The organism is Phytohabitans sp. LZ39 (assembly GCF_059359075.1).
The window spans coordinates 519,045-576,715 of the sequence record NZ_JCADBM010000003.1; the positions used below are offsets into that span (position 1 = coordinate 519,045).

43 protein-coding genes (1 of these 43 only partly in view) are annotated in these 57,671 nt (G+C 72.0%); 26 read left to right on the top strand and 17 right to left on the bottom strand.

The window, feature by feature from the left end:
- The first annotated feature begins 125 nt into the window (after positions 1-125).
- Positions 126-746, top strand: coding sequence for a redoxin domain-containing protein (locus AC5L36_RS08755; protein ID WP_441217094.1), 621 nt, complete (start codon positions 126-128; stop codon positions 744-746).
- On the opposite strand, the gene AC5L36_RS08760 is transcribed toward AC5L36_RS08755, so the two are convergent.
- The gene (locus tag AC5L36_RS08760; RefSeq protein ID WP_441217095.1) at positions 706-3,480 is read right to left on the bottom strand and encodes an ATP-binding protein; all 2,775 of its coding nucleotides are present in this window, start codon (positions 3,478-3,480) and stop codon (positions 706-708) included. The genes AC5L36_RS08755 and AC5L36_RS08760 overlap by 41 nt on opposite strands.
- 314 nt (positions 3,481-3,794) lie before the next feature.
- Between AC5L36_RS08760 and AC5L36_RS08765 the strand changes: the two genes are divergently transcribed.
- Positions 3,795-4,778, top strand: a complete 984-nt coding sequence (locus AC5L36_RS08765; protein WP_441217096.1) for an alpha/beta fold hydrolase — start codon at positions 3,795-3,797, stop codon at positions 4,776-4,778.
- Positions 4,779-4,995: 217 nt separating this feature from the next.
- On the opposite strand, the gene AC5L36_RS08770 is transcribed toward AC5L36_RS08765, so the two are convergent.
- The gene (locus AC5L36_RS08770) at positions 4,996-5,685 is read right to left on the bottom strand and encodes a hypothetical protein (RefSeq protein ID WP_441217097.1); all 690 of its coding nucleotides are present in this window, start codon (positions 5,683-5,685) and stop codon (positions 4,996-4,998) included.
- A 264-nt stretch (positions 5,686-5,949) separates the two neighbouring features.
- Here AC5L36_RS08770 and AC5L36_RS08775 point away from each other — a divergent pair, with 264 nt between their 5' ends.
- Positions 5,950-6,249, top strand: coding sequence for a hypothetical protein (locus AC5L36_RS08775; protein ID WP_441217098.1), 300 nt, complete (start codon positions 5,950-5,952; stop codon positions 6,247-6,249).
- Positions 6,250-6,629: 380 nt separating this feature from the next.
- The gene (locus tag AC5L36_RS08780; RefSeq protein ID WP_441217099.1) at positions 6,630-7,721 is read left to right on the top strand and encodes an SDR family NAD(P)-dependent oxidoreductase; all 1,092 of its coding nucleotides are present in this window, start codon (positions 6,630-6,632) and stop codon (positions 7,719-7,721) included.
- A gap of 785 nt (positions 7,722-8,506) precedes the next feature.
- Here AC5L36_RS08780 and AC5L36_RS08785 read toward each other — a convergent pair.
- Both AC5L36_RS08785 and AC5L36_RS08790 read right to left on the bottom strand, forming a co-directional pair.
- Entirely contained in the window at positions 8,507-9,325 is an 819-nt protein-coding gene (locus tag AC5L36_RS08785) for a hypothetical protein (RefSeq protein ID WP_441217100.1), read from the bottom strand.
- Complete coding sequence (locus AC5L36_RS08790) at positions 9,322-10,125, bottom strand: hypothetical protein (protein ID WP_441217101.1); 804 nt, start codon at positions 10,123-10,125, stop codon at positions 9,322-9,324. Before AC5L36_RS08790 ends, AC5L36_RS08785 begins: the two co-directional genes overlap by 4 nt.
- Positions 10,126-10,350: 225 nt before the next feature.
- Here AC5L36_RS08790 and AC5L36_RS08795 point away from each other — a divergent pair, with 225 nt between their 5' ends.
- Positions 10,351-11,391 (top strand): methyltransferase, encoded by a 1,041-nt coding sequence (locus tag AC5L36_RS08795; RefSeq protein WP_441217102.1) that lies wholly within the window; start codon positions 10,351-10,353, stop codon positions 11,389-11,391.
- Positions 11,392-12,014: 623 nt separating this feature from the next.
- On the opposite strand, the gene AC5L36_RS08800 is transcribed toward AC5L36_RS08795, so the two are convergent.
- From AC5L36_RS08800 to AC5L36_RS08815, 4 genes are all read right to left on the bottom strand, one after another.
- Positions 12,015-16,802: a diguanylate cyclase gene (locus tag AC5L36_RS08800; protein WP_441217103.1), complete on the bottom strand. Its 4,788-nt coding sequence runs from the start codon at positions 16,800-16,802 to the stop codon at positions 12,015-12,017.
- Positions 16,803-17,102: 300 nt separating this feature from the next.
- Positions 17,103-18,611, bottom strand: coding sequence for a family 43 glycosylhydrolase (locus AC5L36_RS08805; RefSeq protein WP_441217104.1), 1,509 nt, complete (start codon positions 18,609-18,611; stop codon positions 17,103-17,105).
- Positions 18,612-18,648: 37 nt separating this feature from the next.
- A complete protein-coding gene (locus AC5L36_RS08810) occupies positions 18,649-20,178 on the bottom strand; it encodes a family 43 glycosylhydrolase (protein ID WP_441217105.1) in 1,530 nt (509 codons plus the stop codon).
- 187 nt (positions 20,179-20,365) lie between these two features.
- Positions 20,366-21,709: a hypothetical protein gene (locus AC5L36_RS08815; RefSeq protein WP_441217106.1), complete on the bottom strand. Its 1,344-nt coding sequence runs from the start codon at positions 21,707-21,709 to the stop codon at positions 20,366-20,368.
- Positions 21,710-21,811: 102 nt separating this feature from the next.
- Here AC5L36_RS08815 and AC5L36_RS08820 point away from each other — a divergent pair, with 102 nt between their 5' ends.
- Positions 21,812-23,413, top strand: coding sequence for an FAD-binding oxidoreductase (locus AC5L36_RS08820; protein WP_441217107.1), 1,602 nt, complete (start codon positions 21,812-21,814; stop codon positions 23,411-23,413).
- 63 nt (positions 23,414-23,476) lie between these two features.
- On the top strand, positions 23,477-24,082 hold the full coding sequence (locus AC5L36_RS08825) for a response regulator transcription factor (RefSeq protein ID WP_441217108.1): 606 nt from the start codon (positions 23,477-23,479) through the stop codon (positions 24,080-24,082).
- 395 nt (positions 24,083-24,477) lie between these two features.
- Here the strand turns inward: AC5L36_RS08825 and AC5L36_RS08830 are convergent, their stop codons facing one another.
- Positions 24,478-25,953 carry an MFS transporter gene (locus AC5L36_RS08830; protein ID WP_441217109.1) on the bottom strand — a complete coding sequence of 492 codons (1,476 nt, stop codon included), beginning with the start codon at positions 25,951-25,953 and terminating at the stop codon, positions 24,478-24,480.
- A 122-nt stretch (positions 25,954-26,075) separates the two neighbouring features.
- Between AC5L36_RS08830 and AC5L36_RS08835 the strand changes: the two genes are divergently transcribed.
- Positions 26,076-26,711, top strand: a complete 636-nt coding sequence (locus tag AC5L36_RS08835) for a TetR/AcrR family transcriptional regulator (protein WP_441217110.1) — start codon at positions 26,076-26,078, stop codon at positions 26,709-26,711.
- A 101-nt stretch (positions 26,712-26,812) separates the two neighbouring features.
- Here AC5L36_RS08835 and AC5L36_RS08840 read toward each other — a convergent pair whose 3' ends face one another.
- Complete coding sequence (locus tag AC5L36_RS08840; protein WP_441217111.1) at positions 26,813-29,113, bottom strand: sensor histidine kinase; 2,301 nt, start codon at positions 29,111-29,113, stop codon at positions 26,813-26,815.
- A 169-nt stretch (positions 29,114-29,282) separates the two neighbouring features.
- On the opposite strand from AC5L36_RS08840, the gene AC5L36_RS08845 reads away from it, so the two are divergent.
- From AC5L36_RS08845 to AC5L36_RS08860, 4 genes are all read left to right on the top strand, one after another.
- Positions 29,283-30,449: an epoxide hydrolase family protein gene (locus AC5L36_RS08845; protein WP_441217112.1), complete on the top strand. Its 1,167-nt coding sequence runs from the start codon at positions 29,283-29,285 to the stop codon at positions 30,447-30,449.
- Positions 30,450-30,461: 12 nt separating this feature from the next.
- A complete protein-coding gene (locus AC5L36_RS08850) occupies positions 30,462-31,052 on the top strand; it encodes a TIGR03086 family metal-binding protein (protein WP_441217113.1) in 591 nt (196 codons plus the stop codon).
- A gap of 438 nt (positions 31,053-31,490) precedes the next feature.
- Positions 31,491-34,562, top strand: coding sequence for an AfsR/SARP family transcriptional regulator (locus AC5L36_RS08855; protein ID WP_441217114.1), 3,072 nt, complete (start codon positions 31,491-31,493; stop codon positions 34,560-34,562).
- A 590-nt stretch (positions 34,563-35,152) separates the two neighbouring features.
- Positions 35,153-35,713 carry a GNAT family N-acetyltransferase gene (locus tag AC5L36_RS08860; RefSeq protein ID WP_441217115.1) on the top strand — a complete coding sequence of 187 codons (561 nt, stop codon included), beginning with the start codon at positions 35,153-35,155 and terminating at the stop codon, positions 35,711-35,713.
- 10 nt (positions 35,714-35,723) lie between these two features.
- Here AC5L36_RS08860 and AC5L36_RS08865 read toward each other — a convergent pair whose 3' ends face one another.
- A complete protein-coding gene (locus AC5L36_RS08865; RefSeq protein WP_441217116.1) occupies positions 35,724-35,867 on the bottom strand; it encodes a hypothetical protein in 144 nt (47 codons plus the stop codon).
- 163 nt (positions 35,868-36,030) lie between these two features.
- Between AC5L36_RS08865 and AC5L36_RS08870 the strand changes: the two genes are divergently transcribed.
- The 5 genes from AC5L36_RS08870 (at position 36,031) to AC5L36_RS08890 (ending at position 39,279) form a co-directional block, all read left to right on the top strand.
- Positions 36,031-36,255 carry an RNA polymerase sigma factor gene (locus AC5L36_RS08870; protein WP_441217168.1) on the top strand — a complete coding sequence of 75 codons (225 nt, stop codon included), beginning with the start codon at positions 36,031-36,033 and terminating at the stop codon, positions 36,253-36,255.
- Complete coding sequence (locus tag AC5L36_RS08875) at positions 36,186-36,332, top strand: hypothetical protein (RefSeq protein ID WP_441217169.1); 147 nt, start codon at positions 36,186-36,188, stop codon at positions 36,330-36,332. The genes AC5L36_RS08870 and AC5L36_RS08875 overlap by 70 nt, the downstream gene beginning before the upstream one ends.
- Positions 36,333-36,462: 130 nt before the next feature.
- On the top strand, positions 36,463-36,684 hold the full coding sequence (locus AC5L36_RS08880) for a hypothetical protein (protein ID WP_441217117.1): 222 nt from the start codon (positions 36,463-36,465) through the stop codon (positions 36,682-36,684).
- 109 nt (positions 36,685-36,793) lie between these two features.
- Positions 36,794-38,818 (top strand): S8 family serine peptidase, encoded by a 2,025-nt coding sequence (locus AC5L36_RS08885; RefSeq protein WP_441217118.1) that lies wholly within the window; start codon positions 36,794-36,796, stop codon positions 38,816-38,818.
- Entirely contained in the window at positions 38,791-39,279 is a 489-nt protein-coding gene (locus tag AC5L36_RS08890; protein ID WP_441217119.1) for a hypothetical protein, read from the top strand. Before AC5L36_RS08885 ends, AC5L36_RS08890 begins: the two co-directional genes overlap by 28 nt.
- 16 nt (positions 39,280-39,295) lie before the next feature.
- Here AC5L36_RS08890 and AC5L36_RS08895 read toward each other — a convergent pair whose 3' ends face one another.
- Positions 39,296-39,889: a type VI secretion system tube protein Hcp gene (locus AC5L36_RS08895; RefSeq protein ID WP_441217120.1), complete on the bottom strand. Its 594-nt coding sequence runs from the start codon at positions 39,887-39,889 to the stop codon at positions 39,296-39,298.
- A gap of 242 nt (positions 39,890-40,131) precedes the next feature.
- Here AC5L36_RS08895 and AC5L36_RS08900 point away from each other — a divergent pair, with 242 nt between their 5' ends.
- From AC5L36_RS08900 to AC5L36_RS08915, 4 genes are all read left to right on the top strand, one after another.
- Entirely contained in the window at positions 40,132-41,064 is a 933-nt protein-coding gene (locus AC5L36_RS08900; protein ID WP_441217121.1) for a hypothetical protein, read from the top strand.
- Positions 41,065-41,220: 156 nt separating this feature from the next.
- On the top strand, positions 41,221-42,459 hold the full coding sequence (locus AC5L36_RS08905) for an MFS transporter (RefSeq protein WP_441217122.1): 1,239 nt from the start codon (positions 41,221-41,223) through the stop codon (positions 42,457-42,459).
- On the top strand, positions 42,456-44,552 hold the full coding sequence (locus AC5L36_RS08910; protein WP_441217123.1) for a molybdopterin oxidoreductase family protein: 2,097 nt from the start codon (positions 42,456-42,458) through the stop codon (positions 44,550-44,552). Before AC5L36_RS08905 ends, AC5L36_RS08910 begins: the two co-directional genes overlap by 4 nt.
- Entirely contained in the window at positions 44,549-45,970 is a 1,422-nt protein-coding gene (locus tag AC5L36_RS08915; RefSeq protein ID WP_441217124.1) for an FAD-dependent oxidoreductase, read from the top strand. Before AC5L36_RS08910 ends, AC5L36_RS08915 begins: the two co-directional genes overlap by 4 nt.
- Positions 45,971-46,037: 67 nt before the next feature.
- Here the strand turns inward: AC5L36_RS08915 and AC5L36_RS08920 are convergent, their stop codons facing one another.
- Positions 46,038-46,520, bottom strand: a complete 483-nt coding sequence (locus AC5L36_RS08920; RefSeq protein WP_441217125.1) for a quercetin 2,3-dioxygenase — start codon at positions 46,518-46,520, stop codon at positions 46,038-46,040.
- Positions 46,521-46,693: 173 nt separating this feature from the next.
- On the opposite strand from AC5L36_RS08920, the gene AC5L36_RS08925 reads away from it, so the two are divergent.
- The 5 genes from AC5L36_RS08925 to AC5L36_RS08945 all read left to right on the top strand — a co-directional run bounded on the left by AC5L36_RS08925 (position 46,694) and on the right by AC5L36_RS08945 (position 53,758).
- Positions 46,694-48,322, top strand: coding sequence for an FAD-binding oxidoreductase (locus tag AC5L36_RS08925; RefSeq protein WP_441217126.1), 1,629 nt, complete (start codon positions 46,694-46,696; stop codon positions 48,320-48,322).
- A 29-nt stretch (positions 48,323-48,351) separates the two neighbouring features.
- Complete coding sequence (locus tag AC5L36_RS08930) at positions 48,352-49,092, top strand: SDR family NAD(P)-dependent oxidoreductase (RefSeq protein WP_441217127.1); 741 nt, start codon at positions 48,352-48,354, stop codon at positions 49,090-49,092.
- 36 nt (positions 49,093-49,128) lie between these two features.
- Positions 49,129-49,446 carry a DMT family transporter gene (locus AC5L36_RS08935; RefSeq protein WP_441217128.1) on the top strand — a complete coding sequence of 106 codons (318 nt, stop codon included), beginning with the start codon at positions 49,129-49,131 and terminating at the stop codon, positions 49,444-49,446.
- Between the two features lie 67 nt (positions 49,447-49,513).
- Positions 49,514-50,569 (top strand): nitronate monooxygenase, encoded by a 1,056-nt coding sequence (locus AC5L36_RS08940; RefSeq protein ID WP_441217129.1) that lies wholly within the window; start codon positions 49,514-49,516, stop codon positions 50,567-50,569.
- Between the two features lie 159 nt (positions 50,570-50,728).
- Positions 50,729-53,758, top strand: coding sequence for an ATP-binding protein (locus AC5L36_RS08945; protein ID WP_441217170.1), 3,030 nt, complete (start codon positions 50,729-50,731; stop codon positions 53,756-53,758).
- Here the strand turns inward: AC5L36_RS08945 and AC5L36_RS08950 are convergent.
- The 4 genes in view from AC5L36_RS08950 to AC5L36_RS08965 are tightly spaced (at most 22 nt apart) and all read right to left on the bottom strand, a layout consistent with a single transcriptional unit that may run on beyond the window.
- Positions 53,733-54,632, bottom strand: coding sequence for an NAD-dependent epimerase/dehydratase family protein (locus AC5L36_RS08950; RefSeq protein WP_441217130.1), 900 nt, complete (start codon positions 54,630-54,632; stop codon positions 53,733-53,735). The genes AC5L36_RS08945 and AC5L36_RS08950 overlap by 26 nt on opposite strands.
- A 22-nt stretch (positions 54,633-54,654) precedes the next feature.
- On the bottom strand, positions 54,655-55,518 hold the full coding sequence (locus AC5L36_RS08955; RefSeq protein WP_441217131.1) for an SDR family oxidoreductase: 864 nt from the start codon (positions 55,516-55,518) through the stop codon (positions 54,655-54,657).
- Entirely contained in the window at positions 55,515-56,657 is a 1,143-nt protein-coding gene (locus AC5L36_RS08960) for an NAD(P)/FAD-dependent oxidoreductase (protein WP_441217132.1), read from the bottom strand. The genes AC5L36_RS08955 and AC5L36_RS08960 overlap by 4 nt, the downstream gene beginning before the upstream one ends.
- A protein-coding gene (locus AC5L36_RS08965) for a 3-dehydroquinate synthase II family protein (RefSeq protein WP_441217133.1) crosses the window boundary here: on the bottom strand, positions 56,657-57,671 show its 3' portion. Its footprint extends 92 nt past the window's final position; only the last 1,015 of its 1,107 coding nucleotides appear in the window; its start codon lies beyond the right edge, outside the window; the stop codon is at positions 56,657-56,659. The genes AC5L36_RS08960 and AC5L36_RS08965 overlap by 1 nt, the downstream gene beginning before the upstream one ends.

Below are 57,671 nucleotides of genomic sequence, written 5' to 3' on the forward strand. Positions count from 1 at the left end.
CGGCGAGCCACGAACCCGGGAGTCTCCCTGGCTCGACGTGCCTCTGTTGGCGACCAGAGTGGGAGTGCCTGACGTGGGCACCTTGCGGGTCTGGCCGGCCACGCCACATAAAGAGGCGGTAACCTATGCGTTGTGACATAACCCCTGGCGGAGTCTTCCCCGACTACGCGCTGCCCGACCACACCGGCAGCGTGCACACGCTCGGCGAGCTTCAGGGTAGGGATCCGTTGGTCCTCATGCTCTCCCGTGGTCATTTCTGCCCGGCGGAGCATCAGCACCACCGCGATCTGGCGGCGTTTCAGTGCAAGGTCGCGGTGGCACACACCCGGATGGTCACCATCTCGACCGACGACCACCACACGCTCAACGAGTTCCGCACGTCGGTCGGCGCCTACTGGACCTTCCTGTCCGACCCCGAGCGGATCGTTCAGAAGGATCTCGCCATCCAGGAGTACACCGACCCCGTGCACGACCCGATGATCCCGCACACGCTCGTGCTCAAGCCGCGGCTGGTTATCCACAGCGTCTACAACGGCTACTGGTTCTGGGGCCGCCCGACGGTCGACGACCTGTGGCTCGACCTGCGCGCGGCGACGCGTGAGATCCGTCCGGACTGGGATCTGAGCGCGCCTGAGCTCCGAGAGGCGTGGGCCGCCGGCGACTGGACGCTGTTCTATGGATACGACCGGCGCTCCCTCGGCGCCGCTACGGAAGGACGATCCCGCGAAGCTGCCGACGGGAGCTGATCGCGAGTCTGGTGAACACCTTGCGAAGATGCCATTCCACGGTTCTGGCGCTGATGAACAGCTGGGCACCGATCTCCGGATTCGACAGGCCGTCACGGGCCAGCCGGGCGATCTGCGCCTCCTGCGGCGTGAGGTCATCGCGGGTCTGGGCCGTGCGTTTGCGCACCGTCGCACCGGTGGCCCGCAGCTCGCGGCGGGCGCGCTCGGTAAACCCCGCCATGCCCATCGCGGTGAACATGTCGTGCGCGGCGGTCAGCTCCCGGCGGGCGTCCACTCGGCGGTTCGCCCGTCGCAGCCACTCACCGTAGAGCAGGTGGGTGCGGGCGAGCTCGGCGCGGACCCGGGCCCGGCCCAGATGCTCGACGGCCGCGCGGTACCGGCCCTCCGCACCGTCACCGCCGCTGCCGTTGTCGCTGCCGCTTAGCAGGGCTCGCGCCCGGGCCTCCATCCCCAGCGCCCAGTCCGTTCCGCTCGCTTGTGCCTTCGCGGCCAGCCGATGCACGGCTTCGGCCGCCAGATCGGTCCGCCCGGCTCGCGTGGCCGACTCGATCAGTTCGGTCAGGCCCCAGTTGTGGGCGACCATCTCGTCCGGATCTGCGCAGGCCCGACGCGCCGCGGCCAGGGCCGCCTGGTAGTCACCAGCTCCGTTGCACAGGACCGCGTGCGCGTACTCGCAGATCGCGACCCCGACCCCCTCGCCGCGGGAAGTGGCCTTGCGCAAGGTGACTTCGATCAGCTCCCTGGCCTCGGCGGTCCTGCCCTGCCACGCGGCGAGGATCAACGCGCCGTAGGGCGCCTCCGCGACCCCGGTTGCCTCTGTCACCATCTGGGCCTCTTCGACCAGGGCGGCGGCGGTCGACAACTCGCCGCAGAAGACGAGCACGGGCGTGCGCGAGCCGAGCGCGAGCGGTAGCTCGGTCAACGCGCCCGTCGTGCGGGCGATCTGAAGGTGGCGGTGCGACAGGATGTACGCGCTCTCGTCGTCCCACATTTCCAGGGCGAGAACGCAGCCCTGCCACAACCAGCGCAGCTGTTCTCTGGCCGGGATCTCGTCGGCGCGGAGCTGTCGCAGCGCGTCCCGGCAGCGGGGAACCGCGGGCGCGTAGTCCTCGGCGAGCGCGCTGAACGCGTCCAGCAGCAGGTCGCCGAGCGTGGGTTTGTCGTCGGGTGGGCGCGGCGCGGCCCGAGCCGCCCGGGCCACGTCGGCGATGCCGACGCCGTCGTGGAGCCGGGCGGCGAACTGTGCCGCGGAGAACGCGTCCAAGTACGTCTGCCGGGCCAGTCCGATGTCCAGCGGCTCGAGGCGCCGGGCAGCCGCCAGCAACAGTCCGGTGGCCGTGTTACCGCGGCTCGACGCGAACGCCAGCTGGGCCCGTACCATGTCGATCCGGGCGCGCTGCCACTCGTCCACCGGCCCCTCACGGGCGATGGCGAGCAGGCCACCGGCGACGTCGAAGCCGCCCGACCGCAGGTTGGCAAACGCCGCGTCGAGCGCCCGCCGGACCCGCCGGGCAGGCACGGGTGTCAGCTCGGTCGCCCGGGTCAGGAAGGCGGCAGCGGCAGCGAGCCCACCACGGGAAAGTGCCCGACCCGCTGAGCGCTCCAGCTCCTGCGCGACTTCCTCGTCGGGACCCGGCATGGCGCGGGCGCGGTGCCATGCCCGCCGGTCCGGGTCCGCCTCGGCGTCGGTCGCCCCCGCCAGCGCGCGATGTACCCGGTGCCGGTCCTCGGTGGGGGCCGCACGGTAGGCGGCCGATCGGACAAGGGGATGGGTGAACTCCACCCGTGCCCGTACCTGGAGCAGCCCGGCGTCCACCGCGGGAGCGGACGCGGCCATGCCGATGCCGAGCGCCCCGGCGGCGCCGTGCAGCAGCGCGGGGTCGCCGAGCGGTTCCGCGGCCGCGGCGAGGATGAGCAGCTGGGTATCGGCGGGCAGCAGGCGCAGCCGCCGGATGTAGCTCTGCTCGATCTTGCCGGCCACCGGCACGCTGGTGGGCAGCCCGAACCCTCCGGCGAGGTCGGCTGCCCCCCATGTGCGCGGCAGCTCCAGAATCGCGAGCGGGTTGCCGTGGCTCTCCATGATGATCTGGTCGCAGACAGCGCCGTCGAGCGGACCGAGCAGGCTGCCCAACAGCAGCGTCCGTGCGTCGCTGTCGCCGAGCCCACCGATCTGCAACGAGGGCAGGCCGGCAAGGACGTCGTCTCCCGCACCGGTACGCGCCGCGCACACGACCGCGACCCGTTCGGCGAGCAGGCGTCGAGCGACGAACGCAAGAATCTGCGCGGATGCCTGATCCAGCCACTGCGCGTCGTCGACGACACAGATCAGCGGCTGCCGCTCGGCCGCTTCCGCCACGAGCGTCAACGTGGCAAGTCCCACCATGAGCCGGTCCGGAGCGGGACCAACGCTCAGCCCGAACACCGTCGCCAACGCCTCACGCTGCACCACCGGCAGCCGATCGAGATGATCCAGCATCGGGGCGCACAACTGGTGGAGGCCGCCGAAGGCAAGCTCCATCTCCGACTCCACCCCGGCTGCCGACACGACCCGCCAGCCGGCGACCTGATCGGACAGGTAGCCCAACAACGCGCTCTTGCCGACGCCCGCATCGCCGCGCAACACCAGCACCCGGCTCACACCGGCACCCACGTCAGCCATCAGCCGGTCGAGCGTCTCCCGCTCGCCGGGTCGTCCGAGCAACCTCGCGGCGGGCCCGTCAGCCTCTGCTGCCAACGCTGACCTCCCGCATGGCCGAATGCATGACCGGCTGGCGGTGCACGCGGTGAAGCGACGTCGAGTCAAGCGGGCCCGGCGCGGTGAAGCTGTGTCTGGTCGTTCGTGATCCCCTGCCGGCAGCGTAGAGGCTGATCGATGCCGACGTAACCGGCCGAAGCGCCAATCGTGATCTGCGTCGGCGGCGCCCGCGCCCAGTAACCGGACAAGCCAGGGACTTTCCCTGGCTCGAACCGGGGATCCGCAGCGCAACGATGGTCGCAACCGGTATCGATCATGTGCCGGGTCCTCCAATGCGTGTGAAGGAGATCCTCATGACGCCATCCGCCGCACCACTACCCACTCCGGACGGCCCCGGCTCCGTCTCCGGCGCGCCGAACCTTCCAGCGGGGTTCACCGATACGTTCACGAGCCGGTACATCGACTCCGGCGACGTGCGCCTGCACGCGGTTATCGGCGGCGACGGGCCGCCGCTGCTGCTGGTGCACGGCTGGCCGCAGACCTGGTACGCGTGGCGGCTGCTGATGCCGGCCCTGGCCCGCGACTTCCAGGTCATCGCCGTCGACCAGCGCGGCATTGGCCTGTCCGACAAGCCCGAGGGTGGCTACGACGCCGGGACTCTCGCCGGCGACCTGATCGGGTTGATGGACGCGCTGGGTCACCAACGGTTCGCCGTGGTCGGCCACGACACCGGATTCGTGATCGGTTACGCGTTGGCCGCGGATCATCCGGACCGGGTGGCGTGCGCGGCGCTCGCCGAGATCCCCGGACCGCCGGGGGCGACGCCGTCACCGCCGCTGTTCGTCCCGGGACAGGTCAACGACCGGCTCTGGCACATCCCGTTCAACCGGGTGGACAAGGTGCCCGAGCAGCTCGTGACGGGGCGGGAGGACATCTTCTTCGGCTACGAGTTCGCCATCCAGGGCGGCACGCTGCCCGACGACCTGATCGCCTACTACGTCCGCCTGCTGTCCAACCCGCGGGCCCTGCACGGCAGCTTCGGCTTCTACCGGGCGTTCCAGGCCACCGTGGAGCAGAACGAGCGGCGCAAGGACCGGCATCTGAGCATGCCCGTCCTGGCGATCGGTGGACAGGCCAGCCACGGCACACACGTCGCGGAGGCGATGCAGACGATCGCGGACGACGTGCGCGGCGTGGTCATCCCCGGCGCCGGTCACTGGGTCGCCGAGCAAGCCCCCGAGCAGATGCTGGCGGCGTTGACCGCGTTCCTGGCCCCGTACCGGGACGCTCCGGCCGCGGCGCGTCTGCCCCGTCCTGAAGCCGCTCCAGTCCGCTAGATCAGGCACCGGAAAGGGGGACGCTCACGATGTCCATGCCCAACGAACCGAGCAACGACGACACACGCGACGCGGTCGACGCCCGGACGTCCAGACGGGGCGTGATCCGCGCGGCCGGCGCAGGTGCGCTGGCACTAGGCCTGGGCGGCGCCGCACTGACCGCCACCCCGGCAGCAGCCGCGAACCCGTCCGTCCCGCGCGTGCCGACCCCCAGCGGCTACGGTTCCGTCTCGCAAGCGCCGCACCTGCCGGCAGGGTTCCACAGGACGTTCACCAGCCGGTACGTCAAGACCGGTGTACTGCGCCAGCACGTGGTCATCGGCGGCACCGGGCCGCCGCTGCTGCTGGTCCACGGCTGGCCGCAAACCTGGTACGCCTGGCGGCTGTTGATGCCGGCCCTGGCCCGCCATTTCCAGGTCATCGCCACCTCACCCGACATGTTCGGTGACGTGGCGGCAACAACCGGCTCTGGCACATCCCCTTCAACCGCATCGACAAGCTCAACGAACAACTCGTCAGGGGACGGGAACACATCTACTTTGGCTGGCAGTTCACCACCAAGGCCGCCAAGCGGCTGCCCGACTACGCCGTCCGCCACTACGTCCACACCCTCGCCCGCGACCCGCAAGCCCTGCACGGCAGCTTCCAGTGGTACCGCGCGCTGGACACCACCATCGCGCAGAACCAGCGGCGTCACGACCAGCCGCGGCTGACCCTGCCCGTCCTGGCCATCGGCGGCGCCACAAGCGCCGGAGAAACGATCGCGAACATGATGAAACTCGTCGCCGACAACGTGCAAAGCCTGGTCATCCCTGGCGCCGGTCACTGGGTCCCTGAGGAAGTACCCAAGCAGATGCTGGCCGCGCTGACCACCTTCCTGGCCCCCTATCGGCGACAGATCGGCCACGGCGCACACGCGTCGGCCTGACACCGCAGGTGGACGGCTGGCAACCGTCGAACACGCGCACCTGCCATCGCTCGACGGCCGAGTGGCTCAGCCACGAGCCACCCGGCCGTCGAGTGTCGAAGGTGGCCGCTGAAGCCGTGGCGCGTCAGCTACAGCAGGACGGCGCAACTCGCTGGAGCCGAGCCTGGACCAGCACATCGTGCTCTGGCCGGCGCACCGGCCCGGCAGGTACGCGGCCCGTCCGGCGGCACCGACGTCCTCGCGGTGGCGATCCGACGCGGCTGGCTCGGCGGCATCGACAACGTCACCACCTCCAGTGACGTCGTGGCCTGGCACGTCCGTGGCGGCCAGGTCAACACAGCCCCGGACGAGGTCGTCGATACGGTCAACGGGCACGGCGACCTCGGACTCCAGGGTGCCATCGACCGCCGCCGTGGCGGCGTGATCGCGGTGCCGGGCCTGGGCGGCGCCAGCGGTGTCACGGTGCTGAGCGACCGCGGCCTCGCCGCCGGCTTCGCCAACGACGGTGCCCAGGTCCACGCGGTCACCTGGCGCGGCTGCTGACCTTTACCGCTCCTCACGTGTGCGTGCCGCTGGTGGTTACCTCCGGCGGCACGCACCCACGCATGCCGGAACGGCCGGAACGCGGATCTGCGCATTACGTAAGGTGTGTAGCCGGCTGCGTAGGCGTAGGGTCACCGTTGTCGCCCAGTCCCCGGTGGCGTATGAAGCCGTTTCGGTGGTCGCGTCGGGCAGCGGCTAACGGTCCTTCGATCGGTGGGTCAGGTGCCAGCGGTGCGAGACCGCACGGCCGCTTGCGGCCCCTGGCCGCGTGGGACGTCGGAGCCGATCTCTCGGCGCGCCGTTGGGCGGGGTTGCCATCGGCCGGGTGGTGTGCCGCACCGGCGCGGGAGGGTCGGGTCGCTGAGGGTGGAGGTGTCGGGATGCGCGTGCTTGTCACGGGTGGTACCGGCTTTGTCGGATCACACACGGTGGGAGCGCTTGTCGCCGCTGGGCATGAGGTGCGGCTGTTGGTCCGTTCGCCGGACCGGATCGCGCCGGCCTTGCGGCCGCTGGGTGTGACCGAGCACATCGACCATGTGGTCGGTGACGTCACCGACCCCGACTCGGTCGGTCGGGCGGTGGCCGGGTGCGACGCGGTGCTGCATGCGGCGGCGGTGTACGACCTCGACGCCCGCGCTCACAGGGCCATCGGCCGGACCAACGTGGCCGGTGCCGAAACTGTGCTGCGAGCAGCGGTGGAGGCTGGTTGCGACCCGGTGGTTCACGTCTCCAGTTTCGTGGCGCTGCTGAGACGGCGGGCGACCGTCACCCCGGACTCGGCGCTGTCGCAGGTGCGTGGTGGGTACATCGGTTCGAAGGTGGCCGCTGAAGCCGTGGCGCGTCAGCTACAGCAGGACGGCGCACCGGTGGTGATTGTGCAACCTGGCGCCGTGCTCGGCCCGGACGACCCGCACCTGGGTGATGGGTCGCGTCGGCTGCGGGACATCCTGCGCGGCCGCTATCCGATGTGGCCCAACGGCGGTCTGCACACTGTGGACGTGCGGGATGTGGCCCGCGTCCACGCCGCTGTGCTGAGCCCGGGTGCCGGACCGCGGCGGTATCTGGTGCCGGGCCAGTTCGTGGACGGCCGCACGATGTTCGCGACGCTGCGCGCGCTGACCGGACGTCGACTGTCTCACCTCGTCATGCCCGCCGCGACGATCCTCCCCGTCACAAGGGCCGCCACCGTGGTCCAACGCATGGTTCCGTTCCACCTCCCCCTTGAGTACGAGGGCGCCTTGCTCACCAGCTACGGCATGCGCTGCGACGACTCGCGCACCCGCGAGGAGCTCGGCATCCACCCGCGTGCGCTGCGGCAGACGTACTGGGACACGGTGCGGTGGCTCAACCAGGCTGGACATCTGACCAACCGGCAGGCGGGCGCTGTCGCCGATCGGACCCAACCCACGACCACGCTGCCCGATGGCAGCGCCCAAACGCACGGCACACCGCCGACAACGGATCTGGTCTGACCGAGCCGCACACCGCCGGTGATGGCGCAGCACAGGACAACGCGGAAGTCGGTGACCGTGCCAGGCTGAAGGTCCGCATCGTCGGGTAGACCATCGGCCGGCCGCGTCTGTTCCCGGCTGTGAAGAACTTGCCGGCGTGCTGGGCGCGGAACGTGTGGACGGTCATGGTGAAGAGTCCCGGGCGGAACCCGCCCGGGACCCCTTCCTTCCCCTACCCCCTCGGAAAGCTTCGATCCCGCTGCCGGCGGACGGTCAGCGGGCTCCCAGCCACCAAAAGATCGGCACGTGACATCACCGGTCACAGCCCGACCGCGCTGTCGGACTCTGGCCCGCCCCATGCCATGACCGAGTCACCTTGCTGCGGTCGGCGACATATGTCCCTAGTGGACGTCATCGCGGTGGTGAGCCGTCATCGTCGCACCGCGGACGCGGCAAGACGACAATCGGCCGGCCGTCGGCCGAGTGGTGGTCCCGGGAACCAAGACCCCTCAGGGCGGCGGACAATCCGTGGCTATCAGCGGGATTTCGCCACCGGGGACCGGGGTGACATGGTGAGAGTACACCCCCGCCACCCCGTTGCGGCGTTCGTGCCGCCACTGATTTCCTGGTCCGTACAGGCGCCCCAGGTAGCGGATCCTCACCGGATCCAGATCTGCCACATCGGTGATCAACTTTCCTCCGACCTGCATGAAAAATGGATGCCCTGACTGCGTTTCCGCTGGTCAGGGCATCCGTTCTGTCGGGACGGCCGGATTTGCACCGACGACCCCTTGTTACCCACTCTGTTACGGCAGGGCGCTCCTGAGGCGCGGCAGCGCCTCGATCGCGATCGCCCGGCTCGTGTTTCGGGTGGCGCTGTTGGCGACCGCGTCACGGTTCAGCGGCGGGCCCTGGAGCCGGCCCAGGTAGTACAGCTCGTAGTCGGTCGCCTGGTCGCCGTTGTACGCGACGCACGTGTAGTGCACCTCGACGGTGACCACGCGGCCGTAGGTGTCGTACTCGACGTACCGCTGCTCGCTGCACGACGGCGCCAGCTTGGCGACCACCACCTCGTAGCTGCGCACCTGGTCGCGCAGGAGCAGGTCGACGCCGTTGTGCAGGTTGGCCTTGACGCGGGCGGCGATCGCGATCGCGTAGATCTCGCCGATCACGTGGCCGAGGTTGTCGACCGAGTTCTTGCTCGTGACCGCGTCCAGGTAGGCGGTGGCCAGGGCGGCGCACCGGGTGGCCTCCTGCGCCCACAGTTGGCGTACCGAGGTGGACATGTTGTTGATGTCCGAGAACTCGATGGCATGAGCCCTGGCGCAGGCCTTCACCTCGGCGCTGGCGATCGCGTCGATGTGGTTGAGGATGTTCGCCTCGGACGCCTCGATGGCGGCCATGATCTGCTGGACGGCGGCGTCGAGGTTGCCACCTCCACCGCCCCCGCCGTAGAGGGCACCGGCCACCGCGACGATGGCGCCGATCCAGTCGAAGGCCATGGCGCTCGCGTTGGCCGCCGGAGCCTGTCTTGGGGCGGCCGACGCCGGCTGGGCGGCGCCCACCACGCCGATCGTGGCGGCCAGCATCGCGGCCGTCGCGCGAATCAACAATCTCTTCTTCACGTCCCTTGCTCCTCCTCCAGTTCCCTCAGCTCCTGCTCCACAATGGGCAGATATTCCTTGGCCACGATCCAGGCCGAGTCCTGGCCGGCCTCGATCTTCGTCGCCGCGGTGTCGACCGGTCCTATGTAGTAGTTGCCGTACAGGTACTGCTCGTCCTTCAGCACCACGTCCACGCCGTTGGCCGCCACACATCTGTAGGTCCGCTGGTAGCCGCCAGGCATCGATTGCGTGTTGATCCAGCGACAGTCCGGCTCGAGCTTCGTTACCATGTCCCGGAGGACGGCGACGTATTCCCGCGTCAGGTTCAGGAAGTAGTTGTCCAGCCCGGCGTACTCGGCACCCACCCGGGCGAGTTGGTAGAGCTGGTGCAGGGCCTGGGCGATCTGCTCGGCGGCCGGCCTGTCTACAATGGCCATCCGCTCTTTGCCCAGCGTGGCCGCCCGACCGACGTCGCGCGCCCACAGTTCGAGCCCGAGCTCGTCGTCCACGATCTCTTCGAAGTCGGTGAACTCGTTGCTGGCGCTCAAGGCCGCGGCCTTCACCTCGGCCGCCTGTACCGCGTCGATGTAGACGAGCACTTCGTTTCGGGACTCGGTGACCGCGCCGATGGCCACGGCGATCAACGTCTCGACATCGCCGCTCGACCCGTGTCCGGCGATGAGCCGGCCAAGCGCGCCGACCACGCTGAGCAGATTGCCGGCCACACCGTCGGCCGCCTGTGCCGGCCGCGCGGTGCTCGGCAGGATCACCGCGAAAGCCAGCATCGACGCGGCTAAGCCGCGCAACAGTCTGGTTCTCAACTCGACTCTCCTTTGTAGACTAGTGCCGGGACGCGCCGCGCGCTGCTATGGATGTCGATGTTCTGGCCGCCACGGCGGCCGGTCAAGCAATGCGGTGAGGCTGCGTGATCCCGCGGCACGCCCCGCGCGCAATCCCGCAGCTTGGCCGGCGTACCTCAACCTGGCCGGCCGCCGGTACGATGTGCTGGCGATCGCACGGATCAGCGGCTCACGAGTGGGGGATCGATGGCGGAGCAGCCGGCGCAGCGCATGTTCACTCCGGAGCACGATTCGGAGGTCGAGGCGGCCGGTCCGCCGACCCCGGTGCGCGTCATCGAGCTGCTCGCCGGCTACATGGTCTCCAAGACGCTGTTCGCGGCGGTCGAGTTCGACCTGTTCGCCGCCGTCGGGCCGGAGGGCGTGACCACAGTAGAGCTCGCCGAGCGCTGCGCGATCCCGGAGCGCAGCGCCCGGGCCATCGCCGACCTGATGGTCGACGCGGGCCTGCTGGTCCGCGACGGCGACCGGTTCCGCAACGCCGCGGACGCGGAGGCGTTCCTGGCCGGCCGCGGCCCGTTCGACCTGCGCCCGCTCGCCCGTTACTGGGACACCGTCAGCTATCCAACGTGGACGGACGCCGCGACGGCCTTCCGCACCAGGCAAGGTGTGCGGGCCGCGCTCACCGAGGCGCAGACCGAGGCCTACGAGGCGGCCGTCGCGCTCGTCACCGCCGAGACGGCCGCCGACCTGGCCGGTGCGTACGACTTCGGCGGCCACCGCCGGCTGCTCGACGCGGGCGGCGGGTTCGGCACGTTCGTCAAGCCGATCCTGGCGCGTTACCCGCACCTCGAAGCCACCCTCGTCGACCTGCCCGAGGTGGCCGCCGCGGTGACCGACCAGACGGCGGCGGGCCCGCTCGCCACCCGCCTGACCGCCGTCGGCGCCGACCTGTTCACCGACCAGCTTCCCGGCGGCCACGACGCCATCCTGGTGGCCAACGTGGTGCACCTGTTCCCACCCGAGCGCATCGTCGAGCTCTTGCGACGGCTGCGCGAGGCGGTCACCCCGGACGGCCGGCTGCTGCTGGTCGACTGGTGGCGCACCGACGTGGCACCGCACCCGTCGGCCCGCTTCGGCGCCGGCGAGTTCCTGATGATCAGCGGCGGCGACCTCTACCAGGTGGACGAGGTCGCCCGCTGGCTCAGCGAGTCCGGCTGGCGGTTTGTCAGCCTAGAGCCCCTGCCGCCGCCGTCCGGCCTCATCCTCGCCGAGCCGCGCCCCGTCTAGCGTGCTGGCCAGAGCGTGTGTCGCCGATTCGGCACGGTCGCGCGACAGGCGGGCTGGGTGGCCTGTGGTGCGTTAGGTGTCCAGAGTGGTGCCGCAAGGCCTTGATCGGCGACGAGGGTGGGGGAAGTCTGGTGATCGTGGTCGTTCAGACCCCCTGGAGGGGGTCCAGATGACCACGATCTACAACACGGCCCGCCGATCAAGGGGGCAAGGCTACGCAAGCCTGCTGCCCACCACGCTTCGGTGATCGTTAGCCCAAAACCCGCGTTCTCGCCCGCGTGTCACACGGGTTTCGGGCTAACGATCACGACGTCTTCCAAATCCTGAGCCGATTGTCCCGTCATGTGGGAGATTCGGGTCAGCCAGCGGGCGAAGCCCGAGCCGTGCCGTATGCCGTCGTCCACCCGCACGGGGAGCAGACCAACAACGCGAAACAAGGCCAAGCGGCCCCGGCCGGAGCCCCAGACCCCGCCGGAGGCGCCGCACTAACCGCGACCAACGGCGGACGGGTGAGGCCGCGGGAGCAACGGCATGGACCACGGCGGACGTCGCGGTAGCTCGAATCTGCTTTCGAATCAAGGTTCGAGGCCACGGCGACCCCACTCAAAGCCCCAGCTGACCTGCTAGCCGGCGGCTTTGACCTGGTTGCGGCCGGCGCGCTTCGCGCGGTAGAGCTCGACGTCGGCGCGCTCGACCAGCTCGTCGGCGGTGGTGCCGGCTGACGGGTTGGCGGCGGCGACGCCGATGCTCGCCGTGACGACGCGGGCGGCGACCATGTGGTGTGGCAGGGCGAGGGCGAGGACTGCGGCGCGGAGCCGCTCGGCCGTCTCGTACGCGGCGCCGATGCCGGTGCCGGGCATGATGACGGCGAACTCCTCGCCGCCGTAGCGGGCGACCAGATGGCCCGCCGGGCTGTGCCGCCGGAGCAGGGTGGCGACCCGGTGCAGGCACTCGTCGCCGGCCGGGTGTCCATAGTGGTCGTTGTAGAGCTTGAAGTGGTCGACGTCGATCATGGCCAGCGCCAGCGGGCTCTCCGCCCAGATGGCCCTGTCCCATTCGGTGTTGAGCACTTCTTCGAAGCGGCGCCTGTTGGCCAGGCCGGTGAGCGGGTCGGTGGCGCTCAGCTGTTCGAGGCGTTCGTTGGCGACGGCCAGCTGCCGGGTGCGCTCGGCCACCTTGCGTTCCAGCGACGCGTACACCAGGGCGTTGTCAAGGGAGACGGTGAGCTGCCCGGCGATGAGCATGACGCCGTCGAGGCGTTCGGCGGAGAACGCGCCGCGGATCAGCCGGTTTTCCAGCAGCAGCAACGCCTGCGGCGTGGCGCGGTTGAGGATCGGGACGGCCAGGAGCGAGCAACATCCGTGGTCGCTGAAGTACGGGTCGCGGGCGAACCGGTCGTCGGTCAGCGCGTCGCCGACGACGAGCGGCTCGCGGGTCCGTTCGACGTAGCGGACGGCGGACAGCGGCACCAGGCGCCGCTGGCCGGCCTCGTCGAGGGAGATCGCGGCGCCCTCGGCGCCGGCCGCCGGCATCCACCAGGTGTGGTGGTGTGCGTCCCAGAGCAGCAGCTGGACGCCGGTGGCGCCGGTCATCGTGGAGAGCACCTCGACAACGCGTTGACGCAGCCCGTCGACGGTGGTCTCGGAGCTCAGGGCCTGTGAGGCGGCGAGGATGCCGAGCAGGTCGATCGCGCCGGTCATGATGCTGGCGCGGTGGGCCGGGGCGTCGCCCGCGGACGCGGCCGCCGGCAGCGGACGGAGTCCGTCGCCAACCGCGTGCCGGATCTGCTCGACCTTCGCGGCCGCGTCCCAATCCCGGTAGGCGCGGCACGCCTCGGCGAGCAGCGCCGTGCCGGTGTGCTCGAGGCCGTGGGCGAGGTAGAAGCGGGCGGCGCGCTCGGCGATGAGTGCCCGGTGCCACGGGCGTCGCGCGCCGGCGTCCCGCTGGGCCGCGTCGTAGGCCGACACGGCGGCGCGGAAGTCGTCCACCGCCCAGGCGCGCTCGGCCTCGACGAGCCGGAGTAGATGCTGGAAGTTGGCCGGCGCGTCCGCCGCCCGCGCCGCCCACCAGCCGGCGACGGCGTCCAGCTCCGCCAGGGACGACGCGTGTGCTTCCGAGCCGGCGTCCGCCGCGCGGACCCGGCCTGCGACGGCCAGGGCCCGGGTCAGGTACGCCGGCACGGACAGGTACAGGTTTTCGATGAACGGGAGCAGCTCCATCGCCGCCGCCGAGTGCCGGTCGAGCTCGGCCGGATCATCGAGCAGGAGGGCGGCGAGCGCGCGGGTGATGTGGACGTTGCTGGCCAGGGTGGGATTGCCGGCGAGGTGGCCGGCCACACCGACCGGCTCGTCGACCGGCGTGCCGCGCAGCGTGGACACGAGCCACGCGTACGGCTGGGTGAGCGCGGCGCTGTGGTCGTTTCCGGTGCGCCGGGCGATGGCCAGCGCCGCCTCCACCTCGGGGACGTAGGCGTCCAGCGACGGCGCGCAGTCGAACAGCGCGTAGACCAGGACGTTGGCGGTCCAGCAGGCGTTTTGCATGTCGCCGCTTTGCAGCAGCCCCTCCCACGCGCGGCGGGCCTGCGCGACGCTCTCCTCCAGCGGGGCGAACCAGTGCCCGGCGGCGAACGCGTACAGGAAGCGCGCCTGGGCGGTGTCCGGCTCGTACCGGCGGGCCTCGCTCACCGCGAGGACGCGGCGCATCATCCGGTATCCGGTGCGGTAGTCCTGCCGCCGCCGGGTGGTCGCGAAGGGCAGGTGGGCGACCGGACCCACCAGCGTGCGGCCGGGGCCGTGGTCGACCCACATCCGCACGGCCCGCAGCACCAGCCACACCATCGTGGCCGGGTCGCTCTGGAACGCCGCCGGAATCATCCTGTTGATCAGTGCGGCCGCGGCCAGCAGCGCCGGGTCGGCGATCTCCGGCCGGGCCAGGTCGTCGGCTTCGGTGGTCTGGTCCAGCCAGCGGTACAGCGTGTCGAGCCCCTGCTCGACCTCGGCCTCGAGCAGGTCGGGCTCGGGCATGCCCACGCCGAGTCGCCGCAGCACGTCGAGGCCGAGCTCGACCGCCTCCGCCGGGCGGGACCGGTTGGCCAGGCTGGACACGTGGACCAGGATGGCTTCCAAGCGCCGCAACGGATCGGTGGCCAGCCCGTCGATGACGCGGTAGATGTCGTCGGCCTCGTCGAGCCGGCCGAGGCCGTACAGCGCGGCGAGCCGGCCGGTGTGCAGCGCGATGAGGCAGGCGGTGTCGCCGGGGTCGGCCAACCGCACCGCGGCCGAGAGCAGCCTCTCCACGACCGGGTGGTTGCTCACCAACCGGGCCTCGTCGGCCGCGCGGCGCAGCAGCTCCACGACCCGGCGGCGCTCGGCGGGATCCTCCACCTCGTCGATGACGTGCAGGTACTGCTGTGCGGCGACGGCGGCGAGCTCCGGCTGAGGTGCCAGCCGCCTGGCCAGGCGCATCCGCACCGCGCGCTGCCGCGGCGCCGGCAGGTATGCCAGAGCGCCTTCCCAGACCCGGTCGTGCCGGAACCGGACGACGTCCGGCGCGGCGCCCTCCGTCACCAGCAGTCCGTCTTCCACCGCCGGGGAGAGCCGCTCCCCCACCGTCGACGCGGGCAGGTCGGTCGCCGCTCGCAGCATGCTGAGCTCGACGCGGCCGCCCAGGCAGGCCATGACCTCCAGCAGGCCACGGGTGGCTGACGGGAGGGCGGCGACCCGCGCGGTCAGCAGGTCGGGCAGGTCTACCGGCCCGTCGCCACGGCGCAGCGCGGCGGCGTCCCACTCCCAGCCCTTGTCGGCGGGGCGCAGCACGCCGTCACGCCGCAACGCGTTGAGCAGCTCCACCGTCTCGTATGGATTGCCGTTGGTCCGCGGCAGCAGCGCCTCGATGAGCTCGGCGACGTCGCCGGCGTCCATGCGGAGCATGTCGGCCACCAGCACCGCCAGGCTCGGGGCCGGCAGATCACCGAGATGGATCCGCTGCGGCCCGGCCGTCAGGCCCTGCCATCCGGAGATCATGGCGCCCAGCGGGTGGGTGGCGTCGACCTCGCGGTGCGCGCCGACGAGCAGCAAACCCTCGACCGTCTCCTGCCCGCTCAACAGCGTGTCGACGAGGCCGAGCGGGGTGCGCCCGGCCCACTGGAGGTCGTCGACGAACAGGACCACCGGCCGCTTCGGCGACGCCACGGCGCGCAGGATCTCCAGCGAGTTGCGCTGTGCCCGGACCTCGGCGGTGAGCGGGTCGCCCAGGTCCGGCGGCACCCGCAGCAGGGTGGCCAGCTCCGGCGTCACCGCGGTGGCGAGGCCGGCGCTGTGCCCCAGGGCGCGCAGGATGCGGGTGCGCACCTCCGCCAGCTCTTCCTCCGGCAGCGCCAGCAGCAGCCGGCCCAGTGCCCGGAACGCCTGGTGCATCCCGTCGAACTCGAGGTCGCGACGGAACTGGTCGAACTTGCCCGCCACGAACCAGCCGCCGCTGGCCAGCACGAGGGGCCGCAGCTCTTCGACCAACGAGGTCTTGCCGACGCCGGGCGATCCGGAGACGAGCACCCCGGAACTCCGGCCGGCCACGGCGCCCGCGAAGGCCGCGCCCAACGCGGCGATCTCGGCGTCTCGCCCGACGATCCGGGTGGGCGGCCGCAGCCGCAGCGGGAAGTCACGCTCTCCGATGCGCAGCGGTCCGGTCGCGCCGTCGCGTAACCGGGCCAGATCGTGGACGAGCCCTTCGGCGGTCTGATAGCGGTTGTCCGGTTCCTTTTCCAGCAGATGCATGATGATCTCGGATAGCGCTTCCGGCACGCCCGGATTGAGCTCCGCCGGCGGCGCCGGCACCCGAGCGAGATGATCGTGAACGAGCTGGAGGGGATCGCCGGCACCGAACGGCGGCCGGCCGGTCGCCATTTCGTACAGCGTGGCGCCCAACGCGTAAAGATCGGCACGCTGGTCGACGGCACGGCCGGTGCGGCCGGTCAGCTCGGGGGCGAGATATGGCAGCGTGCCGACGATCTCGGTCGGGGCCAGATCGGGGCGGGTTTGCACAAACGTCGTCGCCAATGCGAAATCGATCAGGCACGGGACCCGTGTCGAACCGCTCAGCACGATGTTGGTCGGACTGATATCCGTGTGCATCACGCCCCGGTGATGCATCCCGGCCACCGCCCGCGCCAGGCCCAAGGCCAGCGTGAGCAGGTCGCCGGCGCTCCAGGGCGCCGCGGTGCTGGCCAGCGAGACGCCCCGGACGTCCGCCAGGAGGATGGCTCCCGGCCGCACCGGCGCGGTGGCCAGCTGAGCGACACCGGAGACGCCGGAGAGCCGACTCAAGATCGCCGCCTCATGTCGCAGCCGCCGCTCGGCGTCGGGACCCAACGGCTCCTTGCTGATCACGCTGCCGCCGCTGAGGAACAGCCGCATTACCCGGCTGCGGGCGCTCTCGTGTAACAGCGCCGTCCGATCACGGGACTCTCGTAAGTCTCCTGCCACCGCCTCGCCGATGCCCCCATCCGCCCGAATCGGCATGGCTGTCCCGCTCCGGCCATTTCGCGGGACGCCAAAACCACCGAAGCGAAGTCTAGACGCCTGTTAACGTTCACGGGCTCGGCATAGACATATGATCGAGGCGCAATTCGCCGAATCGCTATCGCGGCGCCGCCATGTGGTGACCGCGCGGTTCGGCCCGGGCCGGGCGCACCCGAGCCGCACCGCGTGTGCCGGTCAGTAGACGTAAGGCCAGTTGGCGGCGTCCCAGCCGATCAGGTTGATGCCGAGAAACGATGCGCCGTTGTCGGCGTAGTAGTGGTAGAACAGCACGTCCCCGCCGTTGTCGCCGAGGACGGCCTGGTGGCCCGGGCCGTGGATGGAGCCGTGGCCGGCGAGCACCTGCGTGCCGCCTCCCGCGGTCATGGCCACCCCGTTGCGGTCGGTGTACGGACCGGTGACGGACGTGGACCGGCCGACCATGATCCGGTACGTGCTGGAAGCACCCTGGCAGCAGCGGTCGAACGACACGAACATGTAGTAGTAGCCGCCGTGCCGGTAGATGAACGGTGCCTCGATCGCCCCGCCGGCGGTGGTCCGCTGGGCGATGGCCCGCACCGCGGTGTCTGATGTGGATCTACGCCCGGTGCCGGGGTCGAGCCGGATCATCTTGATGCCGGTCCAGAACGAGCCGAAGCTGAGCCACCACTGGCCGGCGTCGTCGACGACGAGGTTGGGGTCGATCGCGTTGTAGTTGACCGAGGTGCTGCTCTCGATGATCAGCCCTTGGTTGGTCCACGATCCGGCGGCGCCGCTGGGGCTGGTGGCCAGGAAGATGGCCGAGCGCTGCGAACCGAACGTGGACGCCGAGTAGTAGAGGTAGTACTGGCCGTTGCGATAGGAGATGTCGGGCGCCCACAAGCTGCGGCCGCCGTTGGTGTACGGCGTCGTCCACGATGCCCCGTTGGGCCAGACGACACCCGCGTTCTGCCACGCCGTGCGGTCGGTGGAGGTCTTGATCGGCAGGTTGTCTCCGGTGGTGACGACGATGTAGGTCCCGTTCGGCGCCTTGACCACGGCCGGGTCGTGGGCGCCGGTGGAGCCGGTGACCCGCCCGGGGTTCGGGTAGGACGCCGGCGGCGTGCCGGGCGGGCTCGTGGGCGGCGCGGACGTGGGCGTGCCGGTGCCGACGTTGACGAGCTGCCACTGCTGGTTGGTGCCGCCGGTGTCGGTGTACTGGGAGATCCGCGAACCGTCCGCTGTGGACCACTCCCACACGTCCAACGCCTTGCCGCTGTTGCGGTTGACGAGCTTGACGTACCCGGAGTCGGTGTCCACCGCCGACCACTGCTGGTTGGTGCCGTTCAGGTCGCTCCACTGCACGATGTTCGCCCCGTTTGCGGTGGAGAGCTCGAACACCTCCAGCACCTTGCCGCTGTGGCGGGCCTTGAGCCGGTAGTAGCCGCCGCCGGAGGAGACGAACTGGAACTGTAGGTTGGTCGCCGCCGTGCGGGTGGTCTGCACGAGCGCGGCACCGTCCGCTGTGGACGACTGGGCGATGCTCAGCGCCTTGCCGCTGTGCCGGGAGACGACCTGATACCAGGCGTTGGGATCGATGGTGACCGCGTAGGCGGTGGAGAAGGTGATCGCCGCCGCGGATACGGCCAGGGCGGTCGCGGTGACGACCACCGCGAGGAGCCGCCACGGCCGCGGCCGGGCCGGCGTCGTCGGGGTGATGGTGCCCATGAAGAGGTGCCCCTTCCTGTCGTGGGGGTGCCGGGGGTCAGCGCTCACCGGAGGGCGCGGCCAGCGTGACGCCGAGGCGGACCGGCGTGCCGAAGTTCGGCGTGCCGTCGGCGTTCCAGGTGAACTTCTGTGCGCGGGTGGAGCGGTTCATGTCGCAGCCGCCGCCGGCCGAGTCGTTGGCGTGGTAGACGATCCAGTCCTCGGTGCCGTCCGGCGACTTGAAGAACCCGTTGTGTCCGGGGGCGAAGACGCCGTTGGCGTCGTTGCGCTGGAAGACGGGGTTGGGCGACTTGGTCCAGTGGGCCGGGTTGAGCGGGTCGGAGCCGGTGAAGGTGAGCAGGCCGAGCTTGTAGTCCGGGCCCCAGCACGCGCTGGCGGAGTACACGATGAACGTCCGCCCGTTGCGGTACAGCGGCTCGGGCCCCTCGGCGACCGCGCCGGTCTGCCGCTCCCAGCTCAGCGTCGGCGACGTCAGGCGCACCCGCGACCCGCTGAGCGTGTACGGGTTGCTCATCGGCGTGATGAACAGGCTCTGCCCGAAGCTGCCGCCCGCGTTGTACGTGCCCATCAGGTACAGCCGGCCGCCCACCTGGAGGACGCTGGCGTCCAACTGCCAGTCGCCGCCCAGGTCCGCCTTGAAGGTGTACGGGCCCATCGGGTCGGTGCCGGAGCTCTCCAGGACGTGCAGCCGCTGCGTGGGGTTGTAGTCGGCGACGTTCTGACCGGCGACGTAGTACAGGTACCAGCGACCGTTGAGCAGGTGGAACTCCGGCGCCCACATGTTGCAGCAGCCGTTGGCCCGGCCGGCGAGGTTGAAGACCACCTGGTCGGGGGCGCTGGCCAGACCGGCGAGCGTGGTCGACCGCCGCATGGTGATGGTCGAGTTCCACGTCGTGGTCGCCAGGTAGTAGCTGCCGTTGTGATAGGTCAGCCACGGGTCCGGTCCGTTGCGCTTGACCGGGTTGGTGAACGTCCGGACCGGACCGCCCGTCGTGGGGGTGGCGGTGGGCGTGCCGGTACCGACGTTGACGAGCTGCCACTGCTGGTTGATGCCGCCGATGTCGGTGTACTGGGAGATCCGCGAACCGTCCGCTGTGGACCACTCCCAGACGTCCAGCGCCTTGCCGCTGTTGCGGTTGACGAGCTTGACGTACCCGGAGTCGGTGTCCACCGCCGACCACTGCTGGTTCGCGCCGTTCAGGTCCGGCCACTGCACGACGGTGGCACCGTCCGCTGTGGACCATTCCCAGACGTCCAGCACCTTGCCGCTGTGCCGGGCCTTGAGCCGGTAGTAGCCGCCGCCGGACGCGACGAACTGGAACTGCTGGCTGGCTTGCCCGGCGCGAGCGGTCTGCACCAGGCCGGCCTGGTCCGCTGTCGAGCCGCCGGCGATGCCCAGGGCCAGGCCGCTGTGCCGTGACACGACCTGGTACCAGGCGTTCGGGTCGATCGTGACCGCTTGCGCCGTCGTCGACGTCACGACCACGGCCGAAACCGCGGCGACCAGACCCGCCACGGCGATCACCGCCGTGCGCCAAGGTCGCCGTCGGGCGTCGGAAACACCCATCACAAGATCCTTTCCCGGGATACGATTGTTAGCGTTAACAATCCGGCTCAAGACGGCACGCAGTGATTTCGGCGTCGAACGGCTGCCCAGACCCTTCGACGTGCCGCGCCGTACAAACTCGCGCCGCCACTCTTGCAGCGCTGCAAACAGCATGCATCGACGTTCGTGAACATGCAAGTCGGGGATTTCAGGCGGCTTTGCGCCGGGGGTACCACACGCCGACGCTGCCGTCGTCGCGCCGGCAGGTGACCGCGCCAGGACCGGCACGGCAGGCGAAGGCGCCGTCGACGACGCCGAGCACCCGTGTGGTGCGGGCCGCCGGGTCGAGCTCGGCGATCCACGAACGGCCCGTGCCGGGGTCCGTCCGCACTCCCAGCATCCGGCCGTCGTGGCCGACCTTCCGCGGTGTCTGCCACCGCCCGAGGTCGCCGATCGGCCGGCCGGTCGCCGGGTCGACGACCGCGATCCGCGGTGGCGTGTGCCGTGAGCCGAACGCGAGCAGCGTGGACCCGGTGTAGGCCAGGTGGTCCCACCGGTCGTCGGCCCACCGGACCCGCCCACTGTCCCGTTCGAGCATCCGTACGCCGGATTCGCCGTTTCTGCCGCTGACGCACAGCTGCTCGCCGCAGCCCTGCACGGCCTCACCGGACAGGTCGATGTCCGCCCGCCAGCGCCGGTCCAGGCGGCCCAGCCCGTACGCGGTGGCCACCGGCCGCGCGCCGTCCCAGCCGGCCACCAGCAGCAGCCCGCCGGCGACCTGCACCCCGGGCTCGCTGACCGCTCCGTTGGCGTTCTCCTCCGGTGGCAGCAGGGCGCGGCTCACGACGGCGCCGGTGCGCAGGTCGCGTACCTCCACCCGCCCGCCGGCCGACCACCGGACGAGATGGTCGCGATCGGGCAGCACCCACCCGCTGGAGGGCACGGACACCGACCACCGCGACGCCCCGGTGGCCAGCGAGACGGCCTGGTAGATGTCCACCTGCTGGCCGGGCGCCCGATACGACAGCAGCAGCTGACCGGGCCCGGCCTCGCGCCACCAGCCGGTGCGCCGCCACAGCTCCCGGCCGTCAGCCGCGCTCATCGCGATCGTCTGCGGCTCCCAGCCGTCCGCCAGCACCAGCAGCGTGCCGTCGACGACGTCGACGGTGTTGACCGCACCGGCCGTCATGACGGACCTCCGCCACACCGGCTCGGCGCGTGCCGCGGCGTGCCGGACGATGGTCCGCTCCCCCGGGCCGGCCTGGGCGCCGTTCGCGCGCACCAGGTACAGACCGTCGGTGGTGTCCGCGACGACGGGCTGGTCGGACCGGGCCGGCACACCGGGAAACGTCCGCTCGACGAGAGCGGCCCGCACCGGCGACGCGGCCACGGCCGTCGCCAGCACCACCGCGGCGGCGCTCAACACCGCGGCCGCCCGGCGCCTGCGCGGCGTGCCGGCCGGCGACCGACCCGGCGCCTCCGACCCGTCTCGCAGCACACCGAGGTCGATCACCGCGACAGCACCGGCCGAGCGGCTGTGCCCGACCGACATCCGTCAATCATCCGGTACATCACGCCAGGTGGCCAGGACGGCATGCTTGTTGGCGACGTCTCGCGCCGGATTGGTTGGGGCCCGCGTCGTCACGATCGGCCGATGAATACTGGGCGGGTGACCCGTTCGTGGTGGGGTTGGGGCACGGTCGAAGACGCGGCCACGGCCGCCGAGGCCGGCGCGCTCGTCGAGCGGGTGGCGGCGCTGCTGCCCGGCCACGACCTCACCGACCATCCGCCGCCGGATCCGGGCCGGCTGCCGATTCCGGCGCCGCGGGTGCGCCCTCCGGCGGCCCTGGCCGGGCTGTGTTCGGCCGGCGTGGTCGATCGGGCCGGTCACGCGCACGGCAAGGCGTTCCGGGATGTGGTGCGCAACCTGCACGGCCGCCTGGACCACGTCCCCGACCTGGTCGCGCGCCCGCGTACCGAGCGGGACGTGATCGACCTGCTGGACTGGTGCGGGGGCGACGGCGTCGCGGTGATCCCCTACGGCGGCGGCAGCTCGGTCGCCGGCGGCGTCGAGCCACGCTTCGACGCGCCCGCCGTTTCCCTCGACCTGGGCCGGCTGGACCAGGTGCTCCAGGTCGACCGGGTCAGCCGGGCCGCGCGGATCCAGGCCGGCGTGTACGGGCCAGCCCTGGAGGACCAGCTCCGCCCGCACGGTCTCACGTTGCGGCACTTCCCGCAGTCGTTCGCCTTCTCCACCCTCGGCGGCTGGCTGGCCACCCGGGCCGGCGGCCACTACGCCACGCTCTACACGCACATCGACGACCTGACCGAATCCCTCCGCGTCGTCACCCCCGTCGGCGTCAGCGAGTCCCGGCGGCTGCCCGCCTCGGGCGCCGGACCCTCGCCCGACCGGCTGTTCCTCGGCTCCGAGGGCATCCTCGGCGTCATCACCGAAGCCTGGATGCGGCTTCAGGACCGGCCCCGCTGGCAGATCACCGCCTCGGTCGCGTTCGACGACCACACCGCGGCGGTCACCGCGACCCGGCACATCGCCCAGGCCGGCCTGTACCCGTCCAACTGCCGCCTCCTCGACACCGCCGAGGCCTTCCTGAACGCCGGCACCGCCGTGACCGGTGGGCTGCTGGTGCTGGCGTTCGAGTCCGCCGACCACCCGATCGACGCCTGGCTCGACCGGGCGCTGGAGATCGCCCGCGACCACGGCGGCGAGCCACTGTCCACCCGCCGCCGGGACGAGAGCGCCGGCGACGCCGCGGCGAGCTGGCGTTCGTCGTTCCTGCGCATGCCGTACCAGCGGGACGTCCTGGCCCGCCGCGGCATGGTCGTGGAGACGTTCGAGACCGCCTGCACGTGGGACGCCTTCGAGTCCTTCCACGCGGCCGTCACCCATGCCGCGCGGCAGGCCGTCCAGGAAGTCTGCGGCGGCGGCCTGGTCACCTGCCGCTTCACCCACGTCTATCCGGACGGCCCGGCGCCCTACTACGGGGTCTACGCACCCGGCCGCTGGGGAGACACCGTCGCACAGTGGGACGACATCAAAGCCGCCGTCTCCGAGGCCATCACGGCCAACGGCGGCACCATCACCCACCACCACGCCGTCGGGCGCGACCACCGCCGTTGGTACGACCGGCAGCGTCCCGACGTCTTCGCCACCGCGCTCGCCGCCGCCAAAGCCGCCCTTGACCCCGCCGGGATCCTCAACCCCGGCGTGCTCGTCCCGCCCCGCCTGAGGCCGTAAGCGCGACGTCAGCGACGCGTAAGGGCGCGCGTGTACGCTCCGATGTCCGGAAGGGGGACGGGCATGATCCGGGTGCTGCTCGCCGAAGACGTGCGCATGCTGCGGGAGGCGTTGGTCGGCGTGCTGAGCCTCGCCGACGACATCGACGTCGTGGGTGCCGTCGAGACCGGCGACGCGATCGTGCCGACCGCCCTACAGGCGCGCCCCGACGTGGCGGTGCTCGACATCGAGCTGCCCGGCCTCGACGGGATCAGCGCCGCCGCCCAGCTGCACCAGTGGCTGCCCGAGTGCAAGACGCTGATCCTGACCGGCGTCGGCCGGCCGGGCGCGCTGCGCCGCGCGCTGTCGGCCAAGGTCGCCGGCTTCATGGGCAAGGACGCCGCCCCGGACGACCTCGTCGAGGCGGTCCGGACCGTCGCCGCGGGCGGCAAGGTCCTCGATCCACAGCTGGCGTTCGCGGCGCTGGACGTCACCGGCAACCCGCTCACCGAACGCGAGTGCGAGGTGCTGCGGCTGACCGCGTCCGGCGCCGACCCGACCGACGTCGCGGCCCGGCTCAACCTGTCGTACGGCACGGTCCGCAACTACCTCGCCGCGGCCGTCACCAAGCTGGGTGCCCGCAACCGCGTCGACGCGATCCGGATGGCCAGCGAGGCCGGCTGGCTGTGAGCTGGAGACCCTGTCGGAGTCGGGCCTCTGAATTCCTGTTAGGACGGAGATTTGGGCTACCGCGATGTCCGTCGTGGTCCAGACCGCTGCTCCCGCGGCCTCACCCTTCGCGGCTGGTCGCGGCTACCCCTTCGGGGGTCCGGGTTTTGTCCACAGTGTCTGCTGCCGGATCGGCGGCGAGGGCAACAGCCGGGCGGGGGCTTGACCCGCGGGGCTGGCAGCGCGGGCCGGGGATTTCAGCTCGCCCGCGAGCCGCCGGCCCGCGCGGTCTCCGGCGGGAGCGGCGGTCCGCCGCTGACGCGGAGCCGGGACAGTGTTCTGAGGATCTCCACACCAAGGCGCCCCTCATGTCGTAAGAACGACCTGAGGGACGCCTTGGTCAGGCGGTGCGGTGGTCAGGCCGCGAGCGCCAGCTCGGGCTGACGGGTGTCCTCGGCCGGTGCGGCGTGCGCGCGGGCCTTGCGGGGCAGCAGGAACGCGAGCCCGAGCGCGGCCACCGACAGCACGATGGTCAGCAGGGTGACCGCGATGGCCGCGTCGACGGCGGTGTCCGCGTCGAGCATCCCGTGGGCCGTCGGGCGGGCGATGCCGAAGAACACGGTGCCGAGCACCGCCACGCCGACCGAGGCGCCGAGCTGCTGGATCGACTCGAGCATGCCCGAGGCGGAGCCGACCTCGCGGTCCTCGATGTCGCCCATGATGATGTCGAACAGCGGCACGAAGATCATGCCCATGCCGAGCCCGAAGACGAGCAGCGGCGCGGTCAGGGTCCAGGTGCCGATCTCGGCGCCGTACCGCTCGAAGACCACGTACACCCCGGCGGCGCCCACGGTCATGATGGCGAGCCCCACGTGCAGGATGCGGCGGCCGAGCTTGGCCGCGGAGCCCGCGCTGAAGCCGGAGCCGAGGAACGCGCCGACCGCCCAGGCGGCCATCGTGAAGCTGGCGCGGGTGGGGCTGTAGCCGAGCCCGAGCTGGAGGAACAGACCGACGGCCAGCGAGAAGCCGACGATAGCGCCGAAGAAGACGACCACGAAGGCGACGCCGGAGGTGTACGAACGCTTGGCGAACACGCTCAGCTCGACCAGCGGGGTGGCGCCGGAGCGGCGGCGGCGGATCTGGTAGACGACGAAGCCACCGACCAGCGGGACGGACGCGGCCAGCAGCACCATCGTCCAGGTCGGCCAGCCCAGCTCGCGGCCCTGCACCAGCGGGAAGACCACGGCGAACATCGCGACCGCGGCGAGCACCACGCCGGGCAGGTCGAGGGTGCGCGGGCGGCCGGCGACCTGGCCGGGCGCCGCGGCCGGCAGGGCGTACCGGCCGGCCAGCAGGGCGAACGCGCCCAGCGGCAGGTTGATCGCGAAGATCATGCGCCATCCGGTGCCGAACACGTCCGCGTCGACCAGCACACCCGCGACTACCGGGCCGAGGATCGTGGCCAGGCCGATCATCGGGCCGAACACGCCGAACGCCTTGCCCATCTGCTCCGGTGGGAACAGGTCACGGATCAGCCCGAAGCCCTGCGGGATCATCACCGCGCCGAACAGCCCCTGTATCACCCGCGCGACGATCAGCGTCTCGATCGTCGGGGTGGCCGCGCACACGACCGACGCCGCGACGAAGCCGACGATGCCGATCATCAGCATCCGCTTGCGGCCGAACATGTCACCCAGCCGGCCGCCGGTCAGCAGCCCGATCGCGAGGGCGAGGGTGTAGCCGGCGGCGATCCACTGGAGTGCCGTGTAGGACCCGCCCAGCTCGGCGTGGATGGCGGGGGCCGCGACGTTGACGATCGTCGAGTCCAGCAGGTTCATCAACGTGGCTGCCAGGATGGCGAACAGCCCCACCCACGCGCTCTTGGCTTTCATGACTAACTCCCCTACCTGCGGATGTTTGCGGAACGGATCGTTCTGTTCTCAGATTAGCAGAGCGGAACGATCCGTTCCAGAGATGCGGAACAGAATTTTTCGTTCCGCTGTACGCTAGGGGCATGTCGACACCACTGAGCGGCCGCAAGGCCCAGGCCGCACGCAACGACGAGGTCATCCTGACGGCCGCGCGGGCGGTCTTCCTCGACGACCCGGGCGCGCCGATCGCCGCCGTCGCCGAGCGGGCGCACGTCGGGATCAGCGCCCTCTACCGGCGGTACCCGAGCAAGGAGGAGCTGCTGCGCAAGCTCTGCTCCGACGGCCTCGCCGCCTACATCGCCGCCACGCAGGCCGCGGTCGACGAGCTCGACGCGGGCGGCGACGCGTGGCAGGTGTTCGCCGGCTTCATGCGCCGGGTCATCGACGCCGGATCCACGTCGCTGACCATCCGGCTGGCCGGCACGTTCACCCCCGACGAGCAGCTGTACCGCGACGCGCAGCACGCCGACGACCTCAACCGCCAGCTGATCAAGCGCATACGCGAGGCCGGCGCCATCCGCGACGACATCGAGGTCGCCGACATCGGCCTCATCCTGGAACAGATCGCCTCGGTACGCCTCGGCGACGACGCACGCACCGGCGAGCTACGCCACCGCTACCTCGCCCTGATCCTCCAAGGCCTGAGCCACCCCGACCCCCGCACCCTGCCCGGCCCGCCACCCCGCCCCGAGGAACTGGCCGCCCGCTGGACCGCCTAGTGACCTCCGGCGCCGCCCTCGCCCCAAGAGGGCTCCCGTATACCCGCCCAGACAGTGACAGGGCTGCCCTCTTGAGCGCCGGGGTGAGCGGGACACCGGCCCTAGACGGTGACCGGGACCGTGGATGTGGACAGGTCGGCGGCGGGTTGGACGGTGCCGACCTCGGCGACGAGGACGAAGCGGTCGTCCTGGCGGTGGACGGTCAGGCGGCCGCCGGCCTCGCGCGTCCGTGCGCGCAGGTTGGCCAAGCCGTTGCCGGGCGCGGCGTCCGCCGTGACCGACGAGACGCCGTCGTTGGTGACGGTCAGCCGGACGCCGCCGGGTATCGGGCGGGTCTCGATCTCGCAGGTCGTGGCGCGAGAGTGGCGCAGGACGTTGGTGACGGCCTCGCGCAGGACGACCGCGAGCGGCGACTCGGCGGACGGCGCGGGCGCGGCGTGCAGCTCGACCGCGACGGTGACCCCGGCGGCGGAGAGCGTCGAGCGGGCGCTCGCCACCTCCTCGGCGAACGACAGTCCGGCCGGCTCGGCGGTGATCGACCGCAGCGAGTGCAGCGCCTCCTCGGCGACCTCGCCGGCCTCGGCCAGCTGCATGCGCACGGCGCTCGGGTCGGTGCCGGCCAGCCGCCCGGCGAGCTCGGCCTTGAGCGCGATCGCGGAGAGTTGGAAGCCGAGCAGGTCGTGGGTGTCGCGGGCGATCCGGAGCCGTTCGCGCAGGACGGCGAGCCGGGTCAGCTCCTGGCGGGCGGCGACAAGCTGCTCGGCCGCGAGCGGGAGGCGGCACAGCGCGGCGACGGCGACCATGGCGAGAAGCCCCCAGAGCACCGTGTAGTACGTCCAGAGCGCGACCTGGGGTGGGTTGGCGAGGAGGTCGACGCCGTACTGGTGGAGCTGGAACAGCGCGGAGCCCACGACAAGCGTGCCGGCGGCCGCCCACGACCACGGCCGGCTTACGTGGAAGAGCACGACGCCGGCCACCGCACCCGCGTACTGCGGGGACGGGACCGTGGTGCCCCCGATGGCCGTGGCCGCGCCGAGCAGCACGATCTGGAGGGTGAGTGTCCAGCGCCACGCTGGCGGCGCGCTGCTGGAGCGTGGCCGGACGTGGTGCAACTGGAGCAGGCTCAGCGGCACGATCAGGGCGACGATGCACGCCAGCCGGGACGTGGAGATCGGCTCCAGCAGGCCCCACGCGTCGTGTGCGCGCGCGATGGTGGTGACGAGGAGGTCGACCTCGAGCACGGCCATGATCCCCCAGGCCAGCCATGGCGCGGCGGCGACCGGTCGCGGGCTCCGCGTGCCCCGCGAACGGTGCGGCTGGGTTGGTATCCGCACGTCGACCCCGCCGGGATCGAGCCCGACCCGGAGCCGGCCGCCGAGCCGCTCGACCTCCTCGGCGATGCCGTCCGTGGCCAGCGTGCCGGGTGTCCCGCCGGTGAAGCTCACGCGCATCGACGCCGAGCCGTCCAGCTCGATCCGGCAGGTACGCGGCGGAGTCCCGGCCAGGGCGTTGACCACCGCACGTCGCAGGATCGCGCCCAGCGCGGCGTCGACCGGCGCGGGCAGCCGGTCCGGCACGGAGCCGACCGTCACGTCGACGCCGGCGGCGGCGAGCACGGTGCGGGCGGCGGCCACCTCGCCGGCGAGTGAGCGGTCGCGGTAGTCGTCCGCGACGGTCCGCACCTGGGCCAGCGCCTGCCGGGCCTCGGCCGCCACCGCACCGGCGTCCTCGCGAGTCGGGCTGGCCTCGCCGTCGAGGCGCCGGGAGGTCGCGATGACCGAAGCCAGCCGCGCGCCGACCTCGTCCTGGAGGCGGCGGGCGATGCGCAGCCGCTCGCGCGCGACCTCGAGCGGGGCGCTGGCGGCCCGCGCCGCGTGCAGGTCCCGGACCAGTTCGCTGAGGCGGGAGATGCCGAACAGCAGCAACCCGTTGGCGATGGCCACGATGACCGCGTACGCCACCCGCGCGGGGACGACGCCGTCGGCGTCCGTCAGGCCCGGGTCGATCGCGATCCGGACGGCGAGGTCGCCCGACACGGCCAGCGCGGCCAGCGCCCACGACAGCCAGCCGGTGAACGTGAGCAGCACCGTGGCCACGACGAGCGCCGCCGGTGGGTTCCAGCGCCCGCCGAACACGAGGTACGGCCCGTAGGCAAGCAACACCTGCACGGCCAGCAGCAGGAGGGCGTGGGAACGGGACGGGCGGCGGAACGCGAACGCGATCTGCACGGCGCCGAGCGCCACGATGACGGCGGAGCCCAGCAACCGCTCGGCGGCGTCGAAGCCGGACTCGAAGCCGCCCCACGACATGAAGTGTTCGATGCGGTACGCGCAGTAGATGGCGACACACAGCACGACCGGGATCGTGGCGAGCCGGATCGGCTTGTCACCGGCCGGGTACACGGGCTGGATCCCTCCTCGACCGGTGTGCAATCTGCATGCGGGGGTGTGCGGCATGCGCCGGATGGCTCCTGCGAAGCACAGCCGAGATCGTGCGGCAGACACTACCTGGCCCAACCCCGCTCTGTGAACGTTTATGCAGGTCAAGCACGTTCACTGAGAGGCGAGCACCATGCATGATTCCGAGATCACCCCGTTTCGCATCGAGATACCGCAGGCGGACCTCGACGACCTGGCCGACCGGCTGGCCCGTACCAGATGGACGGAGGAGCTGCCCGAGAAGGAGGTCGTCGCCGGCGGCGCCGGCGCGCCCGTCCCGCCCGGCTGGGAGTACGGCGTCCCGGTCTCCTACGTCCGCGACCTGGTCGACCGCTGGCGCACGTCCTTCGACTGGCGCGCGAAGGAGGCGGAGCTGAACGAGTTTCCGCAGTTCACCACCGAGATCGACGGGCAGCGTATCCACTTCGTGCACGTCCGCTCCGCGCAGCCGGACGCCACCCCGCTCATCCTGACGCACGGGTGGCCCAACAGCTTCGTCGAGTACCTCGGGCTGGTGGGGCCGCTCACCGACCCGGCCGCGCACGGCCGCCCCGGCGCGCCGGCCTTCCACGTGGTGATCCCGTCGCTGCCCGGCTACACGTTCTCCGGGCCCACGCACGAGCACGGCTGGAACGCCCACCGGATCGCCGCGGCCTGGGCGGAGCTGATGCGCCGGCTGGGGTACGACCGGTACGGCGCGCACGGCAACGACTGCGGTTCGATCGTCTCCCCGCTGCTGGGCGAGCTGGACCGGGACCACGTCGCCGGGGTGCACGTGACGCAGATCTTCTCGTTCCCGATCGGGGCGGACGGCGAATTCGACGGGCTCACCGGCGAGGACTTCGGCGCGCTCCAGTTCGGCCAGGCGTTCGCCGAGCACGCCATCCACGACCGCTCGCAGCAGGCCCAGCCGCAGACGCTGGCGCACGCCCTGGCGGACTCGCCGGCCGGCCTGGTCGCCTGGGCCGGGCAGCTGTTCGGCACCGCGCTCAGCCCCGAGGACATCCTGACCAACGCGTCGCTGTACTGGTTCACCAACACCGCCGCGTCGGCCGCCCGGTTCTACTACGAGAACGCCCGCGCCGCGCAGACCGGCGAGCCGGCCGGGCCGACGACCGTGCCGATCGGCCTGGCCGCGTTCGCCTTCGACTTCCGGGCCGTCCGGCGGTTCGCGGAGCGGGACCACCACAACATCGTCGCCTGGAACACTTACGACCGTGGTGGGCACTGGGCCACCCACGACGCACCCGACCTGCTCGTCGAGGACATCCGCCAGTTCTTCGCCGCGCTGGCCCGTTGAAAGGACGTTGACGTGACATTTACGGTGCTCACCACCGCGCTCGACAGCTTGCGCCAGGTCACCGCCAGGGCCGCCGCCACCGGGCGGCTCGACGACCCGACCCCGTGCACGGACTGGACGGTGGCGCAGGTGCTGTTCCACGCCGCCGGCGACCAGCACGCCTGGGCGTCCATCGTCGGATCCGGCTCGCTGCCGTCCTACAACCCGTTCGACCCGCCGCGCCACCTCGACGGCGGCGTCGAGGAGGCGGTCGCGAAGGCGGTCGAGGCGGCCACCGCCGCCTGGGCCGGTGTCGACCCGACCAGCGAATCGGTGAACACGCCGCTGCCGCCCGTGCCGACGCTGGCGCCGGCTCTCGCGGCCGCCGCCTGCGCCCTCGACGCCGCCGTCCACGCCTGGGACGTCGCCGTCTCGACCGGCCAGCCGTCGCCGCTGACCGCCGCCCTGGCCGAGCAGCTGATGCCGGCCGCTCAGGCGACCGTCGAACCGCTGCGCGGGTTCGCCTACGCCAGTGCCCTTCCCGCCGAGGCCGGTGACGACCCGGCCGCCGCCCTGCTGCGCTACCTGGGTCGCGATCCACAGTGGACACCGGTGGGCAGCTGACCGGCAACCGGTCAAGGCAAGCGGGCGTCCCGGGCCACCGCCACATCGTGGCCCGGGACGCTTGTGCCGGCGTGGCTTCAGGTCGCGACCACCGTCTCGTCCCGGTCGGCGCCGGCGGCGGACGGCCAGGTACGGAAGCTCGACGTGCGGTAGGTGAAAGCGTTCATGCCGCACCTCGTCCTTCCGTCGGGTTCTCGAATCGCAGCGATGTTGCCACCCGGCGCTGACATAACGCTTGCGCGCCGCTGACGCGCGGGGCGGGGAGCATGCCTTGCGCCGGTATGCGAAAGTTACCCAGGCTCGATTTAGTCGGTTGGGCGTGTAGCGACGCTCGTTCACGGGGGAACTTCACTGGGGGAAGTCGAGTTCGGCGTTCTGGGCCCGTTGCGGGCCGTGGTCGACGGTGCGGCATTGGCGCTACCGGCGGAGAAGCATCGCGTGCTGCTCGCGGCACTGTTGCTGCGCGGCAACCAGGTGGTGCCGGTGTCCGAGCTGCTCGACCATCTCTGGGCGGACGCACCGCCGCCGGGTGCCCGTGCGGCGGTGCACACCTATGTCCACCGGCTGCGCCGCGCGTTCGGGCGGCCTGACGTGATCGTCACCAGCGGCGACGGTTACACCATCAACGTGCCTCCGGCGGCGCTGGACATGCACCAGTTCCGGGTGTTGCTCGACCGCGCCGACAAGGCGGCGCTCGAGGCCGACGCCACGGTCGAGGCCGCGTCCCTGCGCGCCGCGCTCTCACTCTGGCGCGGGCGGGCGCTGGCCGACGTGTCGTCGCAGTCCCTGCACGCGTACGCGCTGGCGCTGGACGAGGAGCGGCTGCGGGTCACCGAGCGGTGCGTCGAGGTGGAGCTGGCTCGCGGCCGGCACGCGGACCTGATCCCGGAGCTGCGCGGGCTGACCGCGGAACACCCGCTGCGGGAGCGGTACTGGCAGCAGCTGATGCTCGCGCTGTACCGCAGCGGGCGGCGGGCCGACGCGCTGGAGGCGTTTCGGACCATCGACCGCAAGCTGCGGCACGAGCTGGGCATCGAGCCGGGCGACGGGCTGCGCGAGCTGCACCAGGCCGTACTGGCCGGCGAGGTGAGCCCGGTGCCGGACCTCGCCCAGCCCGCGGTGCCGTCGCCGGTGGCGCCGCCCGCGTCGTGGACCACGCTCTCCACCCTCCCGCTCGACCTGCGTATGCACGTCGGGCGTGCGGATGTGATCGCGCGTGCGGAGCGCGAGCTGACGCCCGCCGACGGCGGCAGCGCGGTGCCGATGATGGCGATCTGGGGCCCGCCGGGCGTCGGCAAGACCGCGCTGGCCGTGCGGATCGCGCACCAGCTGCGCGACGCCTTCCCGGACGGCCAGTGGTACGTGCGGCTCGCCGGTGCGGGCGGCGGTGGCCGCGACCCGATGGACGTGCTCGCCGAGCTGCTGCACATGTCCGGGCTGGAGCCGTCGCACCTGCCCGCCCAACCGGACGCGCGCGCGGCCCTGTTGCGGGCCAGGCTGGCGGACCGCCGGGTGCTGCTGCTGTTGGACGACGCCGCCGACGCGGCGCAGATCCGGCCGCTGCTGCCTGGCATCGCCGGACCCGTACTGCTCGTGACCAGCCGCGCCGACCTGCGCGGTCTCGCCGCCCTGCACGACGTCCGGGCGGTCACGCTCGACGTGCTGTCGCCGGACGAGGCGCGGACGCTGCTGGCGGAGCTGATCCCCGACGTGGCGGCCGAGTCGCCCGAGCTGATGAGCGAGCTCGCCCGGCTCTGCGGCTACCTGCCACTGGCACTGCGACTGGCCGCCGCGAACCTGATCCGGCGCCCGCACGCCGACGTGGCGCGGTACATCAGCCAGCTCAAGGCCGGCGACCGGCTGCGCTACCTGGCCGTCGCCGGCGATCCGGAAGCCGCCGTCCGGGCCACGTTCGCCCTTTCGTACACGGCGCTGACGGCACCGGCGGCGCGGCTGTTCCGGATGCTCGGCCTGGTGCCGGGGGCCGACATCACCAGCGCGGCCGCCGCGGCGCTGCTCGGTGTGCCACCGGCCGACGCCGAAGACCTGATGGACCAGCTGACCGCGCGGAGCCTGCTGGGCCAGTACCGCGCCGGCCGCTACCAGCCGCACGACCTGTTGCGGATGTACGCCGCCGAGCTGGCCGCCGCCGAAGAGCCGGAGTCCGAACGGCGCTGCGCGCTGCGGCGCCTGTTCGACCACTGCGTGCGGGCCGTGGACGCGGCCGGCGCCGTCCTCTACCCCGACCTGGCCCGCCTGGGCCGGCCCGCGCCCGAGCCGACCGCACCGGTGGCGTTCGACTCCGCGACCACCGCACTGTCCTATTTGGACGCCGAGCGGCTCAACCTGGCCGCGGGCATCACCGCCGCCGCGGAAATCCTGCCGGAGTACGCGTGGCATCTGGCCGACGCGCTGCGCGGCTACTTCCACTCGCACAGCACGACAGACCAGTGGCGGGCCGCGGTCGCCACCGGACTCGCCGCGGCGGTCCGCGCCGGCGACCTGCCGGGCCAGGCCGTGATGCACCTCAGCCTCGGCACCCTGTCCTGGCAGCTTGCCCGGTACGAGGAGGCGCTGCACGAGATGGAGCAGGCCCGCGCCATCAGCAATGCCGCCGGACTGTCCACTGTGGAGGCCGCCGCGCTGAGCAACGCCGGCGTAGTGCACCTGGAGCTCGGTCACCTGCCCGAAGGCTCCGCGATGTTCCGCGCGGTCCTCGACCTCACCCGCGGCGGCGGCCACGAGTTCATGACGGCGAACGCCCTGGTGAACCTCGGCGGCGCCTACCTGGAGATGGGCGACTACGCGGCTGCCGAGGACGCCAGCCTGCGGGCGTGCGCGCTGTGCGACCGCATCAACTCACCGCACTCGGGCGCGGTGGCCCGCGCCAACCTCGGCCAGGTGTACCGGGCGCAGGGCCGGCTGGAGGAGGCCACGGCCCGGCTCGGCGAGGCGCTCGCCTGCTTCGAAGACCTGCGCTCGTCCGCCGACAAGGCCGAGGCGATGGCAAACCTCGCCTCGGTGCACCGCGACGCCGGCCGTCTCGACGAGGCGCTGGCGATGGCCACCGCCGCCGTGATCCTGTCGCGTGACCTCGACGTGCCACGCGTCGTGGCCGAGACGCACATCGCGCTGGGCAGCGTCCACCTGGTACGCCGGGAGTACGCGGCCGCCCCCGCGCACTTCCAGACCGCGCTGGCCCTGACGGGCGACGGCGGCCAGCGGCGCAGCGCGACCAAGGCCCGCATCGGACTGGCCCACACGAGCCGATGCCTGGGCGACCCCGAGGCCGGAGCGGCCTGGGCCCGCGAGGCCATCGCCGACGCGACGGCGCACGGGCTCCGCACGCAGCACGGCGCCGCGCTGACCGCCCTCGCGTTCGCCGAACTCGCCCGCGGAGACCTCGAGGCGGCCGCACGGCACGCGCGGGCCGCCCTCGAAATCCACCAGGCCACCGGATACGTCCTGGCCGCGGCGCACGCCCAGCGGATCCTCGACCAGATCCCCTGAAGCCGGCCGCCTACAGACTTTCGGAGCCGGGGTGGCCTCGACCCCCTATTTAGACAGAGGTTTGAGCTACCGCGATGTCCGTCGTGGTCCAGACCGCTGCTCCCGCGGCCTCACCCATCCGCCGCCGGTCGCGCCGGCGGGGTCGACGTTTGTCCACAATGTCTGTTCCCGGATCGGGATCCGGGAAAGCAACAGGGGTTACGTCGCCGCGAGTAACCGTCGCGACGGTGTGCGCGGCGCGGGAATCGAGATCTAGGAGGCTGGTTACGCTGCGTCTGGATAGCGGAGGTAGGGTCCGCGAAGACCGCCTTCGGGGCTTGTCTCGCGGACCTGGCAGTGGACGGCCGGGGGTTTCGGCGAGCGCTGCGAGCCGCCGGCCGGGAACGGTGCCCGCGGGAGCATACGGTCCGCAGCTGACGCGGACATGGGCAAAAATATGCTTCGAAGAAACGCCACGACGGGGCGCGTAGCCGTACCCCGGCCCGGGACCCGCAGGAGTCGTTTCATGGCCGCTCCGACGTGTCGTCCGCGCTCCTGGTTCCGCGAAAGTCGGATGTGTAGCCGCCGTACGGAGGTTAACGTCCAGCTTCATGAGGATCACCACCTTACGCACCGAACGCCTCGAGCTTCGTCCGGTACGCGACGACGACATCGACCGGATCCTGGAGTACCGCAACCTGCCCGAGGTCAACCGGTGGCTGCTGCACACCGAGGTCGACCCGGTGTCCCTCCGGGCGGTGTGGCGGAAGGCGGCCGAGGATCCCGACGACCACAGCGTCGCGGTGACCCTCGACGGCGTGGTGATCGGCACCGTCTCGCTGGAGCTCCTCGACGGCATGGGCCAGCCCGGCATGCCGGCGCGGACGGAGGCGCTGCTGGGCTACATCTTCGACCCGGCGTACGGCGGCCACGGCTACGCGACCGAGGCTGTCACCGCGATGGTGGCGCACGCGTTCGACCGGCTGGGCGTTCGACGGATCACCGCCGGCTGCTTCGCGGACAACCTCCCCTCGGTGCGGATCCTGGAGAAGGTCGGCATGCGTCGTGAGCAGCACGGCGTCGGCGACTCCTGGCACGCCGAGCTGGGCTGGGTGGACGGCTACACCTACGGCCTGCTCGCCGACGAGTGGCGCCGCGGGACGGCACCATAGGGTCGGAAGATCAGTCGTAACCGGGCGCGCGCGAGGCCAGGTACAGCACCACCACGATGGCCAGAATCAGCGATACGAGCGCCAACGCGACGAGCAGCAGGTCGGTGCCGCAGGTGCGCCCGCGGCGAACGGGGCCGGGCTCCAGGTTCCTCATCGCCACCTCCGTGCGTTTACGCACGGCGGCCTCGCGACGCTGCGTACCTTTCCGGCGGTGAGGTAGGCGGATCGGAGCGCTGAGACGTCTATGGGACGTGGGAGGGCGGCAGGAGGACTTCGCGGAGTTCTACGCGACGTACCGGGACGGGTGCCTGCGAGCGGTGCTGGCCACGGTCGGTGACCGGACGCTTGCGGAGGATCTCGTCGCGGAGGCGTTCGCCCGCGCGTGGGGCGTCGTGGAGCAAGGTCAGCCGCCACCCGCCCCGCAAGCGTGGGTGGTCCGCACCGCGTACAACACGCACGTGTCGTGGTGGCGCTGCGGATCTTCCTCGACCTCGACACCCAGGCCACGGCCCGCGTGCTGGACATCGCGGCGGGCACCGTGACGGCGCACTTGTCGCGTGCCGTCGCCTCGCTACGCGAGCAGCTGGCCACCATCGACGCTCGGGACGGTGGAAAATGACCGACAACCAGGTGCTGGACGCCCTGAGAGAGTCTTTCGCCGGCGTGCGGATGACCCGTCCATTGGAGACGGTCCTGGCACGCGGGCGCGGCCACCGCCGCTGGCGGTGGCCGCGGCGGGATGCGCGCTGATGCTGGCGGCGGGGCTGGTGCTCGCCGCGGCCGGCGGTCCGCGGGACGTGCGGCCGCCCGACCGCGCCGACACCACCCGACCCCAGCTGGCCGCGGCGGGCGCACCGGCAATCGTGCGGATCGGCACCTGCACCTGGCCGTCCCCGAGCCGCGACTACCGCGGCGAGGGGTTCAGCGCGGGCGTGATGGCGCCGGGCGGCACGGTCACCTGCGCACCCTGACCCGAAGCGTGCCCGCACAGCCGCGTGATCGGTTTCGCGGCTCGGTTGACCTCGTGCTGTATACAAGAATGGTCCATAGTGGATACGTCTCGACACGGGGGAGACACAAGTGTCCAAGCTTCAGAGAGTTGGCGGCATCGCCTTGGCCGTCCTAGTGGCGGCGGCAGGTGTTTCGAGTGGTGGTGCGGCCTTCGCCGCCGCTCCCACCACCGACATCGTCGGCGCCGGCGCGGTCGGCGCCGTCAAGGACCGCTACATCGTCGTTCTCAAGGACAAGAAGGCCACCGCCGCGGGCGTGGCCACCGAGGCCAAGGCCCTGACCAGGGCGTACGGCGGCGCGGTGAGCCACACCTACACCGCGACGGTGCGGGGCTACGCCGCGCGGATGACCGAGGCGCAGGCGCGGAAGGTGGCGGCCGATCCGGACGTCGACTACGTCGAGCAGGACAGCAAAGTGTCCAAACACGACACTCAGCCCAACCCGCCGTCGTGGGGGCTCGACCGGGTCGACCAGCAGTGGCTGCCGTTCGACAGGTCCTTCACCTACCCGACCGCGGCGGCGAACGTGCACGCGTACGTCCTCGACACCGGCATCTACATCGCCCACCAGCAGTTCGGTGGCCGCGCCGGCTACGGATACGACGCCGTCGAGATCGACGAGCGCCTCCGGGACGGCGACGACATCCCGGAGGACTGCGACGGCCACGGCACGCACGTGGCCGGCACCATCGGCGGCCGTGACTACGGTGTCGCCAAGGGCGTGCGGCTGGTCGCCGTGCAGGTCATCGACTGCCAAGGTGGCGGATACACCTCCGAGATCATCGCCGGCGTGGACTGGGTGACCGCCAACGCCGTCAGGCCCGCGGTGGCCAACATGAGCCTCGGCATCAAAGAGCCGGCGAGCGAAATGGCCGCCCTGGACGCCGCGGTGCGCGCGTCGATCGCGTCCGGCATCAGCTACGCCGTGTCCGCCGGCAACGGCGACCTGACCGGTCGCCCCCTCGAGGCCTGTACCCAGTCGCCGGCCCGGGTGCCCGAGGCGATCACCGTCGGCGCCACGGACGAGGCCGACTTCCGCATCACGTCGACCAACTACGGCTCCTGCGTGGACATCTTCGCGCCCGGCCACCAGATCGCGTCGTCCGTCCCCGGCAGCGACACCGCCGTCGACCGGTACACCGGCACCTCGATGGCGAGCCCGCACGCCGCGGGCGCGGCCGCCCTGCTGCTCTCCGCCAACCCGGCGTGGACTCCGGAGCAGGTGCGCAACAGGATGGTCGGCGCGGCGACCCGGGGCGCCGTGCGCAACGCGCGGTCGACCGACCGGCTGCTCCGCATCGGTTCCGGCCTTCCGCCGACCACCGGCCTGCGCGCGCTGGCCAACAACAAGGTCGTCACCACGCCGAGCGGGGGCGCGTCGCCGTTGATCGCCAGCGCCGGCGTCGTCAACACCTGGGAGCAGTTCGACCTGGTCGACGCCGGCACCGGGTACATCGCGTTTCGGGCCAGGTCCAACGGCAACTACGTCTCCGCGGAGAGCGCCGGCACCAAGCCACTGATCGCCAGCCGCCCCGCGATCGGTGACGGGGAAAGGTTCGAGCTCGTCGACAACGCGGACGGCACGATCAGCTTCAAGGCGAAGGCGAACGGCAATTACGTCTCGGCGGAAAGCGCCGGCACCAAGCCACTGATCGCCAGCCGCCCCGCGATCGGCACCTGGGAGAAGTTCGCCTGGGCGTCGCCGGTGTCGGTGATCAGCTTGCGGGCCGCCGCGAACGGCAAGATCGTCTCGGCCGAGAGCGCCGGCGCCAAGCCACTGGTCGCCAGCCGCACGGCGGTCGGCACCTGGGAGAAGTTCGACATGATCGACCTCGGCAACGACACGATCGCGCTGCGGGCGCACGCCAACGGCAGGTACGTCACGGCTGAGGGCGCCGGCGCCCAGCCGCTGATCGCCAGCCGCACCGCGATCGCCTCCTGGCAGACCTTCTACCTCGACCACCAGGGCGTCGGCATCGCGCTCCGATCCGCCGCCAACGACCGCTTCGTCTCCGCCGACAACGCCGGCGCCTCCCCGCTCATCGCCAAACGCGTGGAAACCGCCGAATGGGAGTGGTTCTCCTACCAGTACTGACGACAAAAAGTCCACTCGCGGCCGCCGCGAGCCTGGTCGGTGCCGCGCTCACGGTGGAGGCGGTGGCCCGATGGGCGCGGACGCCACCGCCCCACCGCGCCACCTTCCGCCGGGCTGTGGTGGGGGCCGCGGTCGCCCTCGGCTGTTTCTGGGGCTGCGCCGTCTACGCCCAGCAGACCGGCGCACGGCTGGCGGCGTCGTGGGCGGCGGACCCGCGGCAGCGGCCGGCGGCGGTCATCCACAGCACCGAGGATCTGCGGCTGTCGGGCGCCTGCGTCGTCGTGACCCAGGCGCCCGGCAAGGACGGCGACTACCGCTACCGGTACTCCGGCTTTCGGCTTCTCATCTACAGCAACCAGCGCTGGTTTCTGATACCGGAATGCTGGCGGTCGAACGGACCCGCCGCGGCGGTCGTCCTGGTGGACGACAGCAGGCTGCGGGTCGAGCTCGCACCACCGTAACCCCGGCGTCGACCGGTCACGCCACGGTGAACTGGCTCTGGCTGACCACCGTGCCGTTACGCAGGAACTTCCAGGTGATCTGCCGGAACGCGAAGAAGAACTGGACCGCGCCGCCGGCGTCGACCGCCACGTGCGTGAGGACCGCGTCGGCGAGGTCGACCCCCAGGTACGCCGTGGCCGCACACCGCTTGGCGTCGGTACACAGCGTCAGCGCCACCGTGCGCATGTGACGGCCGGTGGTGACATTGCGGAACAACGCCGGGTATCCCGCGTCCAGCACCCCGGTGACCTGGAGGTCGGCCACCTGCGGCTTGCCGGCGCCGCCACCACCCGCGGTGACCGGCGACTTGACCACGTCGGAGAACTTGACCACGTCGATGCCGCCGGCGATCGCGGTGCCCTCCCCGGTGACGCCATCCACGACGATCCCGCCCTGCACCGCTCCCGGGGCAGGCACCGCCAACGCGGCCACGATCGGCGCGGCCGCGGGTGCCGGCAGGGCCGCGCTCGAAGCGTTCGCCACCTGCACGCCGCCAACGGCTACCCCGGCTGCCACGACGACGACGACAGCGGAAACCAGCACGCCGCGGCCGCCCGTCCATCCCCTCATGCCCATCTGCGCATCCCCCTCCAGACACCGGCCACCCACCGCGGGCGGCCACATCCCATACGACGATCCGGCGCTCGGAGGGTCACTGTCAGCCGGTCATCCCCGACTGTCGCCTTCCGGACCCATCCGGAGCATCGCCGGAACACGGCTGGTCGGCGCATAGACCGGACCGCGTCCGCGATGACAGCGGTCGCGGGGCGGCGGGAAGCACCTCGGGACCGTACCGCTGGCAGAATGGGCGCGTGGACGCGCCGGCGGTTTCCTATGACGACCTGGACCGGCTGGCGGATGCCGGGCGCTGGCAGGAGCTGCTCCATTTCGCCGCCAAGGTGGACGGGGCACCGCTGGGGCAGCGGCGGGAAGTGGCCCACGTCGTGGCGTTGGAAGCACCGGCCCGCGTCGCGGTCGCCGCCGCCGAGCTGTTTCCCGATGAGGACACGGCGTTTCCGGGACCTCTGTGGGAGGTGGTCGCCCACCGTCCGTGGCGAGACCTCGAACCGCATTTCACCAACGCGCGCACCCGCTACCTGGTCGCCCACACTCGTGTACTGCACGGCGAGGATCTGCGTGGCGTCACGGATCTGGAGTCGCCGCGGCCCGGTCCCCCGCTGAAGCTGGAGCCGTGGGAGTCTGCCCGCTGGGACGGCGAGTGGGACATACCCACATATGACCGCAGGGGTGGCTCGGGCTGCGTCATCTGGGCTTTTCCTCGTGAGCGGCCCGATCCTGTCGCGCTGCCGCCGAGCGAGGTCGCACCGGCACACCACGACGCGGTGCCGGTGCTCGACGCACTGTCCGAGGCGGTCGAGGCGAGTGCGTATCGCGGCACCGCGTGGGAGGCGGCGTCGGTCGTCGCCGCGTCCGGGGACGCCTGCCAGGCCTGGCAGGTCCCGTTCGCGGACGCGTATCCCCACCTGGTGCATCTGGCCAGCGGCGAACGACCCTACGAGTACTGGACCGGGCAGGCCATCGGGCGGATCGCGCTGTGGACGGCGTTGGCCGCCATGGCCGGCACCACCACCGGCGCCGACCCGAAGCCGGTCACGGCCCTCGTCGAGCGGCTGCGGTGCGTCGGTTGGCGGGAGGCCGACGAACCCGGCTGGTACCTGCATCTGGCCCTGGAAGATCCCGACCAGGAAATCGCCTGGGTCGTCACCGGCCACGACTCCGACTAGGCCGGCGGGCTCTCCGTCCACAGACGACGGTTACTGATCGTGAATCCCGAAACTACGTGATGTGTGCGTCTTCCGCTGCTGCGAGTGTCCCTCTCGTCGGGCTGCGGAGGGAAAGCGATGCGTCCTGCGGTGGGAGCGCCACGAGTACGACCGGCGGTGCGATCGGACCGGTGGCTGCGCGACTGGGCGCCGGACGACCCGGTCTTCTGGGAAAGGACCGGCCGGCGCATCGCACGGCGCAACCTCGCCCTCACCATCCTCACCGAGCACATCGGCTTTTCCGTGTGGGGTTTGTGGCCGGTGCTCGTGGTGTTCATGACCCCGGGACACGGCTTCACACTCACCGGCGCGGACAAGTTTCTGCTGGTGACCGTCGCGACCCTGGTCGGCGGCGCGGCGCGGCTGGGGTACCCGGTGGGGCTGGCGCGCTACGGCGGCCGGCTCTGGGCGGCGGCGAGCACCGCGGCGTTGCTGGTGCCCTGCGCGCTGACCGCGGTGTTCCTGCACCGGCCGCAGACGCCGCTGTGGGTCTTCCTGCTGCTCGCCGCCCTGACCGGCCTCGGCGGCGGGAGTTTCGCCTCGTCGATGGCCAACGTCAACCTCTTCTACCCGGAGACGTCGAAGGGCGCCGCGCTCGGTCTCACCGCGGCCGGCGGCAACCTCGGGATCCCCGCGATCCAGCTGCTCGCCCTGTTCGTGCTGATGGGCGAGCGGGGGCATCCGGCGACGGTGGCGCTGGTCTACCTGCCGCTGATCGTGGTGGCCGCCGCGGGCGCGCTGCTGTTCATGGACAGCGTGCCGATGAACCGGCCACCCACCGGTGCCCCGGTGCTGCTGAACCCGGCCACGTGGACAATCTCGCTGCTGTACGTCGGCACGTTCGGCTCGTTCATCGGCTACAGCTTCGCGTTCGGGCTTGTCTTGCAGGCCGAGTTCGGCATGGATCCGCTGCGGGCGGCGTCGGTCACGTTCGTCGGTCCGCTGCTGGGCTCGCTGGCCCGGCCGCTCGGCGGGCGCGTGGCCGACCGGTGGGGCGGGGCACGGGTGACCCGCTGGGTCTTCCTGGTGATGGCGTCGGCGACCGTGCTGGTGATCGCGGCCAGCGCCGCCGGCTACCTGGTCGCCTTCCTCACCGGGTTTCTGCTGCTGGTCGTGGTCAGCGGGTTCGGCAACGGCTCCACGTACAAGATGATCCCGGAGGTTTTCGGCGCGCACCGGCACACCGCGGCGGTGATCGGCTTCGCCGGCGCGGTCGGGGCGCTCGGCGGGGTGGCGGTCAACCTCGCGTTCCGGTTTTCCTACCAGGACGCCGCGGGCACCGGCGCGCCCACTTTCGTCGGCTTTCTCGCGCTCTACGTGTCCTGCCTGTTCGTGCTCGGGCGGAGGCGGGTGTGACCACCGTGGACTCGCACTGCCCGTACTGCGCGCTCCAGTGCGGCATCACGCTGGAGGGCGCCGGCGGGTCGCCGGCGGTGCGCGTGGCGCCCAGGGACTTTCCGACCAACCGCGGGCGGCTGTGCGGCAAGGGATGGTCCGCGGCATCGGTGCTGGCCGCTCCCGACCGGTTGACCACGCCGTTGCTGCGCCGGGACGGGCGGCTGCGGCCAGCCGGCTGGGACGAGGCGCTCGACCTTGTCGCCGCGCGGATCACCGCCATCCGGCGGGCGGCCGGACCGGACGCGGTCGCGGTCTTCGGCGGCGGCGGGCTGACCAACGAGAAGGCGTACCAGTTGGGCAAGTTCGCGCGGGTCGCGCTGGGCACCTCGCAGATCGACTACAACGGGCGGTTCTGCATGTCGTCGGCCGCGGCGGCCGGGCAGCGCGCGTTCGGCGTCGATCGCGGGCTGCCGTTTCCGGTGACCGATCTGGACGGTGCCGACGTGGTCCTGCTGGCCGGCGCCAACCCGGCGGACACCATGCCGCCGCTGCTCGCCCACCTGGAGGGCGCCCAGCTCATCGTGGTGGACCCGCGCCGCTCGGCGACCGCGCGGTGGGCGGTCAGCCGGGGTGGGTTGCACCTGCGCCCGGAGCCCGGCACCGACCTGGCGGTGGCGCTCGGCCTGCTGCACGTCGCGCTCGCCGAAGGATGCTGCGACAAGGAGTACATCGCGGCCCGCACCACCGGCGTGGAACGGGTGCGCCGCCTTGTCGCGGCGTGGTGGCCGGAGCGGGTCGAGCGGGTCAGCGGGGTCGGCGCCCCCGAGCTGCGCCGGGCGGTGGCGCTGCTGGCCGGTGCCCGCCGCGCGGGCCGCGGGGTGTACGTCCTCACCGGACGCGGGGTGGAGCAGCACGCCGACGGCACGGCGACGGTCGGCGCCTTCATCGACCTGGCGCTCGCACTCGGACTTCCGGGTACGCCGGGCAGCGGGTACGGCACGCTCACCGGGCAGGGCAACGGGCAGGGCGGCCGCGAGCACGGGCAGAAGGCCGACCAGCTGCCCGGGTACCGGCGCATCGACGACCCGGCGGCCCGCGCGCACGTCGCGGCGGTGTGGGGTGTGCCGGCCGACTCCCTGCCCGGCCCCGGCCGGTCGGCGTACGAGCTGCTGGACGCCGCGGGCACTCCCGGCGGCCCGCGGGCGCTGCTCGTGTTCGGCTCCAACCCGGTGGTCTCCGCACCGCACGCCGGGCACGTGGCCGACCGGCTGGCCGCGCTCGACCTGCTGGTGGTCGCCGACTTCGTGCCCTCGGAGACGGCCGCCCTCGCACACGCGGTGCTGCCTGTGACGCAGTGGGCGGAGGAGGACGGCACGATGACCAACCTCGACGGCCGGGTATTGCGCCGCCGCCGGGCGGTTGCCCCGCCGCCCGGCGTGCGATCCGACCTCGACGTGCTGCACGGACTCGCGATCCGGCTGGGGCAGCCCGCCGGGCGGTTTCCCACCTCGCCCCGCCGGGTCTACGACGAGCTGCGCGCCGCGTCGGCCGGCGGCCCGGCCGACTACCGGGGCATCACCTGGGAGCGGTTGGAGGCGGGTGCGGCGCTGCACTGGCCGTGCCCGAGCCCTGACCATCCGGGGACACCGCGGCTGTTCACCGAACGGTTCGCCCATCCGGACGGACGGGCCAGGTTCACCGCCACCGGGTACGTCGGGGCGGCCGAGCAGCCGGACGGCGCGTTCCCGGTGCGGGTCCTGACCGGGCGGCTGCTCGCGCACTACCAGTCCGGGGCGCAGACCCGGCGGGTACCGGCTCTGCTGGAGGCCGAGCCGGTGGCCTCGGTGGCGATGCACCCGGACACGGCGGCCCGCGCGGGGCTCGCCGACGGCACCCGGGCGCGGCTCGTGGGGCGCCGCGGCACCGCGTCGGTCACCGTCCGAATCGACGCCGATCTGCCGCCCGGTACGGTCTTCGTGCCGTTCCACTTTCCGGGTGAGCAGCGGGCCAACCTGTTCACCGATCCCACACTCGACCCGGTCTCCCGGATGCCGAGCTTCAAGGTGTCCGCGGTCCGCCTGGAGCCCGACCCGCGCGGGGAGGCCCGATGAGGTCCGGGCGCGGCGCGCGTGTCGTGGTCGTCGGCTACGGCATGGCCGGCCACCACCTCGTCGAAGAGCTGCGGCGGCGCGGCGTGGACGCTCCGGTGACCGTGCTGGCGGCCGAGCGGCGGCCGGCATACAACCGGGTGATGCTCTCGGCCGTGCTCGCCGGCACCGCCACCGCCGACACCGTCGAGCTGCCCCGCGTCGACGCGGACCTGCGGCTGGGCATGCCGGCGGTCCGGCTCGACGCCGCCGCCCGCCGGGTGTGGCTCGCCGACGGCACCAGCCTCGGGTACGACCACCTGGTCCTGGCCACCGGATCCCGGCCCCTGCTGCCGCCGGTGCCCGGCCTGTCCACTGTGGATGGCGCACCCGCCGAGGGCATTCTCACGTTCCGCACCGTCGACGACTGTGACGGCATCGCGCGGCTGTCCGACCATGGGCCGGTCGCGGTGCTCGGCGGCGGCCTGCTGGGCGTCGAGGCGGCCCGCGGGCTGGCCGGGCGCGGCGCGACCGTGGTGCTGGTGCATCCGGCCGGTCACCTCATGGAACGGCAGCTCGACCCGGGCGCCGGCGCCGTGCTGGCGGACGCGGTACGCGCGTACGGCGTGCAGGTCCGGGTCGGCGTCGGTGCCGCGTCGTGGACGCCGGGGCCGGTCAGCGGCGGCACCCTCAAGCTCACCGACGGCACGTCCCTGGAGTGCGCGGGTGTGGTGGTGACCGCCGGCGTGGCGCCCGAGGTCGACCTGGCCCGCACCGGTGGCCTGCTGGTGCGGCGGGGCGTCGTGGTGGACGACCGCCTGGCGACCTCGGCACCGGGTGTTTCCGCCATCGGCGAGTGCGCCGAGCACCGCGGCCGCTGCTACGGGCTTGTGGAGCCCTGCTGGGAGCAGGCGCGGGTGCTGGCCGACCTGATCTCCGGCGCCGCACCGCAGGCCCGGTACACGGGTACCCCGCAGGTCGTCCGGCTCAAGGCCCGCGGCATCGACGTGGCCGTGGTGGGTGAGGTGCCCGACGCCGCGGGTGTCGAGACCGTCTGCGTGTCCGACGCCGGGCGCGGCCGGTACGGCGTGCTCGCCATCCGCGCGGAACGCCTGGTCGGCGCCCTGCTGGTGGGGCTTCCCGATGCCGCCGGGCCGGTGACGCGGCTGCTCGACTCCGGCGCGCCGGTGCCGGCCGACCGGCTCGGTCTGCTGCTGCGCGGCGACACCGACCAGGTGACGGAGCCGGTCGGCGCGCTGCCGGACGCGGCGCTGATCTGCCGGTGCCTGGGCGTGACGAAAGGGGCGCTTGTGACGGCACGGCGCCTGGGGGTGGAGGGTCTTGACGGGGTGCGGGCGGCCACGCGCGCCTCGACCGGCTGCGGCGGCTGCGCCCGGACCCTCACCGAGCTGTGGAGCTGGCTGGACGCCGAGGCCGCGTGAGCCCTGGGGGTGCCCAGGGCGCACGCGGCCTCGGCGAACCGCTCCACCTCTTCCATGCCGTACTGGCTCAAACCTCTTCCATGCCGTACTCGGCGAACTTCCGCATGATGTCGTCGGTGTACTCGATTCCCGGCGGCTGCGGCTCGCCCGGCACCACCGGGTGGCCGATGTCGAGGAAGAACTGCTCGAACCCGCCGGGCAGAAAGAACCCGAGCATCTTCACGGTCGACTCGCTGACGTTCTTGAAGGCGTGCGGCGCGCCCCGCGGGATGTAGATGAACGATCCGGGCTGGGCGATGAACGTGTCGCCGTTCGCCTGGAGCTCCAGCTCACCCTCCAGCAGGTAGAACGCCTCGTCCTCGTTGCGGTGGATGTGCAGCGGCGGGCCACTGCCCGGCTCCACCAGGGCCTCGAGCAGGCCGAGGGGACCGCCGGTCGACTCCTTGCTCGCCTTGACCGTGTACCGGTCGCCGAGGAAGGTCCACACGCTCGGGCCCTCACCGGCCGGCACGTACTGCGCTTGCTTACCACTTTGCAGGTGCAGGCTCACTATGTCCCTCCGTTCGTACGTCGCCGAGGCAACGATGGACCGCCGCGCGCGGTCGGCACATCACGTCTTCACGCGTTGTCGGGGGCCATAAAGCATCCCGTACTTACGTGATGTAGCGCGCCGCCCGAGCCGACATGCTGAGGCGACTCAACCCGATCGAGAAAGGCTGGTAGATGACCACGTTGTCGCGTCGACGACTGCTGCGCCGCACGGCCGTGCTCAGTGGTGCGGTGCTGGGCGGTTCGGCCCTGGCGACCGGCGCCGAGGCGTCCGGCGCACCGGCACCCGCCGGCGCCGCCGAGGTCGCTCCGACGACCGTGCGGCGCGGGGACGCGCGCTACGCGGGCCTGACCCGTGGTCAGAACAACCGGTTCGTCAGCTCCCCCGACGAGATCTGCCTCCCCCGCACTACCGGGCAGGTGGTCCGGGCGGTGCAGGACGCGGTGCGGGCCGGCCGGCGGATCTCGGTGCGCAGCGGCGGGCACTGCTACGAGGGGTTCGTCGACCACCGCGAGGTCAAGACGATCGTCGACATGTCCGAGATGAAGGGCATCCGCTACGACCCCACCCGCAACGCGGTCGAGGTCGAGGTCGGTGCCAGCCTCGGCCAGCTCTACTACACGCTGTTCAAGCGGTGGGGCGTCGTCCTGCCCGGCGGCGCCTGCTACTCGGTCGGTGTCGGAGGGCACGTGCCCGGCGGTGGATACGGCCAGATCAGCCGCAAGCACGGCTTGATCATCGACCACATGTACGCGGTCGAAGTCGTGGTCGTCGACCAGCAGGGACGCGCGCAGGCCGTCGTGGCCACCCGCGACCCGTCCGACCCCAACCGGGACCTCTGGTGGGCGCACACCGGCGGTGGCGGTGGCAGCTTCGGCATCGCCGTGCGCTACTGGTTCCGCTCCCCCGGCGCCACCGGCACCGATCCCGCCCGGCTGCTCCCGGCGGCGCCGTCCGAGCTGTGGATCAGCTCGGTCTCGTGGGACTGGGACGGGATGACCGCCGACCGCTTCGCCCAACTGATCCGCAACTACGGCACCTGGCACGAGGCCAACAGCGCCCCCGACTCGCCGTACGCGGACCTGACCGCCCGCCTGGAGCCGACCACCCGCGCCGCCGGCCCGTTCAGCATGACCATGCAGATGGACGCGACCGCCCCCGACTCCGAGCGGCGGCTGCGCGCGTTCGTCGCCGCGGTCAACGACGGGGTCGGTGTCGAGCCCACCGTGACGCAGCACCGCCGGATGCCGTACCTGCACGCCACCGGGTGGCCGGCGGTCTGGATGCACGCGCCGACCGACCGGTACAAGTACATGTCCAGCTACCACCGGCGCGGGTTCACCGAGGCGCAGATCGCGGCGCTGTACCAGGGCCTCACCGAGACCGACTACGACCACCCGGTCTTCGTGGTGACGATCGCCGGCTACGGCGGCAGGGTCAACGCGGTCGACCCGTCGGCGACCGCGGACTCGCACCGCGACTCGGTCATGAAGCTGCTCTGGGGCACCGCCTGGGCCAACCCGGAGGACGACGAAAAGCACCTCGCCTTCCACCGGGGCGTCTACCACGCCGTCTACGCCGACTCGGGCGGCGTTCCGGTGCCCAACAACGTCACCGACGGGTGCTTCATCAACTACGCCGACGCCGACCTGAGCGACCGGCGCTGGAACTCGACCGGGGTGGCCTGGCACGACCTGTACTTCAAGCACAACTACCCGCGTTTGCAGCAGGTCAAGGCCGCGTGGGATCCGCTGAACGTGTTCTCGCACGCCCAGTCGATCCGGCTTCCCGGTCAGCAGTAGCGAAAACACCACGAGGAAAGGGCAAGAACGTGTCCACGCTTGAGGGCAAGGTGGCGCTGGTCACCGGCGGCAGCCGCGGCATCGGCGCCGCGATCGCAACCCGACTGGCCAAGGAGGGCGCCGATGTGGCTCTCACCTACGCCACCACGGGGGAACGGGCGAAATCCGTAGCGGACGCGATCAAGGCGGAGGGTCGGCGCGGGCTGCCGATCCAGGCCGACAGCGCGGACCCGCAGGCGGTGGTGGCGGCGGTCGAGCGCACGGTCGCCGAGTTCGGCCGGTTCGACATCCTGGTCAACAACGCCGGCAACTTCCCTTACGGCCCGATCGACAAGGTGACCCTGGAGGAGATCGACACCTCCTTCGCGATCCACGTCAAGTCCGCGTTCGTGGCCGCGCAGGCCGCCCTGCCGCACATGCGCGAGGGTGGGCGGATCATCAGCATCGGGTCCTGCTGGGCCGAGCGCGTACCGGTGACGGACGTGACGCTGTACTCGCTGTGCAAGACCGCGCTGATCGGGTTCACCCGCGGCCTGGCGCGTGACCTCGGCCCGCGCGGCATCACCGTCAACCTGGTCCACCCGGGCCCGACGGACACCGAGATGAACCCGGCCAGCGACCCGGCGGCCGAGTCCGAGCGCCTGCTCACCGCGTTGGGGCGGTACGGCACGCCGGACGAGATCGCCGCCACCGTCGCCCACCTCGCCGGGGAGGGCGGCAACTGGATCACCGGCGCCCAGTTCTCGGTCGACGGTGGCTACGCCGCATGACGCATCGCACCGAATGATCAGGGAAATGGCATAGCCATGGCGTGGTTGATTCTGATAGTCGCCGGTCTGCTGGAGATCATCTGGGCGATCGCCTTGAAGAACTCCGACGGGTTTCGCAAGATTTGGCCCTCCGTGGTCGGCATTTCCTTTTCCGCGTTGAGCTTCGTGTTGCTCACCGCCGCATTGAAGTCGCTGCCGGTGGGCACGGCGTACGCGGTATGGGTCGGCATCGGCGCGGTCGGCGTGGCCGTCACCGGGATCGTGCTGCTAGGCGAGGAAGTCTCGCTTTCGCGGCTGGGATTCCTCGCCATGATCGTGATCGGCGTTATCGGTCTACGTCTCGTAGAGAACTGAGTCAGCAACGTCCCGTGCCCGCCGGGTTGACCGGCGGGCGTGGGCTTTTTCGGCGCGAGGTGAGCTGGTGGACGTACGTGACCTCGCGGCGCCGGTGATCGCCGCACCGATGGCCTGCGGGCCGTCCCTTCCCGGGCTCGTGGCCGCCGTCGGCCGGGCGGGCGGGCTCGGTTTCCTCGCCGCCGGCTACAAGACGCCGGAGGCGGTCCGCACCGAGATCCACGAAGTCAAGGCGCTGTCCGACGCGCCCTTCGGGGTCAACATCTTCTGGCCGGTCCGCGGCGCGGCGCTCGACGTCGACATCGCCGAGTACACCGACCAGCTGAGTACCGAAGCGGCCCGGCAGCGCGTGGGGCTCGGCCTGCCCTTCGGCGATGACGACCACCTGGCCGAGAAGGTGGAGCTGGTGCGCCAGGAGGGGGTGCCGGTGGTGTCCTTCGTGTTCGGCCTGCCCTCCGGCGAGGTCGTCGACGCCCTGCACGAGGCCGGGGTGACCGTGCTGGTCACCGTCACGACGCCGAGCGAGGCCCTGGCCGCGGAGGCGGTCGGCGCGGACGCCGTGATCGCCCAGGGCGTGGAGGCGGGCGGGCACCGCGGTGGTTTCACCGACGTGTGCGGCATCGGCGAGTACGGCCTGCTGGCGCTGCTGCGCCTCATCACGCGCACCTGCCGCCTGCCGGTGATCGGCGCCGGTGGTGTCGCGGACGGCGCGGCACTCGCCGCCGTGCTCGCCGCGGGGGCGGTCGCCGCGCAGATCGGCACGGCGTTCCTGTCCTGCCCCGAGGCGGGCACCGACCGCCTGCACCGGGCGGTGCTGGGCACTTCCCGGCAGACGATGTTCACCCGCGCGTTCACCGGGCGGCGGGGACGCAGCATCGTCAACGGCTTCATGAACCGTCACCCGCTCGTGTCGACGCCGGCGGCGTACCCCCAGGTGGATCATCTGACGCTGCCCCTGCGGGCGGCCGCGCTGGCGGCCGGCGACGCCGAGGGCGTCGCGCTCTGGGCCGGTCAGACGCACTCGCTGACCGAGCCGTACCCCGCGGAGCATCTGGTGCGGCGCCTGTGCGTCGAGGCACGCGCGGCGCTCGCCGCCGCCGGCGCGATAGCGTCCGGGATCTAGCGGACTGTCCCCAATGGGGTGGCGCATACGCCGCCGGCGGACGGATGGCTAATCATCGATGTAGCGGTATGGCTACGGACCGGATACGCTTCTTTTGATCGCTTTCCGGAGGCCTCGCCATTTGCGGTAGTGCGCATTACCTTCTTCGCCGCAACCTTGATGGCGGTGGCCACGCAATCTCACACGAGAACCGGTCCACCCGAGCCCTACCTCGCATCGGAAGGTCAACCCGTGTCTGTGCCGAAGTCGATCTGGCAATATGCCGCGCTTCCGCTATCCGAGCAGGCGACAAACGATGATCGCTGGTCCGCGATTGCACCGGAGATACGGCGCAGACCGCGCGAAAACACCAACAGGTGGCGGGTAGGATGGCCGGCGTGGACGCGTCCCCAGCATAAGTCCAGCCCACTCGTGGGCCGGGAGTCGCTGTTGTTCGAGCTGCACCGGGCGCTGCGCGAGACGGCTCGGGGCGCCGGTGGCTGCGTCGTGCTGGAGGGTGCCGCCGGGATCGGTAAGAGTCGCCTACTCGAGGCCGCCGCTGAGGCGGCCGGCGCGGCCGGCGTGACGGTGGCCGCGGCCCGGGCGATCGAGCTGCACTTCGCCGCGCCGCTGACCACCATGCGCAGTCTGCTCCAGTCCGTCGCGCCCAGCGGTCTGGATATCTCCGGTATCGACGAGGCTGACCAAAACCCGCAATGGTGGATCGACCGGATCGGCGAGCGGATCGAACACTACGTGCGCTCGCGGAGCCTGCTTGTGGTGCTGGACGACGCGCACTGGGCGGACGAGCTGACCGCGCTCGCGCTGCGCATACTGGTGCCCGAGCTCTCCTCCTCCCCCGTGCTGTGGCTGCTGTCCCGCCGGCCGGCACCGACCCGCGGATACGCGCAGGAGGCCATCGACTGGCTGATCAGTGAGGGTGCGACGCGGCACGAGCTGCGACCGCTGGAAGACGACGCGGTCTTCGAGCTGTGCACCACGCTGCTCGGCGCCACACCCGACGCGAGCGTGCTGGCCACCGCGCACCGCAGTGGCGGCAACCCTTTTCTGCTCGAACAGCTGCTCACCACGCTGTGCAGCGCCGGGCAGGTGAGGGTCACGGGCGGCACCGCGACGCTGGTCGGCGACGAGCTCACCGACGACTTCCTGACCGCCGTCGACCAGCGCCTGCGCGACCTGTCCGAGCCGGCCCGCCGGCTGCTGGACGCCGGTGCCGTGCTGGGCCGGCCGTTCTCCGTGCACGAGGTGGCCGGGCTGCTGGAGCAGTCGGCGATCGAGCTGCTGCCGACCGTGCAGGAGGCGGTGTCCGCGGCGATCCTCGTCGACGACGGCGCGGAGCTGGCGTTCCGCCACGACCTGATCCGCGAGGCGCGCTACAACCGGCTGCCCGGCCCGGTCCGCCGGGCGCTGCACCGCGAGGCCGCCTCGGTCGTGCAGCAGGAGGGGCGCTCGCCGGTCGAGGTGGTCGAGCACCTGGTGCGGGCCGGCGGCCACAACGACGCGCTGGCGGTGAGCGTGCTGCGTCAGGCGATGACCCAGATCGCGCCGACCGCGCCCAATACCGCCGCCGACCTGATACTGCGGACGCTCGACCTGATCAGCGAGCACGACCCGGCGCGGCCGCGGTTGATCGCCGACGCGGTCCGCCTGCTGGCGCTGGCCGGCCGCGTCGTGGAGGCGACCAGGCTGGGCGAGGGCGCCCTGCACGCCGGGCTGGAGCCCGACGACGAGCTGGAGCTGTTGCTCGGGCTGGCCGAGGCGGCCAACGTCATGGGGCACAGCGCCGAGGTGGTGCAGTACACGTCGCGTGCCATCGCACGGGTGGCCGAGACCGACCCGATCCGGGCCGAGCTGCTCGCCATCCAGGCGTTCGCGCTGCTCGACGACATGAACGACGCCGCCGCCGACGAGGCCGGGGCGGCGGCGGCCGCGTTGGGCGCGTCCACCGGCGAGTACGCCGCCCTGGTCTGCGGCATCTCCGCGCGCAGCGTGGGCGCGCGGATGCGCGGCGACCTGGAGGCCGCGGTCAGCCTCGGCTCGGACGCGGTGCGGATCACCGACCGGGTCGGTGGGGAAAGCCGCCGGCGGCATCCGCGGCTCTGGCTGGCCGCCGCGCTGACCGCGGTCGACCAGTTCGAGGAGGCGGACGCGGCGCTGGTAGCCGACCAGCGCGAGGCCGACCGCCTCGGCACCACCTGGGCCCAGCCGCGCTGGTATCACCACCGGACCACGCTGCGCATCGCGGCCGGGCGGCTGGACGACGCGGTCACCGAAGCGGAGACCGGAATCCGGGTGACCGAGCAGCTCTGCGCCCCGGCCAAAAGCCTGCCGCTGCTCACCATCCTGGCGCAGCTCGCCATCCAGCGCGACGACATCGCCGCCGCCACGGAGTACCTGCGGCGGGCGCGGCAGATCGTCGCGGACGGGCACACGGCCGGCGCCGACGACGTGGCCTGGACGGACGCACAGCTGCGCGAAGCCGTCGGTGAGCCGCCGGCCGAAGCCCTGCGGTCGATCGCGCCGCTGGCTTCCGACGCCCGCCTGCGCACCGCGCTGCTCACCCGCGACCCGACCGCCGGTCCGCGCGTGGCCCGCATGGCCATCGCGGGTGGTGACCTGGAGCTGGCCGAGGCGATGTCCACAACCGCGCGGCAGATCGCCGACCGCAACAGCGGCGTGCCGTCGCTGGCCGGCACCGCCGCACACACCGAGGGCCTGTTGCACCGGGACATCGACTCCCTCCGCGCCGCCGTCGACGCCTTTCGCACCGGACCCCGGCCGCTGGCCACCGCCGCGGGGCTGGAAGACCTCGCGATGCTGGAGGGCGGGGCGGGACACCGTTCGACCGCGGTCGAGCTGATGAAGCAGGCGCTGCGGCTCTACGCGGACTGCGGCGCCAAGCGGGACGCCGCCCGGGCGCAGCGAGGGATGCGCGCGCTGGGCGTGCGGTTCCGGATGCGGCCGGGCTCGGTCGGGCGCAACTCCGGGTGGGAAAGCCTGACCGAGTCGGAGCTCCGGGTGGTCCGGCTCGTGGCCGAGGGGTTGACCAACCGCGAGGTGGCCGAGCACCTCTTCCTGTCACCGCACACTGTGGACAGTCATCTGCGGCACAGCTTCGCCAAGCTCGGTGTCAAGAGCCGGGTCGAGCTGGCCCGACGGGTGCTCATCCGCGACGGCCGGGCAAGCTGATCGGGGCCTGGTCGGTCGGCCAGATGCCGTGCTCCGGGCGCCAGCCCAGCAGTTGCCTGGCGCTCTCGGCGAGGACCCGTTGCGAGGGCAGGTCGGGTGCCTCGTCGGGGGCACGGCGCGGGGGCGGCGCGCCGCAGAGCAGGGCGAGGCGGTCGAGGTAGTCGGCGACCCGGATCGGCTCGTCGGAGATGTTGAGCACCGCTCCCGGCAGGCCGGCCTCGGTGGCCGCGACGACCGCGGCCGCGAAGTCGCGCACGTTGACCAGCGAGACGAACCGCCGGCCGTCACCGGTCACCGGCAGCCGGCCGGCGCGCAGGTCGGCCCGCTGCTGGTCCTGGACCGTACCGGGTCCGACGAAGCGCGCGCCGCGCAGGAGCGTCCAGCGGGTCCGCGCCGGCGGAATCTGGCGGACGGTCGCTTCGAGCGCGCGGATCGGTGCCACCACGGCCGCGCGCTCCAGGGCCGGATCGAACGGCGCCGACTCGTCGAGCCAGCCGTCGCCGCCGTCCTGGTACGCCATGGTGATGCTCATCTGCACCAGGCGGGGCACACCGGCCCGGCGGACGGCGTCGACGAGGGTCCGGGTGCCCTGCACGCGCACCAGCGTGTTCGCCTTCCAGGCGTCGGGCTGGCTCGGGTCGTGCGGTATCGCGGTGGCGACGTTGACGGCGGCGTCGTAGTCGGGCAGCAGCCGGTCCAGCACGGTGGCCGCCCGCGGCTCCAACAGGCTCACCGTCACGTGTCCGGCCGCCGGCGGCAGCGAGTCCGCCCGCCGGCCCGGGGAGAGCACGAGCACCTCGTGTCCCCGGGCCAGCAGCAGCGGCACCAGGTGGCGGCCGAGCACGCCGGTCCCGCCGACGACGAGCGTCTTCATCGACGTCCTCCACAGTAGACGTTCACGGGCGGCGCAGTCGATCGGCCAGTTCCTCGGCCACCACGTCGAAGGTGCGCGGCGGGCGTCCGGTCAGATCCCGCACGGCGGTGGTGACCACCTCCGCCTGCCCGGCTCGGTACGTGCCGTAGAGCTCCAACCGGGCGCGGACCGCCCACTCCGGCTGGCCCGCCGCCAGCATCGCCCGTTCCGCCTCCTCCGGCCGCACGTCGAGGTGCCGGATGGTCCGGCCGGCCACCTTGGAGAGGTGCTCGGCCATCTCGGCGTAGCTCAACGCGTGCGGGCCGGTCAGGTCGAAACGCGCCGCCTGGTCCTTCGGCGGCCAGATGAGCAGCCGCGCCGCGACCGCCGCGATGTCCCGGGCGTCGATCATGCTGACCCGGGCGTCGCCGGTGGGCATGACGATCGCGTCCCGCTCGGCGACGGTGCCCAGCCACTGCGCGGCGTTCTGGGCGAAGGCGTTGGGCCGCAGCACCACGTGCCGCAGCCCGGAATCGGCCAGCGCCCGGTCGCCACGCCCGTGCTGGCGCTGCACCAGCGCGTCGGCCGACTCGTCCGCGCCCAGCGAGGAGAGCTTGACGACATGCGTGACGCCGGCCCGCGCGGCCGCCTCCACCAGCGACACCTGCCACTCGTCCTGCTGCGGGCTGAACGGGGTGAGCAGGAACAGCCGCCGTACCCCGGCCAGCGCCGTCGGCATGGTCTGCGGCCGGCTGAGGTCGATCGGCACGGGGTCGCCGAGGCCGGCGACCGCGCCGAGCCGGACGGACCGGCCGCGGACCAGGAGCCGGGGCCGGAGGCCGGCGGCGGCGAGTTCCTTTACCAGCGCCTGGCCCACGGTCCCGGTCGCCCCGGTGAGCGCGATCATCGCGGCGACCCGCTGGTCGCCAGCGCCCGCTCACCCGCCCGCTCCAGTTCCACCGGCAGCCGGTTGTGCTGTGCCGCGTCGGCCAGCAGCTCACCCAGCACCGGCGCCAGCTTGAAGAGGTTGTGACCGGTCGAGGCCGTGACGCCGTCGGTGTGCCAGCCGCCGAAGGAGTCGCTGCCGGCGGGCAGCTTGCTCATCACGCAGACCCGCACCCCGACCGGTGTCGGCTCCAGGCCGGGCAATGCCCGCCGCACGTAGGCGCTGACCCGCCGGACGTGCTCGTCCATCGTGCGTCCGGCGGGCAGCGCTCCCTCGTCGGTGAGGGCTATGTCGACGCCGTCGCCGATGAGGCCGACGACGTACTGGCCGGTGCGGCCGATCGGCGAGCCGTACACCATCTCGCCGTTGGCGCCGGAGCGGTCGACCCAACACGGCAGCGGGCCGCCGATGGCCTCCGGGCGCACCTGGTAGTGCGGCCGGGCGTGCAGGGCGCAGTGCAGCGGTATCCGCAGGCCGACGCCGGAGGCCAGCTTGGGTGTGGCGGTGCCGGCGCAGATCACCACGTGCCGCGCGCGGTAGATGGCCTCGTGCGTCTGTATCTCGATGCCGCGCCCGTCACCGGGATCGGTCACGCAGTGCACGTCGGCCATCACCACCCGGCCGCGCGTCCACTCCGTCAGCGCCGCGATGGTGCGCCGCGCCCGGATGGCGCCCGCGCCGGGGTCCACCAGCAGCGGACCGTCGACCGGGCCGAGCGCGGCGAAGACCTCGCGGTGCCGGTCGGCGGAGACGAAGTGGTGCGGTACGCCCCGCCGGGCCAGCGCCGCCACGTCGGCCGGGCCCATGCCGGCGTAGACCGCGCCCTCGTCGCCGATCAGCCGGCGCCCGTACCGCTCCTCCCAGGAGCGGTACCGCTGCCGCGCGGCGACGGCGAGCGCGACCGTGTCCTCGTGGTCGTGCCGGTGGCGGAAGGTGCGGGTGAGACCGCCGGACTGGCCGCTGCCCGGCGGCCGGCCGTCGAAGCAGAGCACGTCGGCGCCGCGGCGCGTCAGGGCGTCGGTCGTGGCGAGCCCGAGCACGCCGGCCCCGATCACCGCCACGTCCAGCGGACGGCGAAGGTCCCCATTGGACGAACTCATCACTTCTCCAGGCAGAACTCGGTGATGGGGTGGCCGACGTGGCGGTCCTCGGCCGGCAGGTAGCCGAGCAGGCGGTCGCCGGGCTTGAGCTCGGTGCTGTTGAGCACGGTCCCGCCCGGCCCGAGCACCCGCACGTGCCAGTCGTCCTGGAGGATCAGGTTGACCACCGTCCCGTTCGGCGCGACCGCGTCGACGGAGAGCAACGGCCTCGACTCGATCTTCACGCGGCCCACCGTGACCTCGCGGGTCTCGCCCTTGACGTCGACGGCGAGCACCTTGCCGCCCGAGGTCAGCTCGCTGAGGTAGTTGGTGCGGCCGTTGGCGGAGAGGGTGTACGAGTGGATCGCACCGGCGTTGACCCGGAAAGGGCGGGTCGGCATGTACGGCAATGGGTGCGTCTCGCTCACGCACAGCACCATGCCCTTGGAGTGCGAGCCGACGAGCATCCCCTCGTCCGGGCGGAAGTGCGTGCAGGTGTCGACGCAGGCCCGCTCGCCCATGCCGACGTGCGTGGTCCGCACCACTTCGAGCTCCACGAGGTCGAGGTGCGGTGCCTTGGTCTCGGCGATCTGAGCCAGCTTGGTGGCCTGGCCGACGCCGGTGGGTGCGAGCAGCACGCCGTCCGAGCCGTGCTCCAGCACGCCGAACACGATCTCCGCCTCGGTGACGTCGGCGACCTGGGTGATCATGCTGCCGGTTGCCTTGGCGGCCGAGGCGATCACGATCTCCAGCGGGATCTTCGTGGGGTCGCGGAACTTCAGCAGGCAGAACGGGTCGGTGCGGGCGGCCGCGCAGGCGTCGTCGAGGGTGGCCGCGTCCACGATCTCGACGTAGCGGCCAAACCGGACGTCCGGGTGGCGCAGGCTCAGCTCGGCCGGCTCGCCGTGCTCCGCCGGGTCGACGATGACGATGTCCACCGTGGACAGGTCTTCGGGCAGCGCGCGGTGCTGTGGGAAGAGCACTTTGCGGACGGTCGGCGGCAGCGGTTCGAGGTCGGCCACGTCGTCGGCGAGT

Excerpts from the sequence above, each read along its gene's own strand:
- AC5L36_RS08890 (WP_441217119.1), top strand. The coding sequence starts at position 38,791 with ATGGGAGTGGTTCTCCTACCAGTACTGACGACAAAAAGTCCACTCGCG.
- AC5L36_RS08810 (WP_441217105.1), bottom strand. The coding sequence starts at position 20,178 with ATGGGTGTTTCCGACGCCCGACGGCGACCTTGGCGCACGGCGGTGATC.
- AC5L36_RS08835 (WP_441217110.1), top strand. The coding sequence starts at position 26,076 with ATGTCGACACCACTGAGCGGCCGCAAGGCCCAGGCCGCACGCAACGAC.
- AC5L36_RS08780 (WP_441217099.1), top strand. The coding sequence starts at position 6,630 with ATGCGCGTGCTTGTCACGGGTGGTACCGGCTTTGTCGGATCACACACG.
- AC5L36_RS08820 (WP_441217107.1), top strand. The coding sequence starts at position 21,812 with ATGAATACTGGGCGGGTGACCCGTTCGTGGTGGGGTTGGGGCACGGTC.
- AC5L36_RS08955 (WP_441217131.1), bottom strand. The coding sequence starts at position 55,518 with ATGATCGCGCTCACCGGGGCGACCGGGACCGTGGGCCAGGCGCTGGTA.
- AC5L36_RS08865 (WP_441217116.1), bottom strand. The coding sequence starts at position 35,867 with ATGAGGAACCTGGAGCCCGGCCCCGTTCGCCGCGGGCGCACCTGCGGC.
- AC5L36_RS08795 (WP_441217102.1), top strand. The coding sequence starts at position 10,351 with ATGGCGGAGCAGCCGGCGCAGCGCATGTTCACTCCGGAGCACGATTCG.
- AC5L36_RS08845 (WP_441217112.1), top strand. The coding sequence starts at position 29,283 with ATGCATGATTCCGAGATCACCCCGTTTCGCATCGAGATACCGCAGGCG.
- AC5L36_RS08915 (WP_441217124.1), top strand. The coding sequence starts at position 44,549 with ATGAGGTCCGGGCGCGGCGCGCGTGTCGTGGTCGTCGGCTACGGCATG.
- AC5L36_RS08815 (WP_441217106.1), bottom strand. The coding sequence starts at position 21,709 with ATGTCGGTCGGGCACAGCCGCTCGGCCGGTGCTGTCGCGGTGATCGAC.
- AC5L36_RS08925 (WP_441217126.1), top strand. The coding sequence starts at position 46,694 with ATGACCACGTTGTCGCGTCGACGACTGCTGCGCCGCACGGCCGTGCTC.
- AC5L36_RS08950 (WP_441217130.1), bottom strand. The coding sequence starts at position 54,632 with ATGAAGACGCTCGTCGTCGGCGGGACCGGCGTGCTCGGCCGCCACCTG.
- AC5L36_RS08945 (WP_441217170.1), top strand. The coding sequence starts at position 50,729 with ATGGCGGTGGCCACGCAATCTCACACGAGAACCGGTCCACCCGAGCCC.
- AC5L36_RS08765 (WP_441217096.1), top strand. The coding sequence starts at position 3,795 with ATGACGCCATCCGCCGCACCACTACCCACTCCGGACGGCCCCGGCTCC.
- AC5L36_RS08825 (WP_441217108.1), top strand. The coding sequence starts at position 23,477 with ATGATCCGGGTGCTGCTCGCCGAAGACGTGCGCATGCTGCGGGAGGCG.
- AC5L36_RS08960 (WP_441217132.1), bottom strand. The coding sequence starts at position 56,657 with ATGAGTTCGTCCAATGGGGACCTTCGCCGTCCGCTGGACGTGGCGGTG.
- AC5L36_RS08800 (WP_441217103.1), bottom strand. The coding sequence starts at position 16,802 with ATGCGGCTGTTCCTCAGCGGCGGCAGCGTGATCAGCAAGGAGCCGTTG.
- AC5L36_RS08895 (WP_441217120.1), bottom strand. The coding sequence starts at position 39,889 with ATGAGGGGATGGACGGGCGGCCGCGGCGTGCTGGTTTCCGCTGTCGTC.
- AC5L36_RS08860 (WP_441217115.1), top strand. The coding sequence starts at position 35,153 with ATGAGGATCACCACCTTACGCACCGAACGCCTCGAGCTTCGTCCGGTA.
- AC5L36_RS08935 (WP_441217128.1), top strand. The coding sequence starts at position 49,129 with ATGGCGTGGTTGATTCTGATAGTCGCCGGTCTGCTGGAGATCATCTGG.
- AC5L36_RS08805 (WP_441217104.1), bottom strand. The coding sequence starts at position 18,611 with ATGGGCACCATCACCCCGACGACGCCGGCCCGGCCGCGGCCGTGGCGG.
- AC5L36_RS08755 (WP_441217094.1), top strand. The coding sequence starts at position 126 with ATGCGTTGTGACATAACCCCTGGCGGAGTCTTCCCCGACTACGCGCTG.
- AC5L36_RS08830 (WP_441217109.1), bottom strand. The coding sequence starts at position 25,953 with ATGAAAGCCAAGAGCGCGTGGGTGGGGCTGTTCGCCATCCTGGCAGCC.
- AC5L36_RS08880 (WP_441217117.1), top strand. The coding sequence starts at position 36,463 with ATGCTGGCGGCGGGGCTGGTGCTCGCCGCGGCCGGCGGTCCGCGGGAC.